Annotated in this window: 59 protein-coding genes, 1 tRNA gene, 6 pseudogenes and 1 riboswitch (1 of these 67 only partly in view); of the genes and pseudogenes, 18 read left to right on the top strand and 48 right to left on the bottom strand. The window is 54.2% G+C overall.

What is annotated here, in order from left to right:
- A protein-coding gene (locus Q9J79_RS07460) for an inositol monophosphatase family protein (protein ID WP_061818832.1) crosses the window boundary here: on the top strand, positions 1-394 show its end. 401 nt of this gene lie to the left of the window's left edge; only the last 394 of its 795 coding nucleotides appear in the window; the start codon falls outside the window, past its left edge; the stop codon is at positions 392-394.
- Positions 395-729: 335 nt separating this feature from the next.
- Here the strand turns inward: Q9J79_RS07460 and Q9J79_RS07455 are convergent, their stop codons facing one another.
- The 18 genes and pseudogenes from Q9J79_RS07455 to Q9J79_RS07370 all read right to left on the bottom strand — a co-directional run bounded on the left by Q9J79_RS07455 (position 730) and on the right by Q9J79_RS07370 (position 12,781).
- Positions 730-1,215: a YchJ family protein gene (locus Q9J79_RS07455; protein ID WP_301912156.1), complete on the bottom strand. Its 486-nt coding sequence runs from the start codon at positions 1,213-1,215 to the stop codon at positions 730-732.
- A gap of 64 nt (positions 1,216-1,279) precedes the next feature.
- Positions 1,280-2,026 carry a 3-oxoacyl-ACP reductase FabG gene (fabG, locus tag Q9J79_RS07450; RefSeq protein WP_301912155.1) on the bottom strand — a complete coding sequence of 249 codons (747 nt, stop codon included), beginning with the start codon at positions 2,024-2,026 and terminating at the stop codon, positions 1,280-1,282.
- Positions 2,027-2,087: 61 nt separating this feature from the next.
- The gene (gene guaA, locus Q9J79_RS07445) at positions 2,088-3,653 is read right to left on the bottom strand and encodes a glutamine-hydrolyzing GMP synthase (RefSeq protein WP_301912154.1); all 1,566 of its coding nucleotides are present in this window, start codon (positions 3,651-3,653) and stop codon (positions 2,088-2,090) included.
- Positions 3,654-3,752: 99 nt separating this feature from the next.
- Complete coding sequence (gene msbA, locus Q9J79_RS07440; RefSeq protein WP_301912152.1) at positions 3,753-5,618, bottom strand: lipid A export permease/ATP-binding protein MsbA; 1,866 nt, start codon at positions 5,616-5,618, stop codon at positions 3,753-3,755.
- Between the two features lie 123 nt (positions 5,619-5,741).
- On the bottom strand, positions 5,742-6,668 hold the full coding sequence (gene fabD, locus Q9J79_RS07435) for an ACP S-malonyltransferase (protein ID WP_301912151.1): 927 nt from the start codon (positions 6,666-6,668) through the stop codon (positions 5,742-5,744).
- A gap of 25 nt (positions 6,669-6,693) precedes the next feature.
- Positions 6,694-7,065, bottom strand: a complete 372-nt coding sequence (locus Q9J79_RS07430; protein WP_301912150.1) for a DUF1294 domain-containing protein — start codon at positions 7,063-7,065, stop codon at positions 6,694-6,696.
- A gap of 46 nt (positions 7,066-7,111) precedes the next feature.
- The gene (locus Q9J79_RS07425) at positions 7,112-8,074 is read right to left on the bottom strand and encodes a beta-ketoacyl-ACP synthase III (protein WP_301912149.1); all 963 of its coding nucleotides are present in this window, start codon (positions 8,072-8,074) and stop codon (positions 7,112-7,114) included.
- Positions 8,075-8,100: 26 nt separating this feature from the next.
- Positions 8,101-8,304, bottom strand: a pseudogene (locus Q9J79_RS07420) (hypothetical protein).
- Positions 8,305-8,323: 19 nt separating this feature from the next.
- Positions 8,324-8,740: a DUF6911 family protein gene (locus Q9J79_RS07415; RefSeq protein WP_301912148.1), complete on the bottom strand. Its 417-nt coding sequence runs from the start codon at positions 8,738-8,740 to the stop codon at positions 8,324-8,326.
- Between the two features lie 26 nt (positions 8,741-8,766).
- Positions 8,767-8,901, bottom strand: a pseudogene (locus Q9J79_RS07410) (MafI family immunity protein); the annotation flags it as partial.
- Position 8,902: 1 nt separating this feature from the next.
- A pseudogene (locus Q9J79_RS07405) lies at positions 8,903-9,322 on the bottom strand (hemagglutinin repeat-containing protein); the annotation flags it as partial.
- Positions 9,319-9,699 carry a hypothetical protein gene (locus tag Q9J79_RS07400; RefSeq protein WP_234403388.1) on the bottom strand — a complete coding sequence of 127 codons (381 nt, stop codon included), beginning with the start codon at positions 9,697-9,699 and terminating at the stop codon, positions 9,319-9,321. The gene Q9J79_RS07400 and the pseudogene Q9J79_RS07405, both read right to left, overlap by 4 nt.
- 23 nt (positions 9,700-9,722) lie before the next feature.
- On the bottom strand, positions 9,723-9,935 hold the full coding sequence (locus Q9J79_RS07395; RefSeq protein WP_019272236.1) for a hypothetical protein: 213 nt from the start codon (positions 9,933-9,935) through the stop codon (positions 9,723-9,725).
- 32 nt (positions 9,936-9,967) lie between these two features.
- Positions 9,968-10,084, bottom strand: a pseudogene (locus Q9J79_RS07390) (MafI family immunity protein); the annotation flags it as partial.
- A 135-nt stretch (positions 10,085-10,219) separates the two neighbouring features.
- Entirely contained in the window at positions 10,220-11,275 is a 1,056-nt protein-coding gene (plsX, locus tag Q9J79_RS07385; protein WP_301672761.1) for a phosphate acyltransferase PlsX, read from the bottom strand.
- Positions 11,276-11,365: 90 nt separating this feature from the next.
- Positions 11,366-11,893, bottom strand: coding sequence for a phosphoribosyltransferase (locus tag Q9J79_RS07380; RefSeq protein WP_301912145.1), 528 nt, complete (start codon positions 11,891-11,893; stop codon positions 11,366-11,368).
- A 174-nt stretch (positions 11,894-12,067) separates the two neighbouring features.
- The gene (gene rpmF, locus Q9J79_RS07375) at positions 12,068-12,247 is read right to left on the bottom strand and encodes a 50S ribosomal protein L32 (RefSeq protein ID WP_004283533.1); all 180 of its coding nucleotides are present in this window, start codon (positions 12,245-12,247) and stop codon (positions 12,068-12,070) included.
- A 33-nt stretch (positions 12,248-12,280) separates the two neighbouring features.
- A complete protein-coding gene (locus Q9J79_RS07370) occupies positions 12,281-12,781 on the bottom strand; it encodes a YceD family protein (RefSeq protein WP_301912144.1) in 501 nt (166 codons plus the stop codon).
- A 147-nt stretch (positions 12,782-12,928) separates the two neighbouring features.
- On the opposite strand from Q9J79_RS07370, the gene Q9J79_RS07365 reads away from it, so the two are divergent.
- The gene (locus tag Q9J79_RS07365; RefSeq protein WP_301912143.1) at positions 12,929-13,519 is read left to right on the top strand and encodes a Maf family protein; all 591 of its coding nucleotides are present in this window, start codon (positions 12,929-12,931) and stop codon (positions 13,517-13,519) included.
- 61 nt (positions 13,520-13,580) lie between these two features.
- Positions 13,581-14,291 (top strand): SAM-dependent methyltransferase, encoded by a 711-nt coding sequence (locus tag Q9J79_RS07360; protein ID WP_301912165.1) that lies wholly within the window; start codon positions 13,581-13,583, stop codon positions 14,289-14,291.
- An 80-nt stretch (positions 14,292-14,371) separates the two neighbouring features.
- Here the strand turns inward: Q9J79_RS07360 and yidC are convergent, their stop codons facing one another.
- The 4 genes from yidC to rpmH all read right to left on the bottom strand — a co-directional run bounded on the left by yidC (position 14,372) and on the right by rpmH (position 16,979).
- Positions 14,372-16,018, bottom strand: coding sequence for a membrane protein insertase YidC (gene yidC / locus Q9J79_RS07355; RefSeq protein WP_301912141.1), 1,647 nt, complete (start codon positions 16,016-16,018; stop codon positions 14,372-14,374).
- A gap of 172 nt (positions 16,019-16,190) precedes the next feature.
- Complete coding sequence (gene yidD / locus Q9J79_RS07350; protein ID WP_003751554.1) at positions 16,191-16,412, bottom strand: membrane protein insertion efficiency factor YidD; 222 nt, start codon at positions 16,410-16,412, stop codon at positions 16,191-16,193.
- 64 nt (positions 16,413-16,476) lie between these two features.
- A complete protein-coding gene (gene rnpA, locus Q9J79_RS07345; protein ID WP_301912140.1) occupies positions 16,477-16,842 on the bottom strand; it encodes a ribonuclease P protein component in 366 nt (121 codons plus the stop codon).
- Positions 16,843-16,844: 2 nt separating this feature from the next.
- On the bottom strand, positions 16,845-16,979 hold the full coding sequence (gene rpmH / locus Q9J79_RS07340; RefSeq protein WP_002214728.1) for a 50S ribosomal protein L34: 135 nt from the start codon (positions 16,977-16,979) through the stop codon (positions 16,845-16,847).
- Positions 16,980-17,266: 287 nt separating this feature from the next.
- Here rpmH and dnaA point away from each other — a divergent pair, with 287 nt between their 5' ends.
- Positions 17,267-18,823: a chromosomal replication initiator protein DnaA gene (dnaA, locus tag Q9J79_RS07335; protein WP_301912139.1), complete on the top strand. Its 1,557-nt coding sequence runs from the start codon at positions 17,267-17,269 to the stop codon at positions 18,821-18,823.
- Positions 18,824-19,058: 235 nt separating this feature from the next.
- Positions 19,059-20,162, top strand: a complete 1,104-nt coding sequence (dnaN, locus tag Q9J79_RS07330) for a DNA polymerase III subunit beta (RefSeq protein ID WP_301912138.1) — start codon at positions 19,059-19,061, stop codon at positions 20,160-20,162.
- Here the strand turns inward: dnaN and Q9J79_RS07325 are convergent.
- The 4 genes from Q9J79_RS07325 to Q9J79_RS07310 all read right to left on the bottom strand — a co-directional run bounded on the left by Q9J79_RS07325 (position 20,131) and on the right by Q9J79_RS07310 (position 23,613).
- Entirely contained in the window at positions 20,131-20,400 is a 270-nt protein-coding gene (locus Q9J79_RS07325) for a hypothetical protein (protein ID WP_301912137.1), read from the bottom strand. The two genes, dnaN and Q9J79_RS07325, sit on opposite strands and share 32 nt — an antisense overlap.
- Before the next feature lie 24 nt (positions 20,401-20,424).
- Positions 20,425-22,482, bottom strand: coding sequence for a polyphosphate kinase 1 (ppk1, locus tag Q9J79_RS07320; protein WP_301912136.1), 2,058 nt, complete (start codon positions 22,480-22,482; stop codon positions 20,425-20,427).
- A 165-nt stretch (positions 22,483-22,647) separates the two neighbouring features.
- A complete protein-coding gene (locus Q9J79_RS07315) occupies positions 22,648-23,091 on the bottom strand; it encodes a murein L,D-transpeptidase (protein ID WP_301912135.1) in 444 nt (147 codons plus the stop codon).
- A gap of 6 nt (positions 23,092-23,097) precedes the next feature.
- Entirely contained in the window at positions 23,098-23,613 is a 516-nt protein-coding gene (locus Q9J79_RS07310; RefSeq protein ID WP_301912134.1) for an outer membrane protein assembly factor BamE, read from the bottom strand.
- A 264-nt stretch (positions 23,614-23,877) separates the two neighbouring features.
- Here Q9J79_RS07310 and leuS point away from each other — a divergent pair, with 264 nt between their 5' ends.
- Complete coding sequence (leuS, locus tag Q9J79_RS07305; RefSeq protein WP_301912133.1) at positions 23,878-26,508, top strand: leucine--tRNA ligase; 2,631 nt, start codon at positions 23,878-23,880, stop codon at positions 26,506-26,508.
- A gap of 265 nt (positions 26,509-26,773) precedes the next feature.
- Positions 26,774-27,481 carry a M48 family metallopeptidase gene (locus Q9J79_RS07300; protein ID WP_301912132.1) on the top strand — a complete coding sequence of 236 codons (708 nt, stop codon included), beginning with the start codon at positions 26,774-26,776 and terminating at the stop codon, positions 27,479-27,481.
- A gap of 71 nt (positions 27,482-27,552) precedes the next feature.
- Here Q9J79_RS07300 and Q9J79_RS07295 read toward each other — a convergent pair whose 3' ends face one another.
- The 6 genes from Q9J79_RS07295 to tpiA form a co-directional block, all read right to left on the bottom strand.
- Positions 27,553-27,753, bottom strand: coding sequence for a hypothetical protein (locus Q9J79_RS07295; RefSeq protein WP_301912131.1), 201 nt, complete (start codon positions 27,751-27,753; stop codon positions 27,553-27,555).
- Positions 27,754-27,862: 109 nt separating this feature from the next.
- Positions 27,863-28,174, bottom strand: coding sequence for a helix-turn-helix domain-containing protein (locus Q9J79_RS07290; RefSeq protein ID WP_301912130.1), 312 nt, complete (start codon positions 28,172-28,174; stop codon positions 27,863-27,865).
- Positions 28,171-28,539, bottom strand: a complete 369-nt coding sequence (locus Q9J79_RS07285) for a type II toxin-antitoxin system RelE/ParE family toxin (protein ID WP_301912129.1) — start codon at positions 28,537-28,539, stop codon at positions 28,171-28,173. The genes Q9J79_RS07290 and Q9J79_RS07285 overlap by 4 nt, the downstream gene beginning before the upstream one ends.
- 887 nt (positions 28,540-29,426) lie before the next feature.
- Positions 29,427-29,512 (bottom strand) — tRNA-Leu (locus Q9J79_RS07275).
- Between the two features lie 13 nt (positions 29,513-29,525).
- The gene (gene secG / locus Q9J79_RS07270) at positions 29,526-29,876 is read right to left on the bottom strand and encodes a preprotein translocase subunit SecG (protein WP_107819103.1); all 351 of its coding nucleotides are present in this window, start codon (positions 29,874-29,876) and stop codon (positions 29,526-29,528) included.
- A gap of 6 nt (positions 29,877-29,882) precedes the next feature.
- Positions 29,883-30,656: a triose-phosphate isomerase gene (gene tpiA / locus Q9J79_RS07265; protein WP_301912128.1), complete on the bottom strand. Its 774-nt coding sequence runs from the start codon at positions 30,654-30,656 to the stop codon at positions 29,883-29,885.
- A gap of 159 nt (positions 30,657-30,815) precedes the next feature.
- Here tpiA and Q9J79_RS07260 point away from each other — a divergent pair, with 159 nt between their 5' ends.
- The 3 genes from Q9J79_RS07260 to Q9J79_RS07250 all read left to right on the top strand — a co-directional run bounded on the left by Q9J79_RS07260 (position 30,816) and on the right by Q9J79_RS07250 (position 32,505).
- Positions 30,816-31,343 (top strand): free L-methionine (R)-S-oxide reductase MsrC, encoded by a 528-nt coding sequence (locus tag Q9J79_RS07260; RefSeq protein WP_301912127.1) that lies wholly within the window; start codon positions 30,816-30,818, stop codon positions 31,341-31,343.
- A gap of 102 nt (positions 31,344-31,445) precedes the next feature.
- Positions 31,446-32,102 carry a protein-L-isoaspartate O-methyltransferase family protein gene (locus Q9J79_RS07255; RefSeq protein WP_301912126.1) on the top strand — a complete coding sequence of 219 codons (657 nt, stop codon included), beginning with the start codon at positions 31,446-31,448 and terminating at the stop codon, positions 32,100-32,102.
- 76 nt (positions 32,103-32,178) lie between these two features.
- Entirely contained in the window at positions 32,179-32,505 is a 327-nt protein-coding gene (locus Q9J79_RS07250) for a rhodanese-like domain-containing protein (protein WP_301912164.1), read from the top strand.
- A 52-nt stretch (positions 32,506-32,557) separates the two neighbouring features.
- Here Q9J79_RS07250 and Q9J79_RS07245 read toward each other — a convergent pair whose 3' ends face one another.
- The 9 genes and pseudogenes from Q9J79_RS07245 to fba form a co-directional block, all read right to left on the bottom strand.
- On the bottom strand, positions 32,558-34,576 hold the full coding sequence (locus Q9J79_RS07245) for a prolyl oligopeptidase family serine peptidase (RefSeq protein WP_301912125.1): 2,019 nt from the start codon (positions 34,574-34,576) through the stop codon (positions 32,558-32,560).
- A 95-nt stretch (positions 34,577-34,671) separates the two neighbouring features.
- A complete protein-coding gene (argA, locus tag Q9J79_RS07240) occupies positions 34,672-35,982 on the bottom strand; it encodes an amino-acid N-acetyltransferase (RefSeq protein ID WP_301912124.1) in 1,311 nt (436 codons plus the stop codon).
- Complete coding sequence (locus Q9J79_RS07235) at positions 35,979-36,413, bottom strand: MJ0042-type zinc finger domain-containing protein (RefSeq protein ID WP_301912123.1); 435 nt, start codon at positions 36,411-36,413, stop codon at positions 35,979-35,981. The genes argA and Q9J79_RS07235 overlap by 4 nt, the downstream gene beginning before the upstream one ends.
- A 73-nt stretch (positions 36,414-36,486) precedes the next feature.
- Entirely contained in the window at positions 36,487-37,128 is a 642-nt protein-coding gene (gene pyrE / locus Q9J79_RS07230) for an orotate phosphoribosyltransferase (protein ID WP_002223035.1), read from the bottom strand.
- A gap of 61 nt (positions 37,129-37,189) precedes the next feature.
- Positions 37,190-37,933, bottom strand: coding sequence for a uracil-DNA glycosylase family protein (locus tag Q9J79_RS07225; protein ID WP_301912122.1), 744 nt, complete (start codon positions 37,931-37,933; stop codon positions 37,190-37,192).
- Positions 37,927-38,367 carry a ribosomal protein S18-alanine N-acetyltransferase gene (gene rimI / locus Q9J79_RS07220; protein ID WP_301912121.1) on the bottom strand — a complete coding sequence of 147 codons (441 nt, stop codon included), beginning with the start codon at positions 38,365-38,367 and terminating at the stop codon, positions 37,927-37,929. The genes Q9J79_RS07225 and rimI overlap by 7 nt, the downstream gene beginning before the upstream one ends.
- On the bottom strand, positions 38,364-39,041 hold the full coding sequence (gene tsaB, locus Q9J79_RS07215) for a tRNA (adenosine(37)-N6)-threonylcarbamoyltransferase complex dimerization subunit type 1 TsaB (RefSeq protein WP_301912120.1): 678 nt from the start codon (positions 39,039-39,041) through the stop codon (positions 38,364-38,366). Before tsaB ends, rimI begins: the two co-directional genes overlap by 4 nt.
- A 138-nt stretch (positions 39,042-39,179) precedes the next feature.
- Positions 39,180-40,017: pseudogene (locus Q9J79_RS07210) on the bottom strand (factor H-binding protein).
- 156 nt (positions 40,018-40,173) lie between these two features.
- Positions 40,174-41,238 carry a class II fructose-bisphosphate aldolase gene (gene fba / locus Q9J79_RS07205; RefSeq protein ID WP_301912118.1) on the bottom strand — a complete coding sequence of 355 codons (1,065 nt, stop codon included), beginning with the start codon at positions 41,236-41,238 and terminating at the stop codon, positions 40,174-40,176.
- 196 nt (positions 41,239-41,434) lie between these two features.
- Between fba and Q9J79_RS07200 the strand changes: the two genes are divergently transcribed.
- Both Q9J79_RS07200 and dxs read left to right on the top strand, forming a co-directional pair.
- Positions 41,435-42,352 carry a tyrosine recombinase XerC gene (locus Q9J79_RS07200; RefSeq protein WP_301912117.1) on the top strand — a complete coding sequence of 306 codons (918 nt, stop codon included), beginning with the start codon at positions 41,435-41,437 and terminating at the stop codon, positions 42,350-42,352.
- Positions 42,353-42,437: 85 nt separating this feature from the next.
- Positions 42,438-44,354 carry a 1-deoxy-D-xylulose-5-phosphate synthase gene (gene dxs / locus Q9J79_RS07195; protein WP_304717642.1) on the top strand — a complete coding sequence of 639 codons (1,917 nt, stop codon included), beginning with the start codon at positions 42,438-42,440 and terminating at the stop codon, positions 44,352-44,354.
- 72 nt (positions 44,355-44,426) lie between these two features.
- Here the strand turns inward: dxs and Q9J79_RS07190 are convergent, their stop codons facing one another.
- Entirely contained in the window at positions 44,427-45,395 is a 969-nt protein-coding gene (locus tag Q9J79_RS07190) for a hypothetical protein (RefSeq protein WP_301912115.1), read from the bottom strand.
- 77 nt (positions 45,396-45,472) lie between these two features.
- Here Q9J79_RS07190 and Q9J79_RS07185 point away from each other — a divergent pair, with 77 nt between their 5' ends.
- Together Q9J79_RS07185 and Q9J79_RS07180 are read left to right on the top strand one after the other, a co-directional pair.
- Complete coding sequence (locus Q9J79_RS07185) at positions 45,473-46,765, top strand: DD-carboxypeptidase/endopeptidase Mpg (protein ID WP_301912113.1); 1,293 nt, start codon at positions 45,473-45,475, stop codon at positions 46,763-46,765.
- A gap of 336 nt (positions 46,766-47,101) precedes the next feature.
- Positions 47,102-47,227: a hypothetical protein gene (locus tag Q9J79_RS07180; RefSeq protein WP_301912112.1), complete on the top strand. Its 126-nt coding sequence runs from the start codon at positions 47,102-47,104 to the stop codon at positions 47,225-47,227.
- 354 nt (positions 47,228-47,581) lie between these two features.
- On the opposite strand, the pseudogene Q9J79_RS07175 reads toward Q9J79_RS07180, so the two are convergent.
- The 6 genes and pseudogenes from Q9J79_RS07175 to Q9J79_RS07150 form a co-directional block, all read right to left on the bottom strand.
- A pseudogene (locus Q9J79_RS07175) lies at positions 47,582-47,644 on the bottom strand (transposase); the annotation flags it as partial.
- A 38-nt stretch (positions 47,645-47,682) separates the two neighbouring features.
- Positions 47,683-48,369 (bottom strand): 7-cyano-7-deazaguanine/7-aminomethyl-7-deazaguanine transporter, encoded by a 687-nt coding sequence (locus tag Q9J79_RS07170; RefSeq protein WP_301912111.1) that lies wholly within the window; start codon positions 48,367-48,369, stop codon positions 47,683-47,685.
- 74 nt (positions 48,370-48,443) lie between these two features.
- Entirely contained in the window at positions 48,444-48,917 is a 474-nt protein-coding gene (gene queF, locus Q9J79_RS07165; RefSeq protein ID WP_301912110.1) for a preQ(1) synthase, read from the bottom strand.
- Between the two features lie 3 nt (positions 48,918-48,920).
- Positions 48,921-48,965: riboswitch (PreQ1 riboswitch) on the bottom strand.
- 74 nt (positions 48,966-49,039) lie between these two features.
- The gene (locus Q9J79_RS07160; protein WP_301912109.1) at positions 49,040-49,255 is read right to left on the bottom strand and encodes a DUF4054 domain-containing protein; all 216 of its coding nucleotides are present in this window, start codon (positions 49,253-49,255) and stop codon (positions 49,040-49,042) included.
- A gap of 1 nt (position 49,256) precedes the next feature.
- Positions 49,257-49,589 (bottom strand): hypothetical protein, encoded by a 333-nt coding sequence (locus tag Q9J79_RS07155; RefSeq protein ID WP_301912108.1) that lies wholly within the window; start codon positions 49,587-49,589, stop codon positions 49,257-49,259.
- Between the two features lie 380 nt (positions 49,590-49,969).
- A complete protein-coding gene (locus Q9J79_RS07150) occupies positions 49,970-50,137 on the bottom strand; it encodes a hypothetical protein (RefSeq protein WP_301912107.1) in 168 nt (55 codons plus the stop codon).
- Positions 50,138-50,456: 319 nt separating this feature from the next.
- On the opposite strand from Q9J79_RS07150, the gene farA reads away from it, so the two are divergent.
- From farA to rpmG, 4 genes are all read left to right on the top strand, one after another.
- Positions 50,457-51,611, top strand: a complete 1,155-nt coding sequence (farA, locus tag Q9J79_RS07145; RefSeq protein WP_301912106.1) for a fatty acid resistance MFS efflux transporter adaptor subunit FarA — start codon at positions 50,457-50,459, stop codon at positions 51,609-51,611.
- A gap of 23 nt (positions 51,612-51,634) precedes the next feature.
- Complete coding sequence (farB, locus tag Q9J79_RS07140) at positions 51,635-53,158, top strand: fatty acid resistance MFS efflux transporter permease subunit FarB (protein WP_301912163.1); 1,524 nt, start codon at positions 51,635-51,637, stop codon at positions 53,156-53,158.
- A 249-nt stretch (positions 53,159-53,407) separates the two neighbouring features.
- Positions 53,408-53,641 carry a 50S ribosomal protein L28 gene (gene rpmB, locus Q9J79_RS07135; protein WP_002216391.1) on the top strand — a complete coding sequence of 78 codons (234 nt, stop codon included), beginning with the start codon at positions 53,408-53,410 and terminating at the stop codon, positions 53,639-53,641.
- 31 nt (positions 53,642-53,672) lie between these two features.
- Positions 53,673-53,828 carry a 50S ribosomal protein L33 gene (gene rpmG / locus Q9J79_RS07130; protein ID WP_002212306.1) on the top strand — a complete coding sequence of 52 codons (156 nt, stop codon included), beginning with the start codon at positions 53,673-53,675 and terminating at the stop codon, positions 53,826-53,828.
- The last annotated feature ends 223 nt before the right edge of the window (positions 53,829-54,051 follow it).

Below are 54,051 nucleotides of genomic sequence, written 5' to 3'. Positions count from 1 at the left end.
GTTTTTAAACGGGACGCGCCTGCCTTTGCGTTTGGTGGACAAAAAGTTGAATGAGGCAATCGCGGGTGTGGAAATCAAATATCTGCGTTCGGGCAAACTTTCCAGCCGCATGAGTACGCTCGCGCCTTTTGGAACGATACGCAGTATGGGCAGCAGTACGTTGGATTGGTGTTATCTGGCGTGCGGGCGTTATGATGTTTATGTTCACGGCGGGCAGAAGCTGTGGGACTATGCTGCGGGTGCGTTGATTTTCGAGGAGGCGGGCGGCAGGCTGACGACTTTGGAAGGCGATGAATTCTGGAGCGGACAGCATGTGTTCAAACGTTCGGTTATTGCTGCACTCGAACCTAATTTGTTTGAACGCTGGGTCAGGTGGATACGGGAAAACCAGTAAGGTCAACGGGTTTTCAGGCTAATGGTTTGAATAAACGGGATTTGCCGCCTTCACGCGCCGTCCGGCATCCCGTGGGTTTGTGTTTTCCGTGAGGGGCAATGCGGGGGCGGTTTTGGATTGTGCGCCGGAACATCGGTTATATTTTCAAAATTAACGTTACTTAACATTTATACGGGTAAAATCCCTTCCGCTGATTACCGCTGCCGTTTCTCCCTTTTCGGCAGTGCAGCAAGTAAGACGTTTTCCCGCAATGTATTGACCATTCATACTTACCCTTGGTATGAATGGTTTTTTTTGCGCGTTGAAAATGCCGTCTGAACGTTCAGACGGCATTTTTATGCGACAGGTTTCAGATATTTGCCGCAGCAGGCTTTGAATTTTTTGCCCGATCCGCAAATGCAGGGCTGTTTCATGGTAGGCAGCGGAACAGTCGGATCGATAAAATACCATTGTCCGCCGATGTTGACGAAGCCGGACAGTTCGTGATGCACTGTTCGGTTTCCGCCGTCTTGGAAGTAGGCTTTAAATTCAACTTGGGCGTGGTCTTTGCCGAGTATCTTGTGCGAGATGACGTTCAAGCCCAGCCATTCTGTTTCTATACTCCATTGCATCAGTTCGGCGGCATTGAGGAATGCTTGTTGTGTCGGAACGGTAGTAGCGATGATGTAGTCGATAAGGTGCAGCACATACGCGCTGTACCGCGAACGCATGAGGGCTTCGGCGGTGAGCGGCAGGATTTGGCAAAGGTGCAATGGACGGCAGCAGCCGGCATAGCTTGTGCCTGAACCGCATGGGCAGGGTAGGTGGTGGTGAGTGTTCATTTTGTTTGGGAATGCAAATGCCGTCTGAAAGGGCTTCAGACGGCATTGCCGGTACGGCTGTCCGTCAGGGCATCAACATGCCGCCGTTGACGTGCAGCGTTTGACCGGTAATGTATTTTGCCTGATCGGAAGCCAAGAACAAGACTGCATCGGCAATATCTTGCGCGTCGCCGAATCTGCCCAAGGCGGTTTGGGCGGTAAAGGTTTGGCGGGTTTCTTCGGGCAGGGCGCGGGTCATGTCGGTGTCGATAAAGCCCGGGGCGACGCAGTTGACGGTAATGCCACGGCTGCCGACTTCGCGCGCCATAGATTTGGCAAAACCGATCAAGCCCGCTTTTGCGGCGGCATAGTTGGTTTGCCCGGCATTGCCCATTACGCCGACGACGGAGGTAATGTTGATGATGCGGCCGGAACGTTGTTTCATCATGCCGCGCAAGACGGCTTTGGAGGCGCGGAAGACGGATTTGAGGTTGACCTGCATGATGTCGTCCCACTCTTCTTCTTTCATGCGCATCAATAGGTTGTCGCGGGTGATGCCGGCGTTGTTGACCAGAATATCCAGTTTGCCGAATGCTTTTTCGATGTCGGCAATCAGGCTTTCGATGGTTTCGGGTTCGGCAGAATCCAATGCACGGCCTTCGCCGCCCCATTGCGCCAACCGCTCGCTAATCGCCGCCGCACCGCTCTCACTGGTCGCCGTACCGATGACTTTGGCACCGGCCGCCGCCAGCGTGTCGGCAATTGCTGCACCGATACCGCGCGATGCGCCTGTTACCAAGGCGATTTTGCCGCTTAAATCTTGTGTGCTCATATTTTTTCCTTTTTTCCGATAATCGAAGGACTGCGCCGTATTGAACAGCACAGTCGGCCGTTTATTCCCACTCGATGGTGGCGGGCGGTTTACCGCTCACATCGTACACCACGCGGTTGATGCCTTTGACTTCGTTGATGATGCGGTTGGACACTTTGCCCAACAAGGAATACGGCAGTTCTGCCCAATGCGCGGTCATAAAGTCGCTGGTGATGACGGCACGCAAGGCAACAACGTAGTCGTAAGTGCGTCCGTCGCCCATCACGCCGACGGATTTGACGGGCAGGAATACGGCAAAGGCTTGGCTGGTCAGGTCGTACCAAGACGTGCCGTTTTCGTCGGTGGTATTGCGCAATTCTTGGATGAAAATATCGTCCGCCTGACGCAATAAGTCGGCGTATTCTTTTTTCACTTCGCCCAAGATGCGCACGCCAAGACCCGGGCCCGGGAACGGATGACGGTATACCATTTCGCGAGGTAGACCCAAAGCGACGCCCAGTTCGCGCACTTCGTCTTTGAACAAGTCGCGTAAAGGTTCAAGTAGCTTGAGCTTCATGTTTTCAGGCAGGCCGCCGACGTTGTGATGCGATTTGATGGCGTGGGCTTTTTTGGTTTTCGCACCTGCGGATTCGATTACGTCAGGGTAAATCGTACCTTGCGCCAACCATTTGGCGTTGGTGAGTTTTTTCTCTTCAGCGTCAAAGACTTCGATAAATTCTGCACCGATGATTTTGCGTTTTTTCTCCGGATCGGTCACGCCGGCAAGTTTCGCCAAAAACTGCTCTTCGGCATCAACGTGAATCACGCGTACGCCTAAGTTGCGGGCAAACATGTCCATCACCATTTTGCCTTCGTTCAGGCGCAACAGACCGTGGTCAACAAACACGCAGGTCAGTTGGTCGCCGATGGCACGATGAATCAGCGCCGCCGCTACGGAAGAGTCCACGCCGCCGGACAGACCTAAAATCACTTCGTCATTGCCGACTTGTTCGCGGATTTTGGCAACGGCTTCTTCGATGTAGTTCGGCATGGTCCAGCTGGGTTGTGCGCCGCAAATATCCAAGACAAAGCGGTTCAACAGCGCGCGGCCTTGCTTGGTGTGGGTCACTTCAGGGTGGAATTGAATGCCGTAGAATTGTTTCTCAGCGTTTTCCATCATGGCAATCGGGCAAGACGGGGTGTCGCCGATGACGGAGAAGCCGGTAGGCAGTTTGGAAACTTTATCGCCATGGCTCATCCAAACGTCGAGCGTGTTTGGCGCATCGTCTTGAATGCCGCGTGTCAGCTCGCTGTCGATGGTTTTCACTTGCGCATAACCGAATTCGCGTTGGTTGCCCGGGCTAACTTCGCCGCCCAAGTGGTGCGCCATAAATTGCATGCCGTAGCAAATGCCCAAAACCGGAATGCCCAAATCAAAAATACCGGTATCGGCTTGATAATCGGATTCGTAAACGGAATTGGGGCCGCCGGAAAGGATGATGCCTTTGGGGTTGAAGGCTTTGATTTCGTCCAAAGGCATATCGAAGGAATGCAGTTCGCAGTAAACGTGGGCTTCGCGCACGCGGCGGGCGATGAGCTGGGTAACTTGCGAACCGAAGTCGAGGATGAGGATTTTGTCTTGGGTCATGATGGGTTTTACGGTGATTGAAGATAATCGGATGGGTCGGCGGATATGATGCCGTCTGAAGGGGTCGGGGCGATTGTACCATTTCAGACGGCATTTTGTTTATGCCGTCCGGACGGCGGCATCTTTGTTTGAGATATTGCGTAACATCGTGTAGTAGCCGTTTTGGGACATCAGTTGTTCGTGTGTGCCTTGTTCGATGATTTTGCCGTCGTCCATTACGATGATGCGGTCGGCCCCTTCGATGGTGGTCAGGCGGTGGGCGACGATGATGCCGGTGCGGTTTTCCATCAGGCGTTCGAGTGCTTGTTGGACGAGGCGTTCGGATTCGTTGTCCAATGCGCTGGTGGCTTCGTCCAATAATAATATCGGCGCGTCTTTCAAAATGGCGCGGGCAATGGCGACGCGTTGCCGCTGTCCGCCGGATAAGTTGCTGCCGTTCGATCCGATGGGCTGGTGTAGTCCGAGCGGTGATGCGTCGATCAGGCTTTGCAGGTTGGCGGCTTGGAGGGCGGATAGGACTTCGGCTTCGCCTGCGTCGGGACGGCTGTATCGGACGTTTTCAAACAGGGTGTCGTCAAACAGGAATACGTCTTGGGAAACGAGGGCGAATTGGGCGCGCAGGCAGTCGAGTTTGATGTCGGCGATGTCGATACCGTCTATGCAGATGTTGCCGGCAGACGGTTCGACAAAGCGGGGCAGCAGGTTGACGACGGTGGATTTGCCGCTGCCGGAACGTCCGACCAGGGCGACGCGTTCGCCTTGTCTGATGTCGAGGTTGAAGTTGTCGAGGGCTTTGATGCCGTCTGAACGGTATTCGACATCGACGTTGCGGAAGCTGATGCGCCCTTCGACACGCTGCGGCGCGAGCGTGCCTTTGTCCTGTTCGGGCGGGGTGTCGAGAAATGCACATACGCCGTCGGCGGCGAGGAACATCGTCTGCATAGGGATGCTGATGTTGGCAAGGCTTTTGATGGGGGCGTACATTTGCAGCATCGCGACGATGAATGCCATAAATTCGCCGATGGTGGTGTAGCCGTTTTGGCTTTGCCACAGGGCGATGAAGATGACGACGGCGAGGGCGATCGAGGCGATTAGTTCGCTGAACGGGGAATGTGCCGCCGTTGCCTGCGTGATTTTTTTGCTGAGGCGGACGATGGTGCGGTTGACCGCGTCGAACCGGTTTGCCGCCTGCGCCTGCCCGTTGAACAGCTTGACGACGCGGTGTCCCTGATGGGTTTCGGCAATCACGTTGTTCATCGTGCCTATGCTTTTTTGCGAGTCGGAAATGACGTGTTTCAGGCGGTCGCGGTAGTAGCGCGAGAGCAGGGAGAGCAGGGGGAACATCAGGACGACGATAATGCTGAGCTGCCAGTTGAGGTAAAGCAGGACGATGGTCAGGCCGGTAACGATCATCGTGTCGCGCGTGAGGACGGTGAAGATGTCGCTGGCGTTGCTGACCGACTGTTCGGTCAGGTTGAGCATATTCATCAGTACGGTGCCGGACGGCGTTTCCTGATGGTAGCGGGAGGAAAGGGTCAGCATTTTGGCAAACATATCTTTGCGGATTTTGCTGATGGTCATCACGGAGACCCAAGTCATCAGATAGGTGCTGGTAAAGCGGCAGATGCCGCGGATGACGACGAGGATGATGAGGAAGAGCGGGACGGTCCAGATTTTGTTTTCCGTCCCCCAAACCATATAGGTAAACTGTTCGCGCCAGTTTTGCAGGGTGGAAATGATGCCGGCGGCGGCAGACAGCTCGGGCGGCGCGGCGGGTGCGGAAAAGCCGTGGTTAATCAGGGGGGCGATGAAGGCGGCAAGGTAGCTTTCGGTGGCGGCAACGCCGAAAATGGCAATCAGTGCGGCAACGATGCGGATTTTGTAGGGGCGGACGTACGCCATCAGGCGCATAAAGCTGCGCGCGTCTTCTTTTTTAAACAGTCCGAAAGTCAGTTTTTCTATCATATCGGTGGGGCGGGAACTGCAACGGCAGCCGCTGTCGGTGGTTTGGTCGGGATGGATTATAGCGTAAATATGGGGCTGCCGCCGTTTGCGGTACGGACGGGGCAGCCTGCGTTTGAAATGTGGTCAGTGCGCTTCGATAAAGGCGGCAACCTGTCCGGCATCGGTCAGTGCGCTGCACGCGGCGGCCTTGTTGATGCGTTTTGCCAAGCCCGCCAACACTTTGCCCGGGCCGCATTCGGCGGATTCGGCAATGCCGTCTGAAACAAGGGCGTTGACGGTTTCCGTCCAGCGCACGGGGCTGTAAAGCTGGCGGACGAGCGCGTCTTTGATTTTGTCGGCATCATCGTAGGCGGCAACGTCGGCGTTGTGGATAACGCGGATTTGCGGCTGCTTGATTTCGACGGTTTTCAGGGCTTCGGCGAGTTTGTCGGCGGCGGGTTTCATCAGGCTGCAATGGGAAGGTACGGACACGGGCAGCGGCAGGGCGCGTTTGGCTCCGGCTTCTTTGGCGGCAGCCATGGCGCGTCCGACGGCGGCGGCATTGCCTGCAATCACGACTTGCCCGGGCGAGTTGAAGTTGACGGCTTCGACCACTTCATCCTGTGCGGATTCGGTGCAAATCTGCCTTACCTGTTCATCTTCCAAGCCGAGAATCGCCGCCATCGCGCCCACGCCTTGCGGTACGGCGGACTGCATCAGTTCGGCACGCAGGCGCACGAGTTTGACCGCATCAGTGAAATCCAATGCGCCGGCGGCGACAAGCGCGGTGTATTCGCCGAGGCTGTGTCCGGCAACGGCGGCAGGCGTTTTGCCGCCCGCTTCCAAATAGGCGCGGTAAACGGCAACGCCGGCGGCGAGCATGATGGGCTGGGTATTGACGGTTTGTCCGATGATTTCGGCATCGCTGCCGTTAATCATCGCCCACAAGTCTTGACCCAATATGGCGGATGCTTCGTCAAATGTGTTTTTGACGATGGCGTGTTCGGCAAAGCCGTTCATCATACCGAGGCTTTGGGAGCCTTGTCCGGGGAAAAAGAATGCGAAAGACATGGTATTCCTTTGTTTGGTTGGATTGTCAGAGATGTTGCCCGAGTTTTACAAAAAGTTCGGGCGGAACGAAATAATCAATCAGGATGCAGGTCGCCAGGACATTGCCCGAAACAGTCAGACGGAACAGCACAACAAAACGCTTTTTCGCCGTTTTATGCCTGAACATCCTGCTGCCCAAGTATGCGCCCGTCCAACCGCCGAACAAGGCAGGCAGCAGCAGGCGGTATTCGGGAATGCGGTACTTTCCCTGTACGGCACGCCTTTTGTCTATGCCGTAAAGTGCAAACGCATAGAGGGACAATATTGCGTAACACGCGCCCAATACGGGGAGGAGCAGTGAAACGGCAGACAGAAATGCCGCACACGCCATCGGTTTGAAGAAAGCCTGCCGCTTCATAATATGGGAAATGCCGTCTGAAAACCTGCTTCAGACGGCATGGCATTCAATATTGCAACAGCACCGCGCCCCACGCGAAACCGCCGCCGATGCCTTCGAGCAGCAGGTTTTGACCGCGTTTGATTTGTCCGCTGCGGATGCCCGCGTCCAAAGCCAGCGGAATCGAGGCGGCGGACGTGTTGCCGTGGTCTTGGACGGTCAGGACGACTTTGTCCATACTCAGCCCCAAATGTTTCGCGGTCGATTCGATAATGCGGCGGTTTGCCTGATGCGGCACGATCCAGTCGATTTGTTCGGCGGTATAACCTGCTTCTTCGATAACGTCATCGGCGATTTTGGACAGCATTTTGACAGCAAACTTGAACACGCCGGGACCGTCCATCGAAATGTACGGCGAACCGGAAACTTTGCCGCAGGCGATTTGCCCGGGGACGTTTAAGAGTTTCAGATAATTGCCGTCGGCTTTGAGTTTGCTGTGGATGATGCCCGGTTTGTCCGCCGCGCTCAAAACCACCGCGCCCGCGCCGTCGCCGAACAATACGCAGGTTGTGCGGTCGTTCCAATCGACGATGCGGCTGAAGGTTTCCGCGCCGACGACCAGTGCGTTTTTCGCCATACCGCTTTTAATGTAGGCGTTTGCCGTCGTCAGCGCGTACATAAAGCCCGCACACACTGCCTGTACGTCAAACGCGGGACAGCCGTTGGTGATGCCCAATTTTTGCTGCACGATGGTCGCAGTAGACGGAAACTGCATATCCGGCGTTGCCGTTGCCACAATAATCAAATCGATTTCGCCGCTGTCTAATCCGGCTGCATCCAGTGCGCGGCGCGCCGCTTCGGCGGCAAGGTCGCTGGTTTTTTCGTTTTCGGCTGCAATATGGCGGAACTTGATGCCCGTGCGCGCGGTAATCCACTCGTCCGAAGTGTCCACTTTTTGGGCAAGGTCGTCATTGCTGACGCGGTTGGCGGGAAGATAGCTGCCCGTGCCGGAAATTTTTGCATACTGCATGGGAACGGCCTTTTTGGAGAGTTGGTTCAGATTCGGCTATTGTAAGCGAAAACCGATGATTGCCCAATACGGACAGGGTGCAAATGACGGAAACAGGGATGGGGGGTGTGGTTTGGGATACAGATGGTTTTCAGATGCAGATTGCCGTGGACAGGCAGGGCGGGGTTGCCGATATGCTGTTTTAAGCGAAGGAAATGCCGTCTGAAAGCCCAAGCTGCTTCAGACGGCATTTTGATTGCCGGGTTGCTGTCAGGCTATTGGCGCGGGTGTTTGTTTTTGTCTGATAAATTCGGAAATGATATTTTGAATTGTAGAAATATTTTTAGAGATATGCTCAATAGGGTAGGAATCTCCCCAAATTTCCATTGTATTTCCACTATAATTTTCCGTTTTAAGGTTTTTGACTTCAATATTCCCGCCTTCTAAAATTGTTTGAATCATTGGCAAATAATATCCTTTTTCAAAATAGACAGTTAATTCGGTATTGCCAAATTCCGGCTCGGGGATGATTCTGAAAACAAGGACGCCGGCTTTTTTCTCAAAATTTGATACGGAAAAAAAGCGATTGATTTCCCTAATGTCAGGATTTTCCAAAACGGGGATTTGGATTCGCTCCCCGTTGTCTGCCATAAAAAATCCGCCAAAAATGACCGTTGATATTTTCATGTTTATCATCCCGTTGATTTTATTCGCTAATCGAACGTGCTTTCTGTCCTAAATTCCTTGTCAATAAAAGAAATTTCCCGGGATTCTTGTTCCGTCAGCCGGATATCGAAATCTTCAACATAAGTACACAGGATTTCAAAAGCCAAAAAACGTTCCGAATGCGGCTTCGTCACTGATTTGGATATTTTGGGTGTTGATGCCGCTGCGGGTGATGCTGTTTTGGCTGTCGTTGTCCTTGCCGTAACCTATGCTGGCAGATAGACCGTCTTTGGCGTTACCCATCCAGCCACCTTTGACATTGCCATCGGTGCCAATACCGAAACTTTCGCTTTCGTAATGGCTGTGGTTTTGGATGTCTCTGAAGCTGAGTGTGCCGGTGGCGAATTGGTTTCTGCCGTTATCTTCCGCGCTTTGGGTGGAGGTGATGAGTCCGCCTTTGAGGTCGGTGTGTCCTTTGATGTTGATTTGATAGCCGTCTTCACCCGCAAATATGCCGCTTTGCTCATTCACAGACGCATAATCCGCATTCACTTTGGACTTGCTATAACTCGCACTGCCTGAAACGCCGTAACCCATTATTACCATTTTGTTGAATATCCTTTATTATTAAGCATACATCTTGCATTATCCCCAATACAATTTATCGATTTGACTGCATTATCATTGTATTTATTATCATAATATTTTTTTATAATATATTGATAATTACCCTTTTCATCAGGTAATTGATATAATTTATATATTTCAGGACAAGCAACGGAAAGGCAACTTCTGAAATCATCAATTCGTTGTTCGTTAGTCGTATTATTTTTAACAAAATATTCAATATCGTTGTTTGCTCTTGTCGTCATATCATCAAAAGGATAATGACAAGACGAAGTTGCAAAAAAGCAAGGATTACAAGAAGTTGTCATTACCATTATAAAAACAATAATGACAACTTTAATATAGCATTTCATAACAACCACCAATATATAGATAATCAATGACCAGTAATTTTCATAATCGCTTGGATAAAATCCTGATCGACTATATCAGCAATAGCAAACGGTGCGGCGACAGGAATGGCGACGGCGGCTGTTACTGATGAACCTATTGCGTCTTTTTTGTTAGTAGTTCTTCGGTCAAGAGTGGTATTACCCTGTTCATAGCCTGCGTCTTTTCCACGATAAAAGCCCCACATTTGACCGCCCATAAAATCGTGTGTTCCAGCAAAACCCTCTACAAATGAATATAATCCAATGCGGATTCAATCAGACGGGCATCAAGCCTGCCTTCAAGGGATTTTCCGAACTTCATCATCCGTTTGTCTAGAGCTTTCATCCGTTTTTCTAATGTCTTCATTTTTCAAATACTCCTTATTTTACAAGGCGATATTTGGGAAGTGCCGGACAGGCGCATCGCCGTCCGCACCCGCAGGTTTGGTGCGGGCGGATGCCGTCTGAAAGGGGCGGGGGCGTTCAGACGGCATCGTGCGTGTTACAGACCGCCGGCATTTTCGTTTTGGGCGGCTTTGGCAGTTTCGAGTGCGGCGAGCTGTTCGGCTACGCCTTGTTCGATTTTGGAAAGGCTGGCAGACTTGGCTTCATGGTAGGCTTCTTCGAGGGCATAGCGGAAACCGGTTTCGTCTGTGCCGCCGTGGCTTTTGATGACGATGCCGCGCAGCCCGAGCAGGATGGCTCCGTTGAATTTGCGCGGGTCGAGTTTGTTTTTCAGCCCTTTGAGGGCGGGCAGGGCGGCGATAGCGGCGAGTTTGTTGAACAGATTGCTTTGGAATTCGCGGCGGATGGCTCCGCTCATGAATTTGACCGCGCCTTCGATGGTTTTGAGCATGACGTTGCCGACAAAGCCGTCGGCGACGACGACATCTGCTTCGCCGTAGAGGATGCCGTTGCTTTCGATGTTGCCGATAAAGTTGAGTTTGCTGTTTTGCAGCAGTTTGTAGGTTTGTTTGACGGTGTCCGTACCTTTGATGTCTTCCGTGCCGACGTTGACCAGCCCGACGCGCGGCTGTCCTTTTTGAGGATGGAGTGCGTGGACGAGTTCGCTGCCGATAACGGCAAATTGGGCGAGCTGTTCGGGCGTGCAGTCGACGTTTGCGCCAAGGTCGAGGGCGAGGGTAACGTGGTCGGTGTCGGAAGGAAGGAATTTGGCGATGGCGGGGCGTTCGATGCCGGGTATGGTCTTGAGGACGAAGCGTGCGGTTGCCATGAGCGCGCCCGTGTTGCCTGCGGATACGGCGGCTTGGGCTTTGCCTTCTTTAACTTGGTTGACGGCGATGCGCATGGAGGAGTCTTTTTTGTTTTTCAGGGCGGATTGCGGCGCTTCGTCCATGCCGACAACTTGGGTGGTATGGCAGATGTCGATGCGTTCCATCGGTGCGCCTGCCTCGGTCAGGGCTTGGCGCAGCTGCGTTTCGTCGCCGGTCATAATCAGGCGGACATCGGGGTGTGCTTGGAGGAATGCGGTTGCGCCGGGTACGGTAACGGCAAGTCCTTGGTCGCCGCCCATGGCATCTACGGCCAATGTAATCATAGGGGTTTCTCCGGTAGGTTTTCGGTCTGCGGCAGGGATCGGATGGGTTTTCAGACGGCATCGGTTCGGAAAATATGCCGTCTGAAAGGGTCAGCCTCGGCTGCTTTCGGCAAGACGGTTGTGTTCGTCGATATCGAGTGCATCCCATGGATAGTTAATCCACCAGTCGTCTACGGTAATGCCGCTGAAATAGGGAATGCCTTCGGGGATTTTGCCTGCTTTGGCTTTGATTTTTTCGTGCAGGACGGCGACGCCGATGGTGCCGAAGTCTTCTTTGAGCAGCTCTGTCAGGCAAAATTCCATGGTAACGCGGCTGTCGTCCACTTCGTCGACAACAAGGACGTTTTTACCCCGTAAGGCTTCGGGGACGGGGTCTAGCCATTGGACTTTTTTGACTTCTTCGGTAACTTGTCCTTCGTTGTCGCTGTCGTAATAAGCGGTGGTTACGGCATAGATAGGAATTTCCAGAAAACAGCGCAGCATACGTGCAGGAATAAAGCCGCCGCCGCCGATAGCGATCATGGCGTCGTATTTGACGCCGGCGTTCCGGATTTTTTCTGACAATGCTTTGATGACGCGGTGGATATCATCGTAGGTGTACCAGATTTTCTGTTTCATCGGAATTTCCTTGGTGGTTGGGGCTTTTGGAATATTTTCACGGAGTATTATACGGAACGCTTTGCCCCTGTGTGTTGACGTATGGCGAAAGTTTGGACGGATGGTGCGTCCAATGCAAAAAAAGCCAGTAATTGCATGGCAATGTTCTGGCTTTTTCAGTCAGTCGAATAGGGATTATTCGCCTTTGGCTTTGACCACTTTGCGGCCGCGGTACATACCGTTGGGGGAGATGTGGTGCGGGCGGTGCACTTCGCCGGTTGCGCTGTCGACAGACAGTGCGGGCGCGGTCAGTGCGTCGTGCGAACGGTGCATACCGCGTTTGGAAGGGGATTTTTTGTTTTGTTGAACGGCCATTTCAAGCTCCTAGATAAATAAACTGTGTCCTAATTAACTGCTTTTCAAACCTGCCAAAACAGCAAAGGGGTTGGGTTTGTCTTGGTTGGCGGATTCCGGAAGGGTATTGCCGCAGTGTCCGTGTCGCGGCGAAAAGGGCAGGGACATCAGGATTTGGTCTTCTACCAATGCGCGCACGTCGAGTTCTTTTTCAATCAGTATGCCTTCGAGTTCTTCGTCGGCAAGCATGGATTCGTCCAAGGACTCTTCGTCGGAAAACAGGATGATACGGCTGCTTTCATCGAGCATGAACGGCATGGGTTTGATACATCTCTGGCAGATCAGGGGCATATCGGCTTTGACGTTCAGGTCGAGGAACAGGCGTTGCAGCCGGTCGCGGCCGCCGGTCAGTGTAAACGATATTTTGGTCTGCCTGTCGGCGGGATAATCGTGCAAACTGACTCGCTCGTCCAATTCTTCCAGCAGAAAACTGCCTTGCAGGTTCTGCCCTTCGGCGGCAAAAATTTCCGGGTCAATCAAATTAGGGTCTGACATAAACGGGGTATGATATAATTTAGATGTTCTAACGTCAATATTTTTAAGAAAAATGTTGCGGTACGCCGAAAGCGGGTATCCGTGTTTCGGCGCATGGCTGGATTTTAACGCCCGTTTGAGTGTGTTTTCAACGGTAAGGAGGATGGGATGGGTTTGGAACTGCCTTTGGTTTTGGGTACGAGTTCGGTTTTCCGCCGCGAACAGATGGAAAGGCTCGGCATTGCCTTTCAGGCGGCATCTCCCGATTTTGACGAAACGCCGATGTTGGGGGAGTCTGCCCCTCAGACGGCATTGCGCCTTGCCGAGGGTAAGGCGCGGTCGTTGGCAGGGCGTTTCCCCGAGGCGTTGATTGTCGGTGCGGACCAGGTGGCGTGGTGCGACGGCAGGCAGTGGGGCAAGCCGATGAACCTTGCCAACGCGCAAAAGATGCTGATGCATTTGAGCGGCAGGGAGATTGAGTTTTACAGCGCGGTCGTTCTGCTAAATACGGTTACGGGCACGATGTGGCAGCATATCGATAAGACTGTGGTCGTGATGAGGAAGTTGGACGAGTTGCATATACTCCGCTATTTGGAGCGCGAGCCTGATGCGGTTTATTGCTCGTGTGCGCTGAAGAGTGAGGATTTGGGTGCATTGTTGATCGAACGGATTGAAAGCAGCGATCCGAATGCTTTAATCGGTTTGCCGGTTTTCCGTCTGGTCGATTTCTTGAAAAATGAGGGAGTGGATGTTTTGTAACTGCCCGTTTATGCCGTCTGAAGGGTTCAGACGGCATTTTTAACCGATGAGTGAGGGAATGATGGCTGCTGTTTTGTATTTGATTCCTACGCCTTTGGGTACGCCTGACACACCGTGCCTGTTGCCGCATGAACAACAGGCGGTTGTCGGGCTGACAGATTTTGTCGTGGAAGCGGAAAAAACGGCGCGTGCGCATTTGAAACATTTGGGCGTGACTACGCCTATCCGCGAGCTGAATCTGCAAACGTTGAATGAACACACGGATTTGAAGACCTTGCCGGAATTGCTGAAACCTTTGCAAGAAGGGCGCAGTATGGGCATTGTCAGCGAGGCAGGCTGTCCGGCTGTGGCTGATCCGGGTGCGAATTTGGTGGCATTGGCGCATAAACACGGTTTTGAAGTACGGCCTTTGGTCGGCCCGTCCAGCTTGTTGCTGGCGTTGATGGCTTCGGGTGCGAATGGGCAGAACTTTGCGTTTAAAGGCTATCTGCCGTCTGAGAAAAATGAGCGCATTCAGAGTTTGAAGGCTTTGGAGCAACGTTCGCGGCAGTGCGGCGAGACGCAGATTTTTATTGAAACGCCTTACCGCAATGATGCGCTGCTTGCCGATGCGGTAGAAAACCTGCATCCTGAAACGCGTTTGTGCACGGCTACGGACTTGACCTTGCCGACACAGGAAATCATCAGCCAGACGGTTGCGCAGTGGCGAAAAAGAAAAGAAATGCCCAATCTGAAAAAACGCCCGACGATTTTTGTGATGTATGCAGGTTGAAGATTTCCGCTCCGATAGGGGGTGAACAATAAAAATGCCGTCTGAACAGGTTTCAGACGGCATTTTTCATGCTGCGGCATCTAGGAAACAACTTCGCCTTGGGCGCGTTGTTTTTCGATGCTGCGGTTGATGTGCCATTGCTGGGTGATGGTCAGGAGGTTGTTGACTACCCAGTACAATACCAGACCGGCAGGGAAGAAGAAGAACATAACGGAGAAAACCAAAGGCATGATTTTCATCATTTTTGCCTGCATCGGGTCGGTTGGCGGCGGGTTGAGGAATGTTTGGGCAAACATCGTTACCGCCATAATCACGGGCAGGATGTAGTAGGGGTCGGAGCGGCTAAGGTCGGTAATCCAGCCCAGCCAAGGTGCCTGACGCAATTCTACGGAGGCGAACAATGCCCAGTACAAGCCGATGAAGACGGGGATTTGCAACAGCATGGGCAGACAGCCGCCCAGCGGGTTGATTTTTTCGTCTTTGTAAAGCTGCATCATCGCTTGTTGTTGCGCCATACGGTCGTCGCCGTATTTCTCTTTGATGGCTTGCAGTTTGGGTGCGGCGGCGCGCATTTTTGCCATAGAGCGGTAAGAGGCGTTGGTCAATGGATACAGTACGGCTTTGACAATGATGGTCAAAACGACGATTGCCCAGCCCCAGTTGCCGATGATGTTGTGCAGTTGGTTCAGGAGCCAGAAGAGCGGCGATGCGAACCAGTGTACTTTGCCGTAGTCTTTTGCCAGTTGCAGGTTGTCGGCGATGTTTGCGATGACGGATGTGGTCTGCGGGCCGGCGTAGAGGTTGATGGAGGCTTCGGATTTCGCGCCGTTTTGGATAGCGGCTAAAGGCACGCTGACGCCGGTGCTGTACAGGTTGTCGTTGCGGCGTTTGATGTCGATACGGCAGTCTCCAGCGGCGCAAACGCTTTGTCCGCCTTTGGGTTGGAGGATCCAGGTGGACATGAAGTGGTGTTCAATCATGCCGAGCCAGCCGGTTTGGGTTTTGCGGGCGTATTCGGCTTCGTTTTTGCCTGATTTGGCATCGTCGTCCAAGTCGGAGAAGCTGACTTTTTGGAATTTGTCTTCAGGAGTGTACACGACGGGGCCGAGGTAGGAACGTGTGAAGTAGCCTTGGCCTTCCGGTTGGCTGTGGTCGCGTACGATGCGGTAGTCCGCGCTCAGGTTGGTGGGCTTGCCGCTGGTGTTGGTGATGTCGAAACGGACGTTAACCAAGTAGCTGCCTTTGGTGAAAGTATAAACTTTGTCGATTTTCAGTCCGTTGGTTTCGGGTGCGCTCAGGCGGACTTCGACTTTGTCGCCGTTGAGGCTGTATTGTTTTTGGGCGGCGGTAAAGCCGATGCCTTTCAGAACGTTGTTGCCTTGCGCGTCCAAAAGCTCGGATTGGGCAATGTAGGTGTATTCTTTGCCGTCGCCAAACAGGACGAACGGTTTGTTTTCGTCGCCGGTTGCTTTGTATTTGAGCAGGGTCAGCCGGCGCAGGTCGCCGCTTTTTTCATCAATGACGGCTTGTACCGTGTCGGTCGTTACGGTAATCGGCGTTGCGGGCGCGAGCGCGGCTTCGGCGGAAGCGGTTGCGGCGGTTTGCCGCTGTTGCTGCGCGGCTTGTCCGGGCGCGGGCGCGGTTTGGGGGGCGGGGAACATTTTTTCCCAGCCGATCATAATCGCCAGCGCGATGGCGAAGAACGCCGTGAGTCTTTTAAAATCCATATAGAGTTTCCTGAATGGTCGGAAATGCCGCAGGTTGCGTGTTCCGATAGACGGGGAATAAGGGTGGGCTTCATACCCGACGGTCGTGCCGCCAGCCCGAAGTTTCAGACGGCATTATATAGAAACCGATGGGAAATAAAAGGAAAGCGTGCAGTTCGGGCGGCGGGGCGGTTCAGGGGACGGGGTCGTGTCCGTGTCCGCCGAGGGGGTGGCATCGGGCTATGCGTTTTGCCGCAAGCAGGCCGCCTTTGAATGCGCCATATTTTTTGACCGCTTCGACCGCGTATTGCGAACAGGTCGGCGTATAGCGGCAGCGCGGCGGAATCAGCGGGCTGATGCAGTATTGGTAGAACCTTATCAGTCCCAGCAGGAGTTTGGACAATAGAAAGTTCATCGGGATGTTCCTTGTATGGGAAACCCGTTGCCGTCTGAACCTTGCCTGCAGAGTACCGTTCTGATCATACCTGTTTCCCGCATCCGGTTGCGGGGTTGCCGAACATGAGTTGTGCCAGTTCCGCCCTTGCCTGTTTTGCGGTAGCCCTGTCGAATTTACGGCGGACGCGCACGACGAAATCCTGCGGCGGCAGCTGGTTTTTGTTCAATCTGAACCAGTCGCGGATGACGCGTTTCATATAGTTCCGTTCGTTGGCGCGTTTGGCGGTTTTTTTGCCGACCACCAGACCGATGCGGGGATGATTCAGTCCGTTGCCGTTTGAACGGGAGACTTGCAGAAGGTCTCGGCTGCGGCGTTTCCTGAATGCAAAAACGGATGAAAAATCATCCGTTTTTAACAAGCGGTACTGCTTTCCGAAGCGGTAGTCCAAAATTATACCGCCAGGCGTTTGCGGCCTTTGGCGCGGCGTGCGGCCAATACTGCGCGGCCGCCGCGTGTTTTGGAGCGCACCAGGAAGCCGTGGGTGCGTTTGCGTTTGGTAACGGAAGGTTGATAAGTGCGTTTCATGATGTTTCCTAAAAATCGGTAGATAGATAAACTGTGAATTACACTCTAATTTGCCGCTTTTGTCAATCAATATAGAAACTTTGCAGGAGGATTGCCCGATTGCCTGCGGATTTCTGCCGCCTTTCTGTGGATAAATTTTTGCACGGGTTGTGGATAAAATATTCGTGAGTCGGTATAATCGGGCAGTCGCGTTTTGAACCGACGCGCGTTCAACAGATTTGTTTTCTTTTTGAAAATATTATATTTTCTTTGTTTTCGATTTCATTTTTACCGATTCGAGCCTATCCATGACATTAGCAGAGTTTTGGCCGCTGTGCCTCCGCCATCTTCACGATATGTTGCCTCACGGGCAGTTTGCGCAATGGATTGCGCCCCTTACCGTCGGTGAGGAGGGGGGCGTATGGGTGGTGTACGGCAAGAACCAGTTTGCCTGCAATATGCTCAAGAGCCAGTTTGCCGGAAAAATAGAAGCGGTGAGGGAAGAGTTGGCTGCCGGCCGTTCCGCCTTCGTATTCAAACCGGGAGAAGGCGTGTGTTATGAGATGGCGGCGGTTGAAGGTGCTGTCGAACCTGCCGAGCCGTCCTTGCACGCGGGGTCGGAGGAGATGCCTGTGCAGGAGGTTCTGTTGGACGAGCTGCCGTCTGAAGAGCCTGTCAAACCCGCTGCGTCGAAAACGGCGGCAGATATTCTGGCGGAACGTATGAAAAACCTCCCGCATGAGCCGCGCCATACTGCCGAACCTGCTTCCCGTCCGGAATCGGAGGTGCTTGCGAAAGCGCGGACGGATGCGCAGCGTGATGCGGAAGAGGCGCGTTACGAACAAACCAACCTGTCTCCGGATTACACGTTTGATACGTTGGTAGAAGGTAAGGGCAACCGCCTTGCAGCTGCCGCCGCGCAGGCGATAGCGGAAAGTCCGGGACAGAGTTATAACCCGTTTTTTCTCTATGGCAGTACGGGTTTGGGTAAAACCCACCTGGTGCAGGCGGTCGGCAACGAGCTGTTGAAAAACCGTCCCGATGCGAAAGTGCGCTATATGCATTCGGACGACTATATCCGCAGCTTTATGAAGGCGGTTCGCAACAATACCTATGACGTATTCAAGCAGCAATACAAGCAATACGACCTGCTGATTATCGACGACATCCAGTTCATCAAAGGCAAAGACCGTACGATGGAGGAATTCTTCTATCTGTACAATCATTTCCACAACGAGAAAAAACAGCTCATCCTCACTTGCGATGTGTTGCCTGCCAAAATCGAAGGCATGGACGACCGGCTCAAATCGCGTTTCTCTTGGGGTTTGACTTTGGAACTCGAGCCGCCCGAATTGGAAATGCGCATCGCCATTTTGCAGAAAAAGGCAGAGGCGGCGGGTATCAGCATCGAAGACGAGGCGGCATTGTTTATTGCCAACCTGATCCGTTCCAATGTGCGCGAGCTTGAAGGCGCATTCAACCGCGTCAGCGCGAGCAGCCGCTTTATGAACCGCCCCGTCATCGATATGGATTTGGCGCGTACGGCGTTGCAGGACATTATTGCCGAGAAGCACAAAGTCATCACCGCCGACATCATCATCGATGCGGTGGCGAAATATTACCGCATCAAAATCAGCGACGTACTCGGCAAAAAACGCACGCGCAACATTGCCCGTCCGCGTCAGGTTGCCATGAGCCTGACCAAAGAACTGACCACTTTGAGCCTGCCGTCTATCGGCGATTCGTTCGGCGGACGCGACCATACGACCGTCATGCACGGCATCAGGGCGGTGGCGAAACTGCGCGAAGAAGATCCGGAATTGGCTCAGGATTATGAAAAGCTGCTGATTCTGATTCAAAACTGATGGAAAACGTTTTCAGACGGCATGATATTGCCCATGCCGTCCGAAGGGTAAAGATATAGCGGATTAACTTTAAACCAGTACGGCGTTGCCTCGCCTTAGCTCAAAGAGAACGATTCTCTAAGGTGCTGAAGCACCAAGTGAATCGGTTCCGTACTTATTTGTACTGTTTGCGGCTTCGTCGCCTTGTCCTGATTTAAATTTAATCCACTATACAAACTGATTTAAAGGAGCGAACATGTTGATTTTACAAGCTGAGCGCGACAGCCTGCTCAAGCCGTTGCAAGCTGTTACCGGCATTGTCGAACGCCGCCACACCCTGCCTATCCTGTCCAATGTGCTGATTGAGGGCAGGGACGGTCAAACCCGGCTTTTGGCAACCGATTTGGAAATCCAAATCGATACCTCCGGTCCGGAATGCAGTGCGGCGGATTTTCGTATTACGACCAATGCCAAGAAATTTCAGGATATTTTACGGGCATTGCCGGCAGGTGCATTGGTTTCGTTGGATTGGGACGACAACCGTCTGACGTTGAAGGCGGGCAAGTCCCGTTTTGCCCTGCAAACCCTGCCTGCCGAAGATTTTCCGCAAATGAATATCGGCAAGGATGTCAGTGCCGTTTTCGAGTTGGAACAGGAAGCCTTCAAGTCCATGCTTTCACAGGTTCAATACAGTATGGCGGTGCAGGACATCCGCTATTATCTCAACGGTTTGCTGATGCAGGTTGAAGGCGGGCAATTGCGCCTTGTGGCGACAGACGGACACCGGCTTGCTTATTCGGCTTGCGCCATTGATGCGGATTTGCCGCGAACCGAGGTTATTTTGCCGCGCAAAACGGTTTTGGAGCTTTTCAAACTGTTGAATAATCCGTCCGATCCGATTCAGGTAGAACTCTTGGACAAGCAGGTTCGCTTCCGTTGCAACGGCACAACCATCGTCAGCAAAGTCATTGACGGCAAATTCCCTGATTTCAACCGTGTGATTCCTTTGGATAACGACAAGATTTTCGTGTTGTCGAGGGCGGAATTGTTGGGCGCGTTGGAACGTGTGTCCATTCTTGCCAACGAAAAATTCCGTGGCGCGCGCCTGTTCCTGCAACCCAGGCTGTTGAGTGTCGTGTGCAGCAACAACGAGCAGGAAGAAGCGCGCGAAGAAATCGAAATCGCCTATCAGGGCGGCGAACTCGAAGTCGGTTTCAATATCGGCTATCTGATGGACGTGTTGCGCAACATCCATTCCGACGATATGCAGCTTGCCTTCGGCGACGCCAACCGCTCGACGCTGTTTACCGTGCCGAACAATCCGAATTTCAAATATATTGTGATGCCGATGCGGATTTGACGGTTTTCCGGAGCACGATGCCCGTATTGGAGATATGCCCCGAACCGTGCAGACGGATTCGGGGTTTTGTTCGGCTGTCGGAAAGGCAATGCCGTCTGGAATGCGGCGGATTGGGGTTGGGAGCGTATAGGGGAAGTGCTTGTGCGGAAATGGCGAAGGTGTGTTTTTGATTCCAGTCCGCCCTGTTTAGATTGCTGCAAAACCATGCCGTCTGAAACGGAAAGGTTTCAGACGGCATGGTTTTTGATTGGGGCGGTACGGGTCAGCCTCCGAGCAAATCCCACAAATCGTTTTGCAGGTCGGCTTCGCTTTCGCCCTCGGCAGGTGCGGCGCGGATATAGCTGCCGTCCGGCTGCATCAGCCATGCGTGGGTGTTGTCGTCCAGTGCCATGGTCAGTCCTTCATGTATAACGCGCTTTTTGAGGGTCAGCGTGGTAACGGGCGTTGCTACTTCAATGCGGCGGAAGAAGTTGCGCCCCATCCAGTCTGCGCTGGAAATGAACGTATCGTCCGCGCCGTTGTTGTGGAAGCAGTAAATCCGTGAGTGTTCGAGCTGTCTGCCGACGATGGAGCGGACGCGGATGTTTTCGGACAATCCTTTTACACCGGGACGCAGGGTGCACATGCCGCGCACAATCAAGTCGACTTGCACGCCTGCCGCGCTGGCTTGGTACAGCGCATCAATCACGCTCGGTTCGATAAGCGAATTCATCTTGGCAGTAATCCGTGCCGGCTTGCCTGCTTTGGCGTGTGCGGTTTCCTGCCTGATGCGGTTGATGACCATTTTGTGCAGGGTAAAGGGGCTCTGATAGAGCTTGTTCAGACGGCCGGGTTTGCCCAAACCTGTGATTTCCATAAACAAAGTGTTTACGTCGGCGGTAATTTGGTCGTCGTCGGTAATGATGCCGAAGTCGGTGTAGATGCGCGATGTGCCTTGGTGGTAGTTGCCGGTACCGAGGTGGGCGTAACGTTTGAGCACGCCGTCCTCGCGGCGGATGACCAGTGCCATTTTGGCATGAACTTTATAGCCGAATACGCCGTAAACGACGTGTGCACCTGCATTTTCAAGCTGTTGCGCCCAGTTGACGTTGTTGGCCTCATCAAAACGCGCCATCAGTTCGACCACGACGGTTACTTGTTTGCCGGCGAGTGCCGCCTTCATCAGGGCGCGGACAAGTTCGGAGCGCGTGCCGGTGCGGTAAATCGTCATTTTGACGGCAAGCACGGCGGGGTCGGCGGCGGCTTCGCGCATCATTTCGACCACGGGATCGAAGGATTGGTAGGGGTGGTGCAGCAGGATGGGCGATTGGCGCACTAAATTGAAGATTGGGCTGTTTTTGCCCAAGGCTTTCAGACGGCCCGGCGTGTGCGGCGGGAATTTCAAATCGGGGCGGTTGACTAGGTCGGGAACGGCGTTGAGGCGTACGAGGTTGACCGGACCTTTGACTTGGTAAAGTTCGGCAGCGGTCAGTCTGAATTGCGACAGCAGGAAGTCGCGGATGTAGGCTGGACAGGTGTCGGCGACTTCGAGCCGCACGCCGTCGCCGTATTCGCGGTCGTGCAGTTCGTTTTGAATGGCGGCGCGGAGGTTTTGTACGTCTTCTTCGTCAACGGTCAAGTCGCTGTCGCGCGTGAGGCGGAACTGGTGGCAGCCTTTGACGTTCATGCCCGGGAAAAGTTTGCCGACGTGGGTGTGGAGGATGGACGACAGGAAGACGAAGCCGTGTCCGCCGCCACACAGTTCGGACGGCAGGGGAACAACGCGCGGCAGGATGCGCGGTGCCTGGACAATCGCCATACCCGAGGGTCTGCCGAATGCGTCTGTGCCGTCGAGTTCTACGGCAAAGTTCAGCGATTTGTTCAGCGGGCGTGGGAACGGGTGGGAGGGGTCAAGGCCGATGGGGGTCAGAATCGGCAACAACTCACGGTCAAAATAGTCTTCAATCCATTTTTTCTGTGTGTCTGTCCAATTTCGGCGGCGGTAAAAAAAGATGCCTTCTTGTGCCAGTTCCGGTTGAAGGACGTTGTTAAACAGGTCGTATTTGTGCTGAATCAGCGAACGTGCTGCCTTAGTAACGTCCGCAATGGTTTCAGACGGCATTTTGCCGTTGTCCAGCCTGCGCCGGGGGTGCAGCTTGTTTTCACGCTTGAGCCAAGCCATGCGGACTTCGAAGAATTCATCGAGGTTGGATGAAACGATGCACAGGAAACGCAGACGTTCCAGCAGGGGGACGTTTTTGTCTTCTGCCTGCGCCAAAACACGGCGGTTGAATTCCAGCAGGCTCAGTTCTCGGCAGAGGATGCGGTTTTGTTCGTGCATAAGGTTCTCCTAGGTGCTGTCTGATTGTTCTGTTGGAAAAGGTAGGTAATGCCCCTGAAATCTTGAAGGTGTTTTTAACGTTTTTCAGACGGCATATGCATGGCTTTTATCAGGATTTGGGGCATGATGTGAAAACGGATACCGCTATATACGGTATCCGTCTGTTTAAATTACTTCCAATACAAAATAATGGCGCAGTTTTTCGTATACCGCGTCGCTTACGTTGATGCAGCCGTTGGTCATAATCCTGTCGGACACAACCGAAGATGCGATACGTTCGCTCCGTCTTTCCGAAGGTATCTGATTCCAAACGCGGTGCAGGGCAAACAGGAAGTCGCCTTCCTGTTTGAAGCCGATAACTTCGCCGCCGTATCCGGGTTTGTCGGTGCTGTTCAGTGTCAAATCAAACTTTCCTTTGGGTGTGGAAACGCCGATAAGGACAGGATGGCACTGATGGTCATCGGCAAAACAGAGTTCCGCTTTGGATGTGTTTACGATGACTTTTTTCTTTTGAATATAGGCACTGACCGCATCCGGTTGCCCCTGTGCATATACGGGGTCAACCATCGATAGGCAGCATAATATCCCTAAAAACAGGCGGAACGGCATATTGGATTATTGGCGGATACGTTTAGGCGTTGCCGGTACGATTTCGCGGATAATGACTTGCGGCTCGGCTTTAGGTGCAGGTGGTGGGCAGACGGCATCTTTCGGGAATACGGGATTCCAGTAGAAGCTGCGGGCAAATTTGTCTTTATCGAAAATCACTTTGTATTGGCAGGTGGTAATGCCTTCTACACCGGAAGTGTTTTCAGGGTCGATACCCACGCCCGGGGTATGGAAGTGGAACAGGTAATCCCATTCACGTACGCCGTACATGCCTTCATCGTAATGCGGGCGACCCAGGATTTTGTAGATGTCGTCTTTGGTCAGGCCGGGGCGCATCTGATCCAGTTCGTCATAAGTCGGGAATGTGCCGCGCTTGTTGTCGAGCGTTACGGAATAGGGTTTCGGGAAAACTGGATTGTCGGTCGTGCCGTCGGCTTTGACGTTGCTTTTGGTTGCGCAGGCAGACAGAACGCTGGCTGCCAATACTGCTAAGCCAAGTTTAACGATTTGTTTTGTTTTCATGTGCAAAGTCCTTTTTGTCTGATACCTGTTTGCCGTCTGATTTGGCAGACTTGTTACAGGGAGTTTAAACGTTTGATTTTGGTTTGTAATATTAGCATAAAAAACGTGCGTATCAGTAAACGCAGTGTATTTGTACGGCATACGGAATGATGCGCGTGCGAATTTACGCATCCTGCCGGCAATTTGCCGATTCGCCGACATCGGCAACCTGTTATAATTCCTCTTTTAAATTCCTAACGTTTTCAAGCGAAAAACAGAATGACCATGCAAGAACAATATCAACCCGCCGCCATCGAGCCTGCGGCGCAGAAAAAATGGGATGACGCCCGTATTTTCAACGTCTCCGAAGACGCTTCCAAACCCAAATACTACTGCCTCTCCATGTTCCCTTACCCCAGCGGCAAGCTGCACATGGGGCATGTGCGCAACTACACCATCGGCGACGTATTGAGCCGCTTCAAACGCTTAAACGGCTTCAACGTCATGCAGCCTATGGGTTGGGACGCGTTCGGCATGCCGGCGGAAAACGCGGCGATGAAAAACAACGTCGCCCCCGCCGCTTGGACCTACGACAACATCGAATACATGAAAACCCAGCTCAAAAGCCTGGGTTTTGCGATTGACTGGGAGCGCGAAGTTGCCACCTGCAAACCCGAATACTATCGCTGGGAACAATGGCTGTTTACCAAGCTGTTTGAAAAAGGCATCGTCTATCGCAAAAACGGCACGGTAAACTGGGACCCGGTCGACCAAACCGTATTAGCCAACGAGCAGGTCATCGACGGACGCGGCTGGCGTTCCGGCGCATTGATCGAAAAACGCGAAATCCCGATGTATTACTTCAAAATCACCGATTACGCCGAAGAGCTGCTCAATGATTTGGACAAGCTGGAACACTGGCCGGAACAAGTCAAAACCATGCAGCGCAACTGGATCGGCAAATCTCGCGGTATGACCGTGCGCTTCGCCGTTTCAGACGACAGCAAACAAGGCTTGGAAGGTGATTACGCGAAATTCCTGCAAGTTTATACCACCCGCCCCGACACGCTGATGGGCGCGACTTATGTTGCCGTTGCCGCCGAGCATCCGCTGGCAGCCGCCGCAGCCGCCGACAAACCCGAATTGCAGGCATTTATCGCCGAATGCAAAGCCGGCTCGGTTGCCGAAGCCGATATGGCGACGATGGAGAAAAAAGGCGTGCCGACCGGCCGCTACGTCGTCAACCCGCTCAACGGCGACAAGCTGGAAGTGTGGATTGCCAACTATGTATTATGGGGCTACGGTGACGGCGCGGTAATGGCGGTTCCGGCGCACGACGAACGCGATTTCGAGTTCGCCACCAAATACAATCTGCCGAAAAAACAAGTCATTGCCGTCGGCGACAACACATTCGACGCAAACCGATGGCAAGAATGGTACGGCGACAAAGAAAACGGCGTATTGGTCAACAGCGGCGACTTGGACGGCTTGGATTTTCAGACGGCATTTGATGCCGTTGCCGCCAAGCTGCAAAACCAAGGCGCGGGCGAACCGAAAACCCAATACCGCCTGCGCGACTGGGGCATTTCGCGCCAACGCTACTGGGGCTGCCCGATTCCCATCGTCCATTGCGAAAAATGCGGCGACGTACCCGTCCCCGCCGACCAACTGCCCGTCGTCCTGCCTGAAAACGTCGTACCCGACGGCATGGGTTCGCCACTGGCAAAAATGCCCGAGTTTTACGAAACTGCCTGCCCGTGCTGCGGCGGTGCGGCGAAACGCGAAACCGACACCATGGACACCTTCATGGAGTCAAGCTGGTATTTCTTCCGCTACATGTCGCCCAAGTTCGCAGAAGGCATGGTATCGGCTGAAGCCGCGAAATACTGGGGTGCGGTCGACCAATACATCGGCGGTATCGAACACGCGATTCTGCACCTCCTGTACGCGCGTTTCTTCACCAAACTGATGCGCGACGAAGGCTTGGTCAATGTTGACGAACCATTTGAACGCCTGCTGACTCAAGGCATGGTTGTTTGCGAAACCTACTACCGCGAAAACGACAAAGGCGGCAAAGACTGGATCAACCCCGCCGATGTCGAGCTGACTTTCGACGACAAAGGCCGCCCCGTTTCCGCCGTCCTTAAAGCCGACGGACTGCCCGTCGTTATCAGCGGCACGGAAAAAATGTCCAAGTCCAAAAACAACGGCGTCGATCCGCAAGAACTGATTAACGCCTACGGCGCGGACACCGCCCGCCTGTTTATGATGTTCGCCGCACCGCCCGAACAGTCCCTCGAATGGAGCGACAGCGGTGTCGAAGGCGCGCACCGCTTCCTGCGCCGCCTGTGGCGTACCGTTTACGAATACCTGAAACAAGGCGGCGCGGTCAAAGCGTTTGCAGGCAGCCAAGACGGTTTGTCTAAAGAACTCAAAGACCTGCGCCACAAACTGCATTCCACTATCGCCAAAGTCAGCGACGACTACGGCCGCCGCCAGCAGTTCAACACCGCCATCGCCGCCGTGATGGAACTGCTCAACCAATACGACAAAACCGACACCGGAAGCGAACAAGGCCGCGCCGTCGCCCAAGAAGTATTGGAAGCCGCCGTACGCCTGCTGTGGCCGATTGTGCCGCACATTTGCGAAACCTTGTGGAGCGAATTAAACGGCGCGAAACTGTGGGAAGCAGGCTGGCCGGCAGTCGATGAAGCCGCCTTGGTCAAATCCGAAATCGAAGTGATGGTTCAAGTCAACGGCAAACTGCGCGGCAAAATCACCGTTGCCGCTGACGCATCCAAAGCCGACCTCGAAGCCGCCGCCCTTGCCAACGAAGGCGCAGTGAAATTCATGGAAGGCAAGCCTGCGAAGAAAATCATCGTCGTACCGGGCAGACTGGTGAACATCGTGGTGTAAATCTTTTTAAAAACATTAAACAATGTTAAGATGCCGTCCGAAATCCGTTTTGGATTCAGACGGCATTTTTTGAATTTAAATTTTTAAGGGATAAGCCTAATATGAAATTTCCTTCCTTCCTTCCTTCCTTCCTTCCTTCCTTCCTTCCTTTAAACGGATAGTCTGTCTGTCGGCAGCAATCTCGATATTGGGAGGTTGTGCGGTCGTTGCTGATGTTTACGGTCATGATTCCGCCACAATGAACGCTACGGCTGCCAAAGATTATATGAAAACGGTTGAGTTGAACAAGTCTGCCGGCAATGTCGATACCACATCCAGAACAGCCCGCAGGGTGCAGGCAGTATTTCGACGTATGCTGCCTTATGCCGATGCGGCAAATAATACCGGCCATAGGTTTGACTGGAAAATGACGGTTTTCAAAAACGATGAGCTGAACGCGTGGGCGCTGCCCGGCGGGAAAATGGCGTTTTATACGGGGATAGTCGACAAACTCAAGCTGACCGATGATGAAATTGCCGCCATTATGGGGCATGAAATGACGCACGCCCTGCATGAACACGGTAAAAATAAGGTCGGGCAGCAAATCTTGACCAATACGGTGGCGCAGATAGGCACGCAGATTATATTAGACAAAAAACCGGACACTAATCCGGAATTGGTCGGATTGGGTATGGATATTTTGGGGACGTACGGCATTACCTTGCCTTATAGCCGCAGCTTGGAAGAAGAAGCCGATGAGGGGGGAATGATGTTGATGGCGCAGGCAGGCTATCATCCGGCGGCCGCTGTCAGGGTTTGGGAAAAAATGAATCAGGAAAACGACCAAAACGGCTTTATTTATGCTATTACCTCTACTCATCCGACAAACAATGCCCGTATAGAAAATCTAAAACGGTTGTTGCCGACCGTTATGCCGGTTTATGAGCAAAGTGTCAGAAATAAGGGGCGCGTTAATAAAAAACGTCGGCGTTAAGGGAAGGGGATCGAGAATTTGAGCCGTTGTTTCAAAATGCCGTCTGAATCCGTTTGAGATTCAGACGGCATTTAAACAGTTCTGCGCCCCGCCCGTTTTGCCTTCAAGCCCGCGCCGCTTAAATCCAACCCCCCTGCAACGGGCGCAAAAAATCCCCGTGCCTCGCGGTCGGGGATGTTTCGGGTTTCGCGCCCGTCTGCGCCGTGCCTTGCTGTCGGGCTATGCCGTCTGCACCGCTGCCGTTTCGGCTTGGTCTGATGCAGTCGGGACATTTATGCGGCTACGCCCTGATATTCGGTTTGGCGGTCTTACCTGTCTTGGCAGGCATATTCAGCAGCGCGTCTATTGTGAACTTGCTGATTTTGCCGTTTGCCAAGTCGGCTACGCAATGGCTTCGATGCCCTTGTTTTTGACGATGGTCAGCAGCTTCAACGCCGCGCCGCTGGGCTTTTTAACGCCCCTCTCCCAAGCCGAAACGTGGTTTTTCCCCACGTTGAGATAGATGGCGAAAGCGGCTTGCGATAGTGCCTCCTTCTCCCTGATTGCCTTGATGTCTTCGCCACTCAAGGGTCTGATTTCAGTCAGGCAGGACTTGTCAAAGCCGCGCATAGTCTTTTTGTCGATTGCGCCGATGTCGTGCAATCCCTGCATGGTTTCGTGTATTGCTGCGAAAATCTCGCTTTTATATTTCATGGCTGTATCTCCGTAAAAGTGCCGTTTGATTTGGCTTGCTCTATGTCGGTTTCTGTCATTGCCAAGATGATGGCGGCGGCTTTCTTTAATTCTGCAAGTTCTTTGTCCGTGATGTTTTCGCGGTCGTTCTTGGCAAAGGCGGTCATGAAAAACGCCCGTTTTCCCTGCCTGAAAAATATCAGGCTGCGATAGCCGCCGCTTCTGCCTTGTCCTTGCCTTGCTATGCGCTGCTTAATCACACCGCCGCCTAAATCTGCGTCTATCAGCCCATTATCCGCCCTCTCTACCGCTTCCAGCAGCTCGGAATCGTTGATTTTGTGCTTCTTGGCAAATTTCGCTATCCACTGGTTTTTGAATATCCGCATTGTGTAGCCGTTGATTAGTGATACTTGGAATTATACCAGAGACAGACAACACGGCAAGCCGTCTTTTTTATGCCCCGCAATTTCTCCGTTTATGCCGCCTGAAACACCGGCGGCTAACCTGATTATTTTTTAATCAATCGCTTTTAATGGCTCAAATTGTGTTTTTAGCGCGTTTCGCTGTCTTCCTATGCCCCGCAATATATAGTGGATTAAATTTAAATCAGGACAAGGCGACGAAGCCGCAGACGGTACAAATAGTACGGCAAGGCGAGGCAACGCTGTACTGGTTTAAATTTAATCCACTATAACCAAGCGGTTTAACCACCTTTCCTCCCAAAAATTGGCGTATTTCCGTGCGTTTCCGCTTTCTGTCCCGATGCACCCGCGCCGCCAAGACGGCAAAAAAACGCAAACATACAAAACCCGCCACCAATCCGTTACTACTTGTTACTGTAATTGTTACCGATTTTTATTTTTTTATTATTTTATTTCATATATTTATTTTTATAATATCTTTCAGTAACGGCGGTAACGGGTAAGGGTGGTGCATTTCTATATAGGGGTTTCCCGAGAACCAAAAAAACCGCCCTGCATCTTGGACGGTTTCCCCCTCATTCCCTACGGTGCGTCAGTATTTCCCCGCAAGCTCTTTTCCGCTTGGCATTCCTGATTTGGCGGTCGTTCAGCTTTATTTTCGCGGTATTTTTCGGATGCCGTAAAAAATCAGGTTAGTTCAATTAGGGCGGATTGGACGGGATTGCACAGTCAGGAAGGGGACGGCAGGATAATAATCAGCCTGAAAAACCTTGTATTGATTGGAATTGGTTGACAGCGTTGGATGGGATTGAACAAAAAACGCCTGAAATTTTCAGGCGTTTTTTGTATGTTGGTGCCGACAGCGAGATTTGAACTCGCACAGCCTACGGCCACTACCCCCTCAAGATAGCGTGTCTACCAATTTCACCATGTCGGCATTTGAAAAACTGTTATTTCTGCTGCTGAGGAACAGGGGCAGAAGGTTCGGTATTGTTTACGGGTTTGGGTGCTTGCTGCGTTTGCCGCACGTTGCTGAAGTCCAAACCGTGTTTTGTCGTGTGGGTGTGAATATACACCATAGCCATGCAGGTTGCAAAGAAAAATGTTGCTGCAACGGCGGTCGAACGGCTGAGGAAGTTGGCGTTGCCCGCCGAGCCGAATACGCCTTGCGCGCTGCCGCTTCCCGATCCGAAGGTCGCTCCTGCATCCGCGCCTTTACCGTGTTGGAGCAATACTAACACGATGACAGCCAAGGCGGAAATGATATTAATAATCCAAATAAGGGTTTTGAAGGCTTCCATATTTTTCTACGCATTTTGTGCGGCACTGATGATGGCGGTAAAGGAGTCGTACGACAATGACGCGCCGCCGACGAGTGCGCCGTCCACATAAGGTACTGCGAAGATGTCGGCCGCGTTGTCCGCCTTCACACTTCCGCCGTAAAGGACGCGGATTTTAACATCGCTTCTGCACAAAGACAAGATTTCTTTGTAGATGAATGCGTGCATATCGGCAATCTGTCCGACGGTGGCGACTTTGCCTGTACCAATCGCCCAAACCGGCTCGTAGGCAACAGCGATGTTTTTGGTATTCAAACCTTGCAGGATGGAAAGCTGGTGGGCGATGACTTCGTGTTCTTTGCCGGCTTCGCGCTCTTCGAGGCTTTCGCCGACGCACAACAATGGAATCAGGCCGACGTTGAGGACGTTTTCCATTTTGCGGCGTTGGATTTCGTTTTTTTCGCCGAAATAAAGGCTGCGTTCGGAGTGGCCGATGAGGACGATGTCTGTGCCGGTGTCGGCAAGCATTTCGGCGGACACTTCGCCGGTGTATGCGCCGTTGTTGGGGAAGCGGCTCACGTCTTGGGCGCAGGTGAGGATGCGGTTGTTTAAGACGATTTGCATGGCGTTGTGCAGTTGCAGCAGGTAAACGGTCGGGGCGGCGAGTCCGATGAGGACGCGTTCGGCGGTGGGGAGGATGCGGAAGCGGTGCATTAGTGCGTTGTTGTTTTGGAGCCGGCCGTTCATTTTCCAGTTGCCGATGACCCATTTTTGATCCCACATTCCGATTTGGTGATACATCTTTTTTGCTCCGTGTCGTGTTTTTTCTGTCTGCCGCGTGTGGCGCGTTGCAATGTGAAGTTTAGTAGATATGCGGCGGGTTCGCAACTTGGGGCGGGCGGCTGAGGGGGCGGTTTGGAATGTTGTTTCGGGCAGGTTGTTTTATAATGGCCGCCTGATATGTATGCAAATATGGGAGATGTGATGCACGCGCTTCATTTTTCGGCTTCGGACAAGGCCGCGCTTTATCGGGAGGTGTTGCCGCAGATTGAGTCTGTGGTGGCGGACGAGGCGGATTGGGTGGCGAATTTGGCGAACACGGCGGCGGTTTTGAAGGAGGCGTTCGGCTGGTTTTGGGTGGGCTTTTATTTGGTCGATACGCGTTCGGACGAATTGGTTTTAGCACCGTTTCAGGGGCCTTTGGCGTGTACGCGGATTCCGTTCGGGCGCGGGGTGTGCGGCCAGGCTTGGGCGAAGGGAGAGACGGTGGTCGTCGGGGATGTCAACGCGCATCCCGACCATATTGCCTGTTCGTCTTTGTCGCGTTCGGAGATTGTCGTGCCGCTGTTTTCAGACGGCCGCTGTATCGGCGTGTTGGACGCGGACAGCGAACATTTGGCGCAGTTTGATGAGACAGATGCTTTGTATTTGGGAAAACTGGCGAAGATTTTGGAGAAGCGGTTTGAGGCTTCGCGTCAGGCGGTTTGAGACTGGCAAAACGGGCGGGCGGCGCGTGCCGAAGTTGGCGCGGCGGTAGTGTGGTTTTATAATGCCTGCCATTGATAAAACAATTATTTGACGGAGCACTAAATGGATTTTGAAAAAGCGCGGTTCAATATGGTCGAACAGCAGATCCGTCCTTGGGATGTGTTGGATTTTGACGTGTTGGACGCTTTGGCGGAGATTCCGCGCGAGCTTTTTGTCGATGAGGATTTGCAGGGTTTGGCGTATGCGGATATGGAGCTGCCGCTTGCCAACGGGCATAAGATGCTGGAGCCGAAAGTCGTGGCGCGGTTGGCACAAGGCTTGAAGCTGACGAAAAACGATACGGTTTTGGAAATCGGTACGGGCTCGGGCTATGCGGCCGCGCTTTTGGCAAAATTGGCGGGCAAAGTGGTGTCGGACGACCTCGATGCCGAGCAGCAAAACCGTGCAAAAGCGGTGTTGGACGGCTTGGCTTTGGACAATATCGATTATGTGCAAAACAACGGACTGACCGAGCCTTCCGCAGGTGCGCCGTTTGATGCGGTTTACGTCGGCGGCGCGGTAAACCTTGTGCCTGAAGTGTTGAAAGAACAGTTGAAGGACGGCGGTCGTATGGCGGTTATCGTAGGACGCAAACCGGTTCAACGCGCACTTTTGATTACGCGTCAAGGCGATACGTTTGAAGAGAAGGCGCTGTTCGATACTTTGGTGGCGCATTTGGACGATAAGGATACTCATCCTTTCGACAGTTTTAATTTTTGATGTTCGGATTGTGATGCCGTCTGAAAGCAGATTGCGTTTCAGGCGGCATTTTGCTCGATTGGTGAAAGGAAACCCGATGGATATTGTACAACTCTCGCCGTTGGCACTGAAAATTTGGATGGATGAGGGACGGGCGTTCCGACTGTTGGACGTGCGTACGGATGAAGAAGCGGCGATTTGTTCGCTGCCGGATGCGGTACATATCCCGATGAATCTGATTCCGCTACGGCAGAACGAGCTGCCGGACGATGGCGTGCCGCTTGTGGTGTATTGCCATCACGGCATCCGCAGCCTGCATACGGCGATGTATTTGGCGGACGCTGGGTTTGAAAACCTGTACAACCTTCAGGGCGGCATCGACGCGTGGGCGGTTGAGGTTGACGCGGAAATGGCGCGTTATTGAAGGCGGCTTCAGACGGCATTCCTTATCGGATACGGTACGGAATGCCGTTTGTTTATGCTGCCAAAAATTCTTTAAGGAACAATAAGACGCACGCCATTTCGTCGGCGGATTCGCGTTGCGTGCTGTTGCCGGTGTGGCCGCCGCCGTCAGGCGAGTAGAGCCAAGATTGCGGCGAGATTTCGCGCAATTTGGCGTAGAACTTGAGCGCGTGGGCGGGATGGACGCGGTCGTCGCTGAGGCTGGTGGTAATGAGCGCTGGCGGATAATCGATGCCGTCTGAAAGATTGTGATACGGCGACAATTCTCCCAGCCAGCGTTTGCAGACTTCGTATTTCTGCGGGTTGCCGTATTCGTCCGTCCAGCTTGCGCCGGCGGAGAGCAGCGGATAGCGGATCATGTCGGTCAGCGGCACTTCGCACACCAGCGCACCTATGCTTTGCGGCTGGCGCACGAAGGCGGCGGCGGTAATCAGGCCGCCGTTGCTGCCGCCCTGCAAACCGATGTGTTTGGGCGAACTCATGCCGCGTTCGGACAAATCGCGCACGACGGCAAGCAAATCATCGACGCTTTTGTGTTTGCTGATTCCCTGCGCCGCCTGATGCCAGCGCGGGCCGAACTCGCCGCCGCCGCGTATGTTCGCCAACACAAAGGCGTTGCCTTCTTCCAGCCAGTATTTGCCGATGCTGCCCAGATAATGCGGCAGCTCGGGCACGCCGAAACCGCCGTAAGCATAGACTAAGGTCGGCGTGTCGGGGGCGGCGTTTTTGCCGACGTGGAAATAAGGGATGCGTTCGCCGTCGGTCGAAGTCGTCCAAAACTGCCGCACGTTGATGCCGTATGAATCGAACTGCTGCGGTTGGCGGCGCATGACGGTCAGTTCCATCACGTTCAAATCCAGCGCAAATAACGTCAGCGGCGTGGTGAAATCGCCGGCGGCAAGGTAAACCACGTCGCCGCCCCAAGGCTGGTCGGTCATTTCCAACGCGCCCGAAGGCAGGCGCGGCAGTTCGACTTCCTGCCATTTGCCGTCGGCAAAACGCCACGCTTTCAGACGGCCTTGTACGTTTTCCAGCAGGCTCGCCACCACAAAACGCTTGGTCGTTTCCACGCTTTCCAATGCCTGCGTTTCATCGGGCGCAAACAAAAGCTGCGCCGCCCCGAGTTCGCCCCGATTCAGCTTCACCGCCACCAGCGCACCGCTCGGATAGCTTTGGTTCGCGCGGTGCCAGTCCTTGCGCAGCGTCAGCAAAAGATGCCCCGCCAGATAGCCGGCCACGTCGCAATCGTTGGGCAGGTTTAACGGTTTCGCCTCGCCTTCGGCTGAGACCTGCAAATAGGTTTTGGTGTAAAAACCGTCCGACGCTTCAATCAAATCAATCGGCGAACCCTGCGGATCGAGGTAACGCCACGCGTTCACCATCATGCCGTCTTCGGCAATTTGATACACCGGCAGGCTTTCCTCGAAACTTTTGCCGCGTTCAACCAGCCATACTTCGCGCGGATAGCCCGATTCGGTCAACTGCCGTTCGTCCCAAGCCGGACACACCCATACGCTGTTTTCATCGCGCCACGACACATGGTTTTTGCCTGCCGGAAAGTGAAAACCGCCTTCTACCAATTCCCCTGCTTCCAAATCCACTTCCAGCGTATACGCCGTATCGCCACCCGATTTGCTCAAGGTCAACAGCGCGCGGTTGGGCTTTTCCACCAAGTGCGACACACCACCCAGATACACATCGTCGCCGAGCAGCTCATCGAAATCCGCCACCGAAAACAAGATTTTCCACTCGGGATAGCCCGAACGGTAGGTCGCCGCCGTGCACACGCGGTACACGCCCTTCGGATATTCCGCGTCCTGATGGAAATGGTACATCCGCGCGCGGTGTTCCTGACAAAACGGAATCTGCCGTGTGTCCTGCATTTGATTCAAAATGCCGTCTGAAAGCGCGCGTGCCTTGCTGTTGTTTAAAAAACGCGCGCACGTTTCGGCATTCGCTTCAGCAGCGAAGTTTTGCGTTTCGGCGGAATCGAGGTTTTCAAAATGGCGGTAGGGGTCGGGGTAGGATTTCATCGGGGTCCTTGAGGGTTGGGCAGGTCTTTATCATCGGGGAAATGCCGTCTGAAACGGGGTTCGGACGGCATTTCTGCGGCGGCTTTCCGTTGCGGTCAGCGGTGCAGGAGAAGCACCAGAATATGCGAGTTCCGTCCGTTGCTGCGGTAGTCTTTGCGCCGCGCTTCGGGCAACTCGTCTTCCGATGCCGTCTGAAAGCCGCGTTCGGCAAACCATTCGCCGGTATTTGTGGAGAGGGCGAACAGCCTGCTTATGCCCATACTGCGCGCCTTATCGATGATGTGGGCAAGCAGGCGTTCGCCGTAGCCGCCGTCCTGTGCCTGCGGCGAGACGGCAAGGCAGGCGATTTCGCCGCAATCGGCTTCGGCAAAGGTTTTCAGGGCGGCGCAACCGTACAGGTTGCCGTCGTGTTCGAGGATGGAAAATTCGGAAATGTGGTTTTCGAGGTATTCGCGGCTGCGGTGCAGCAGGATGCCCTGTTCTTCCAGCGGGCGGATGAGGGCGGCGATGTGCGGGATGTCGCCGCTGTGCGCCTGCCGGATGGAGACGAAGGCTTCTTTGGCAATGGACGTGCCGATGCCGTTGCGGGTGAAGAGTTCTTGCAGCAGGCTGCCGTCGGCGGTCCCGTTGAGGATTTGGACGCGATGCACGCCGCCTTCGAGCGCGGCAACGGCGGACGAAATCAGCCGTCGCGTTTCGCCGCCGGCGTGTTCCGCCAGCGATTGCGCTTCCTGTGCCGAGAGGGTTTCGGCGAGTGTGCCGTCGGGGCGGGAAATGCCGTCTGAAAGGGTCAGGTAAACGAGTTTTTCGGCCTGAAGCGAGACGGCGACGGAGGCGGCGGTTTGAAGCATATCGAGATAGAAGGTCTTGCCGCCGTAGGAATGTCCGAGCGGCGGCAGCCAGACGATATTGCCCGCGTCGAGTTGGAAACGGAGGGCGGCGGTGTCGGTTTTGCGGATAACGCCCGCGTATTCCATATCTATGCCGTCGATGACCCCGACGGGACGGGCGGTCAGGAAGTTGCCCGATATGAGCGGGACGGAAGGCGCGCGCGCGAACCCGGAAACGCTGCCGCACAATGCGGCTTCAAAACGGCTGCGGACGGTGCCGGCAAACTGCTGCGCCTGTCCGAGCGAGGTTTCGTCGGTAACGCGCAAATCCCGGCAATAATGCGGCGTGCGGTTTTGCGCGGCGGCGAGGCGGTCGAGGAAGTGGCGCGCGCCGTGGATGAGGACGAGCCTGATGCCCAGTTGCGACAACAGCCCGATGTCGGCGGCGAGCTTGTTTAAGGTATCGCCTTCGAGCAGGCGGTCGTCTATGCCGGCGACCAGTGTCGTGCCGCGCATTTGGCGGATGTAGGGGGCGGCTTCGCGGAAGTGGGCGACAAAGAGGTCGGGCGCGCTCATAGGATGACGAGGTAGGAAAGCTGCATAATGAGGACGATAAGGGCAAACAGGGTTGCAATAGTCCAGTTGAACCCTTCCTGACGTACAGGGGCGGCGGCAGGCACGGCAACCTGCGGTGCGGCAGCAGGGGCGGCAGCAGGCGCAGGCGGCGTATCGTGCGGGTTTGTACCGCCGTTGAGGATATCGGCGATTTCGTCGCGGGAAATCTGTTTCTTGCCAATGGCGTGCGTGCCGATACGGTGAACGAGTTTGACATCCGAAACAGCTTCGGGCAAATCGTTGAATATAGGTTCTTTCGTGCTTGCCAAATGGTCTTTGGCTTTAAACATCCCTTCGCATTTTTGGCAGACGACGAAGCCTTGGGCGACATTGAGCTGGGTTTCTTTGACCCAGAGACGGGTTTTGCAGTGAGGGCAGAAACAGGCGGGCATGGTATTTCCTCGTGTGTGTCAGGTTTGATGCCGTCTGAGGCGTAAGGTGGTTCAGACGGCATATGCTTTGTTTTTATTCTACGCCGTACTGCCGACGGTAGGCTCGGACGGGTTCGAGGAACTGTCCGAATTCGGGGTTGTTTTGCAACAGGATAAACAAATCGTTCAGGCTGGCGATGGGGGCGACGGGCAGACCGTATTGTTTTTCCACTTCCTGAACCGCGCTCAATTCGCCGGTGCCTTTTTCCATGCGGTCGAGCGCGATGGCGACACCGGCGGGGGTTGCACCCTCCGCTTCAATCAGTTTGATTGATTCGCGTACGGATGTGCCGGCGGAAATCACATCGTCGATAATCAGCACACGCCCTTTAAGCGGCGCACCGACCAACACGCCGCCTTCGCCGTGGTCTTTGGCTTCTTTGCGGTTGTAGGCAAACGGGACGTTTACGCCTTTTTCCGCCAGCATCATCGCGGTTGCCGCCGCCAAAATAATGCCTTTGTAGGCGGGGCCGAACAGCATATCGAATTGGATGCCGCTTTCAATGATGGATTGTGCATAGAATTTTGCCAGTTGCAGCGTGGACAAGCCGTCGTTAAAGAGGCCGGCATTGAAGAAGTAAGGCGACTGCCGTCCTGCCTTGGTGGTAAATTCGCCGAATTTTAAGACGTTTTGGGCGAGGGAGAATTTAAGGAAATCTTGGCGGAAATCAGTCATTTTGTGCTTTCTGTCAGATATTGGGACGCAGTTGCGATTCTACCGCCCCGTGCGGCGCGCTTCAACTGCCGCCGCCTTGCGCCAAGACACGTTTGAGCTGCTTGAGCGTCTGCCAGGCGCGGGCTTTGAGTTCGGGTTGGCGCAACAGCCGGGCGGGATGGTCGATGATGAAGAAGGGGCGGCCGGCGCACAAAGTTTCAATCATCGCCTGCCGTTCCGGTTTGACAAACGCCTGTCCGAGGAACAGGACGGCAGGCGCGCGGCAGCCGTCGAGTTCCCTGGCGATTTGACCCAGCGCATCCGTGACGGTCTGTTCAGACGGCATCGGGTTGCCGACGGCGGCGGTTTTCACCCAACAGGTTTTGTGGACGTATTCGGAACCGAGTCCGACAGCTTTGAGTATGTTGTCGAGCAGGATGCCGGGTTTGCCGTGGAACAGCTCGCCGTAAACCATATCTTCGGTCGGCGGACACAGGCTGACGACGGCAAGCTTGGTGATGCCCGAAGCGGCAGGAACGGGGGCAATGCCGTCTGAAAGGTCAGGCAGCAGGTCGGCTTCGGGTGCGGGAACGGGTTTACGATCGTGTTCGGGTGCGGCGGTTTTCAGTGCCGCCATCGTTTCGAGCCGCGCCTGACCGTTATGGGGCTGGGAAGGGCGAATCGGCGCGGCACGGACGGTTTGGGGACGTGCCTGTGTCGGGGTTGCGGGTGTGTTTTTGGGCGGCAGGACGGCGGCGGTCTGTTTCAGCCACATCGGGCCCAAGCCCAAAGCCTCGTGCAGGTGGAGGTAGCGCGCGCTTAACATATTTTCTCCATCAAGACGGCATCTTCGGTTTTACCGTCGGCTGTACGGTAATAGTTTTTCCGCCTGCCCGCATCGGTAAAGCCGTGCGCCGTGTATAGCGCCTGCGCGGCGGTGTTGCCCGCGCGGACTTCAAGCAGCAGGCGTTGCGTGCCTTCGGGCAGGTGTGCGAACCAGTATTCGAGCAGGGCGGACGCGACACCCCGGCGGCGGTATTCCAAAGCGGTGGCAATCAGGTGCAGTTCGGATTCGTCGGGCAGGTTCTGCCAAACGATAAAGGCGGCAATCCCGCCGTCTTTTTCCGCAAGGAAAACCTGTTCGGACGGCGAAACCAGTGCGGATTCGAATTGGCGTTGCGTCCATGCGGACGGGTTGCAGACGGCATCGAGCGCGGCGAGTGCCGCGCAATCGGCATAAACGGCACGGCGGATGTTCACGGGCGCGCCCTCCGTTCGGCCTGTTCTTTGGCGGTCAGGGCGATTTTGTCGCGGACGTAGAGCAGTTCGGCGTGTGCCGCAGCGACGGCGGGAAAACCGCCTTCCGCCGCCAGATTGAGGAAGTCGGCGGCGGTCGGCATATCGGGTTTGCCTGAGAAGGGCGGACGGTTTTCCAGCGCGAACGCGCTGCCTATGCCGTCTGAAAAGACGTGTCCCTCGGGGAGGGCGATGTCTGCCGCCCTACCGACTTGATAATCGCTCAAACGGCGGCGGTTCAGCGTGTCGAACCACGCATAAAACACTTCGCCCATACGAGCGTCCGCAGCGGCGAGTATGCAGCTTTGCGGCGGCGGCAGCGAGGCGGCGGCATCGAGCGTGGGGATGCCGATTAAAGGCGTATCGAACGGCGTTGCCAAACCTTGCGCCACGCCGATACCGATACGCAGTCCGGTAAACGCGCCGGGGCCTTTCGCATAAACAATCGCCCCCAAATCGGCGGCGGTAATGCCCGCATTTCGGAACAGGGTGCGGATTTCCGTCAGGATCAGTTCGGATTGGCGGCTGCCGGCCTCCTGATGGAACAGACGGGTTTCACCGTCGGCACGCAGAGCGAGCGACAAATAGGAAGTTCCGGTATCGACGGCGAGGACGGGGCGGTTGAAATCGGCTTGCATGGTGTGGTTCTCGTTGGTTCAGACGGCATTATATAGTGAAACCGGCTTGCCTGCCGTGCCGTCGTGTCCTAGGGCGGTATGGCGCAAAAATGCCGTCCGAACGGTAAATTATCGTGTTCGGACGGCATTTTTCAAATGCTACTGTTTGCCGGCGATGCCGATTTCGTGAACCTTTTCCCCTATCTTCACGGTTGCCGAGCCGGCGATTTCTTGGGCGCGGTAGGTGGTAAGTGCCTTTTTCTTCGCTGCCGTAGCGCGTGTCGCCCAAAATGACGGCGTGTGATTTTTCATCTGCTTTGAGTTCGGCGGAGGCCAGATCGACATTGAGTTCGGGCGTTTTCAGGTGTCCGATTCTGCCGTAACCCTGTTTGTTGGTAAAATCGATGGTGTAGTGCAGCCTGCCGTTCGGGTCGTCGGAGCTGAATGCTTTGCCGTGATACTCGGCTTTGCCGCCGGGCAGTTGGTTGAAGGCGGTATGTTCTCCGCCCAAACCGCTGACAAGGAAGGAGCGTTGGTTTATCAGGCTGTCGATTTTGTCGGGGTTGTTGATTTTTTCAATCTGTAGGGCAACGACGGCGGAGTGGTCCTGTTTGTATATTTGAAATTCGCCGCTTGCCAGCGTGATGGTTTGTCCGTCCACTTCGATTTTTTGCACGAAGTCGAAGCGGCTGATTTTGTCGTTCTTCAGTTTGCCCGTGTTGAGGCTGTTGTCTTTACCGCCGGCTTTGAAAGTTTTTTCCGCACCTTGTGCCGACAAGGTCAGTGTTCCGTTTTGGGGAATGGAGTCTTCCAATGTCAGGGATTTCAAACCTTTGTCTTTATGGTCGAGCGGCGCGGTTAATGCATCGGCAAGCCCCGTGCCGATGTCGGCGGCGACACCGCCGCCTCCGCCTCCGCTTCCGCCGCCTCCGCTGCTGCAGGCGGTCAGAATCAGGGTGGCGGTCAGGGAAAGGCAGCAGAAGGCAGTTCGGTTCACAGGTTTGCTCCCAGTCATACACAGAATAGATAATATATAAACGTTTTGGTTGCGGTATCTTTTTTGCATACTGCATCAATGAGGCAGGTCAAAGAAGCAAAAATCAAATACCGTCCGAACAACGGTTCAGACGGTATTTTGTTTACAGGCAACCTGTTATTTGACGATTTGCTCCAATTCGCCCTTGGCATAACGGTTTGCCATTTTTTCCAAGGAAACCGGTTTGATTTTGCCTGCCTGACCTTCGCAGCCGAACGCAAGATAACGGTCGAGGCAGATTTGTTTCATCGCTTCAATGGTTTTGCTCAGGTATTTGCGCGGGTCGAATTCGGACGGGTTTTCGGCAAGGTAGCGGCGTACCGCGCCGGTGGAAGCAAGGCGCAGGTCGGTATCGATGTTGACTTTGCGAACGCCGTGTTTAATGCCTTCGACGATTTCTTCAACCGGCACGCCGTAGGTTTCGCCGATATTGCCGCCGTATTCGTTGATGACTTTCAGCCATTCTTGCGGAACGGAGCTGGAGCCGTGCATCACGATGTGTGTATTGGGCAGGGCTTGGTGGATTTCTTTGATGCGGTCGATACGTAATACGTCGCCTGTGGGCGGACGGGTGAATTTGTATGCGCCGTGGCTGGTACCGACGGCAATCGCCAATGCGTCAACGCCGGTATCTTTAACGAAACGCACGGCATCTTCAACGCTAGTGAGCATTTGGTCGTGGGAAAGTTTGCCTGCCGCACCCACGCCGTCTTCTTCGCCTGCTTCGCCGGTTTCGAGGTTGCCCAACACGCCGATTTCGCCTTCAACAGATACGCCGCAGGCGTGGGAGAAGTTAACCACGGTACGGGTGGCGTTGACGTTGTATTCGTAAGAAGAAGGGGTTTTGCCGTCTTCGAGCAGCGAGCCGTCCATCATCACGGAGGAGAAGCCCAGTTGGATGGAACGTTGGCACACGTCGGGCGATGCGCCGTGGTCTTGGTGCATCACGACGGGGATGTGCGGAAATTCTTCGACAGCCGCCAGAATCAGGTGGCGTAAAAACGGCGCGCCCGCGTATTTGCGCGCGCCTGCGCTCGCCTGTACGATGACGGGCGCGTTGACTTGGTCTGCGGCTTCCATAATGGCGCGCATTTGTTCGAGGTTGTTGACGTTGAAGGCGGGCAGGCCGTAGCTGTTTTCGGCGGCGTGGTCGAGCAGTTGGCGCATGGATACGAGTGCCATTTTTGTCTCCTTGGGCAGTGGGGGTAAATAAGTTGGATTATAATGTTTTTTGCGGCAAAAAACTACAAACCGCTACATTGATTTTATGTTAACGATAACGGCGGGCAGACGGGTCGGATTTTGGGCGGTTCGGGGTTTTGGTGTGTCGTTTATGATAATGTTTTCACTGGTTTTCTGATATTTGTGTGGGACGGTTATGGTTTTGGACGGGTTTGCGGCGCATTTTGACGTTTATTTGGAAAACATCGTGCGCGAGGGCAAGTCGGAGCACACGGTTGCGGCATACCGGCGCGATGTGGAAGAACTGTTTGTGCTGTTGGCACAAATGCCGTCTGAAGATGCAGGCGGCGTGCCGCAGGATTTGTCGCGGCGCGATTTTACGGCGGCGTTGCGGCGGCTGTCGCAGCGCGGTTTGGCTGGTCGGACGCTGGCGCGCAAGCTGTCGGCGTGGCGGCAGTATTGTGTCTGGCTGGTCAAACGAGGTCTGCTGCATACCGACCCGACCGCCGATATCAAACCGCCGAAGCAGCCGGAACGTATCCCGAAAGCACTGCCTCAGGAATGTTTGAACCAGATGCTCGACCTGCCTGTAGATGACAGCGACGCATTGGCATTGCGCGACCACGCACTGTTCGAACTGATGTACGGCAGCGGTTTGCGCCTGAGCGAGATACACGGCCTGGATACAGGCGATGTGTGGTTGGACGAAGGCTGGGTGCGCGTAACCGGCAAAGGGCGCAAGCAGCGGCAGGCACCGCTGACCGGCAAAAGCGTAGAAGCTTTAAAAAACTATTTGCCGCTGCGTCAGACGGCATCGGACGGCAAAGCCCTGTTTACCGGCAGGAACGGCACGCGCCTGAGCCAACGCCAAATCCAAAAACGCCTCGAATCATGGGCGGCGCAAAACGGCGACGGCAGGCACATTTCCCCGCACATGATGAGGCACAGCTACGCCAGCCATCTGTTGCAGTCCTCGCGCGACATCAGGGCGGTACAGGAGCTGCTCGGGCACAGCAGCCTTTCAACCACGCAGATTTACACCAAACTCGATTTCGACCACATCGCCCGCCTCTATGACGAAGCCCACCCGCGCGCCAAGCGGCAGGACGAATGACATACGGCAAAATCAGCCGTCAGCCGCACACTCTTGATATATAATTGACCGTTGCACCCGGACGACACATAAAAAAAGACACACCATGAACCCAAGCCCCCTACTCGACCTGATTGACAGCCCGCAAGATTTGCGCCGCCTGGATAAAAAACAGCTGCCGCGCCTTGCCGACGAGCTGCGCGCCTTTCTGTTGGAATCCGTCGGGCAGACCGGCGGACATTTCGCCAGCAATTTGGGCGCGGTCGAACTGACGGTTGCGCTGCACTACGTTTACAACACGCCCGAAGACAAGCTGGTGTGGGATGTCGGACACCAAAGCTATCCGCACAAAATCCTGACCGGCCGCAAAAACCAGATGCACACGATGCGCCAATATGGCGGTTTGGCGGGTTTTCCGAAACGTTGCGAGTCGGAATACGACGCGTTCGGCGTGGGGCATTCCTCCACCTCCATCGGCGCGGCATTGGGTATGGCGGCGGCGGACAAACTCTTGGGCAGCGACCGCCGCAGCGTCGCCATCATCGGCGACGGCGCGATGACGGCGGGGCAGGCGTTTGAAGCCCTGAATTGCGCGGGCGATATGGATGTGGATTTGCTGGTCGTCCTCAACGACAACGAAATGTCGATTTCCCCCAACGTCGGCGCGTTGCCCAAATACCTCGCCAGCAACGTCGTGCGCGATATGCACGGACTGCTCAGCACCATCAAAGCCCAGTCGAGCAAGGTTTTGGACAAGCTGCCCGGCGCGATGGAGTTTGCCCAAAAAGTCGAACACAAAATCAAAACCTTGGCAGGCGAAGCAGAACACGCCAAACAGTCGCTGTCGCTGTTTGAAAACTTCGGCTTCCGCTACACCGGCCCCGTGGACGGACACAACGTCGAAAATCTGGTGGACGTATTGAAAGACCTGCGCGGACGTAAAGGCCCTCAGCTTCTGCACGTCATCACCAAAAAAGGCAACGGCTACAAACTCGCCGAAAACGACCCCGTCAAATACCACGCCGTCGCCAACCTGCCCAAAAACGTTTCAGACGACCTCAAAACCGCAACGTCGTCTGAAAAAGAAAACAAACCCGCCGCCAAACCGACCTATACGCAAGTGTTCGGCAAATGGCTGTGCGACCAGGCGGCGGCTGATTCCCGATTGGCGGCGATTACCCCCGCCATGCGCGAGGGCAGCGGACTGGTCGAATTCGAACAACAATTCCCCGACCGCTATTTCGATGTCGGCATCGCCGAGCAGCACGCCGTTACCTTTGCCGGCGGTTTGGCTTGCGAAGGCATGAAGCCCGTCGTGGCGATTTATTCCACCTTTTTACAACGCGCCTACGACCAACTGGTGCACGACATCGCCCTGCAAAACCTGCCCGTTTTGTTTGCCGTCGACCGCGCGGGCATCGTCGGTGCGGACGGCCCGACCCACGCCGGTTTGTATGATTTGAGCTTTTTGCGCTGCGTGCCGAACATGATTGTCGCCGCGCCGAGCGATGAAAACGAATGCCGCCTGCTGCTTTCGACCTGCTATCAGGCGGATGCGCCCGCCGCCGTCCGCTATCCGCGCGGCACGGGTACGGGCGCGCCCGTTTCAGACGGCATGGAAACCGTGGAAATCGGCAAGGGCATCATCCGCCGCCAAGGCGAGAAAACCGCATTCATCGCCTTCGGCAGCATGGTCGCCCCCGCATTGGCGGTTGCTGAAAAATTGAACGCCACCGTCGCCGATATGCGCTTCGTCAAACCGATAGACGAGGAACTCATCGTCCGCCTTGCCCGAAGCCACGACCGCATCGTTACCCTTGAAGAAAACGCCGAACAGGGCGGCGCTGGCGGCGCGGTCTTGGAGGTGTTGGCGAAACACGGCATCTGCAAATCGGTTTTGCTGCTGGGCGTTGCCGATACCGTAACCGGACACGGCGACCCGAAAAAACTTTTGGACGATTTGGGCTTGAGTGCCGACGCGGTGGAACGGCGTGTGAACGGTTGGTCGGCACGTCAGGTCTGAACGGATACGGAAATGCCGTCTGAAACCCGATTCGGGCTTCAGACGGCATTGTCGCGGTTGCGGCGGGCGTGTTTACCAGATTCCGCCAAAGGTTTTCGCGCCGCGCCAAAATTTCCACCTGTCTGTGGGTTTGAAGGTCAGCGTACCGCCGTGTTGTCCGTCCGTGGTGATGTCCAGCCGTTTGATTTTGCCTGTGCGGACGGCTTCGTAAAGCGGCGCGAACCAAGACGTTTCCCACTGCTGCAATATTGCCGCATACCGTTCCCTGTCCCCTGTCAGGGCGGTCAGGCGCAAATCGTCCATAAACAGGATGTGGTGCGCGTCGGGCAGGTGTGCCGCCGTTTCTTCGTAGGTGCGGAAGCTGTCGGGCAATGCGCGGCGGTCGGGGTGAAAACGGCTCCAAACCGTATCGGCGAAAAGCGTGCCGCCTTGTGCGCTGCCGTTTGTGCAGTCCCAAAGCCATAAGCCGTTCAATTCGGGCAGCCCGCGTTTTTTGCGGTTATGGTTGACGGGGTGCGCCGCCAGCCACATTTGGATTTCGGTTTGGACGCGCAGCCATTCCAACGCGTCTTCCCCGTCCGGCTGATCGTCCGCGCCCAATAATCCGCCCAAGTCCAAAACGGGCTTCGCGCCCCAGCGGTACGCGCAGGGAAGGGAAACCAGCCATAATTCGGGCAGGACGGGAACGAAACGCCACGGAATGTCGCCGTAAAACGCCGACAGATCGCGGCAGAGCCGTTCCGCTTCATCCGTACCGACATCCAAATATTCCGCCGTCAGCACATTTGCCTGATGCAGCCCCATTTTTTGCCACACGGGCGTGGCGAGCGCGACGGCTTCAGACGGCATATTCAGGCTTTGCGCCGCGCGTTCCGCCAGTCTGCCGCACCACAAATAACGCGCGTAAAATGCCGAAGCCGTGCAGCTTTGGCGGTGCAGCGAGCCGTATTGCAGGATTTTGTTGAAGGCGTGCAGGCAGAGAGGTATTCGGGTTTCGTCTTCATCCAAATTGAGCGAGGGGAGGGCGAGGGTGAGTTTCATCGTTTGACGTTTCAGAAATGCAGGTCAGGCGCAACATTATAGAGGATTCGGCGCAAACGCCGTCAAAAAGGAACAATATGGCTGTCTTCCCACTTTCGGCAAAACATCGGAAATACGCGCTGCGCGCGCTTGCCGTTTCGATTATTTTGGTGTCGGCGGCATACATTGCTTCGACAGAGAGGATGGAGCGCGTCAGACCGCAGCGCGTGGAACAAAAACTGCCGCCGCTGTCTTGGGGCGGCAGCGGCGTTCAGACGGCATATTGGGTGCAGGAGGCGGTGCAGCCGGGCGACTCGCTGGCGGACGTGCTGGTGCGTTCGGGTATGGCGCGGGACGAGATTGCCCGAATCACGGAAAAATATGGCGGCGAAGCCGATTTGCAGCATTTGCGTGCCGACCAGTCGGTTCATGTTTTGGTCGGCAGCGACGGCAGTGCGCGCGAAGTGCAGTTTTTTACCGACGAAGACGGCGAACGCAATTTGGTCGCTTTGGAAAAAAAAGGCGGCATATGGCGGCGGACGGCTTCTGAGGCGGATATGAAGGTTTTGCCGACACTGCGTTCGGTCGTAGTCAAAACCTCGGCACGCGGCGCGTTGGCGCAGGCGGAAGTACCCGTCGAAATCCGCGAATCCTTAAGCGGGATTTTCGCCGGCCGCTTCAGCCTTGACGGTTTGAAGGAAGGCGATGCCGTGCGCCTGCTTTACGACAGCCTGTATTTCCACGGGCAGCAGATGGCGACGGGCGATATTCTGGCGGCGGAAGTCGTCAAGGGCGGCACAAGGCATCAGGCGTTCTATTACCGTTCGGACAAGGAAGGCGGAGGGGGCGGCAATTATTACGATGAAGACGGCAGGGTGTTGCAGGAAAAAGGCGGCTTCAACATCGAGCCGCTGGCCTATACGCGCATTTCTTCGCCGTTCGGCTACCGTATGCACCCCATCCTGCACACTTGGCGGCTGCACACGGGCATCGATTATGCCGCACCGCAGGGAACGCCGGTCAGGGCTTCCGCCGACGGCGTGATTACCTTTAAAGGCCGGAAGGGCGGATACGGCAACGCGGTGATGATACGCCACGCCAACGGTGTGGAAACGCTGTATGCGCATTTGAGCGCGTTTTCGCAGGCGGAAGGCAATGTGCGCAGCGGAGAAGTAATCGGCTTCGTGGGTTCGACAGGGCGTTCGACCGGCCCCCACCTGCATTATGAGGCACGTATCAACGGACAACCCGTCAACCCCGCCTCGGTCGCATTGCCGACACCCGAATTAACGCAGGCAGACAAAGCGGAGTTTGCCAGACAGAAACAGGAAGCTGACGCGCTGCTTGCGCGCTTGCGCGGCATACCGGTTACCGTGTCGCAATCGGATTGAAGTTTGAACCGCGACGACAAAAACAATGCCGTCTGAAAATCTGCAAACAGGTTTTCAGACGGCATTTATAGTGGATTAACAAAAACCGGTACGGCGTTGCCTCGCCTTGCCGTACTACGCGCCTCCAATGCAGAAGAATAGAAAATGCCGTCTGAAAAAATCAGACGGCATTTTATCGGAAGCGCATCAGAAAAAACGGATAGCGATATATGCGGTAAAAGCAAGGGCAACTACATAGATAAACCCCTTTATAAATTCAAAAGTCTCATCTATATCGCTATATTTTTCTTTCAGTTTGTCAGATTTTCGATAACGTTTCATTTTCAAGACCACTTTATGACCGACAAGACCATAAATATTATTCTCAAAGCCGCCGACAAAGCAAGCGGACAGTTCCAGCGCGTCAGCAAAGCCGCAAGCGTCTTGGTTTGTACTGTCTGCGGCTTCGTCGCCTTGTCCTGATTTTTGTTAATCCACTATACAGTCAATTAAAATAAAACTAAGCCAAGGAAGCACTGCCGTCATTCCCGTACCGGCGGGAATCCGGACACCGCGGCACGGAAGCCCATCCGCCGTCATTCCCGCGAAAGCGGGAATCTAGAAACACAACGCGGCAGGAGTTTATCGGAAATGACTGAAGCCCAACGCACCGGATTCCCGCTTTCGCGGGAATGACGAAGTGGGCAGGAATCCGGATTTATCCGTTCCGGCAGTGTTTGCAAATATAGTGGATTAACAAAAACCAGTACGGCGTTGCCTCGCCTTAGCTCAAAGAGAACGATTCTCTAAGGTGCTGAAGCACCAAGTGAATCGGTTCCGTACTATCTGTACTGTCTGCGGCTTCGTCGCCTTGTCCTGATTTAAATTTAATCCACTATAAAAGAAAACCCAACCGTCCCGATTCCCGGCAGGGCTGTTTACGGATTTTGCAGCGAGGGCGCGGGGCGGTCTTGCGCCTGTTTGGTTTGCAGGGTTGTCAGTTTTTTCGTCAGCAGATTCAGAATCACGCCGTAGGCGGGCAGGAAAAACAGACCGCAGACGGTGAGTTTGAACAGGTAATCGACCAAGGCGATGCCCTGCCAGTTTGCCGCCATAAATCCATCGCTGCTGGCGTAAAAGGCAACGGCGAAAAATACCAACGTATCCAAGGCGTTGCCGATGACGGTTGATGCGGTCGGGGCAACCCACCACGCTTTCAGACGGCGTAATTTGTCGAATACGAAAATATCGAGGATTTGTCCGAGCGCGTAGGCGGCAAAACTTGCCAGTGCGATGCGTCCGACAAAGGTGTTGAATTCGGACAGTGCGTCCAAGCCTGTCCAACTGCCGTTGTGGAACAAAACGGAAAAGACGTAGGAAAGCAAAAGGGCGGGGAACATCACCCAAAAGATAATCCGCCGTGCCAAGTGCGAACCGAAAATGCGGACGGTCAAGTCAGTGGCGAGGAAGATGAAGGGAAAGGAAAACGCGCCCCAAGTGGTGTGGATGCCGGAAATTTGGAAGGGGAACTGCACCAGATAGTTGCTGGCGGCGATGATGAGGATATGGAAAAGCACCAGCCGGAAGAGTGCCTTCTGTTGCTGTGCGGCGGTAAATGCGTACATAAAAACCTTTCGGAAAGGCGTTCAGACGGCATACCGTATCGAAGGAATGCCGTCTGAAATATGGGAAGGATGGTTTATTGTGCGTCGTGCTCAAACAGGCGTTTACACGCCAATGTTTCGAACTCGGTGCCTGCTTTGCCGTAATTGGCGAAAGGATGAATGGCGATGCCGCCGCGCGGTGTGAACTCGCCGAATACTTCGATGTATTTCGGATCCATCAGGGCAATGAGGTCTTTCATGATGATGTTGACGCAGTCTTCATGAAAATCGCCGTGGTTGCGGAAGCTGAAGAGGTAGAGTTTCAGGGATTTGCTTTCCACCATTTTGATGTGCGGAATATAGCGGATGTAGATGGTGGCGAAGTCGGGCTGCCCGGTCATGGGGCAGAGGCTGGTGAATTCGGGGCAGACGAATTTGACGAAATAGTCGTTGTCGGGATGTTTGTTGTCGAATGCTTCCAAAATTTCGGGCGCGTATTCGGCCGGATATTGGGTTTTTTGATTGCCCAAAAGCGAGATGCCTTGCAGCTCTTCGTTGTTGCGGGACATAGGGTTTCCTTAGTTTTTTAGTGTGGGAGGTTTTCGAACCACGGGCGGTGATTGTAATATAAGCGGCGGTATCTGTGTAGTTTTCTTCAGACGGCATGGTTCGGGCGGCGGTGTTTTCCGTGTCATACCTGCGCGGCACGTTCGGCCAGCGCGGCGAAGTGGCGCACCAGCAGGAACAGCAGCATTTCGCGCTCTTCCGGCTTTTTCACAATGCTGTGCTCGGTGTTGTCCAGCAGGCTTTCGGCCTGCGCGAACCACATTTCGAGCTGCGCGTCTGTTGCCTGTACTTCGGGATAGGCCGTCTGAAAGCGCGCTTTATCGAAGACGACGGCAGGCATATCAGTCTTCCTTGGCGGTGATTACGCCATTGGCCTTGTCATCCGGCTTGATGGCTTCCAATTTGGTTTCGTTGCCGGTTTTTTCCCGTGCTTCGGCTTTGGTGTCCTTGGCATCTTCGTGGGCGAAAACGAAGCCGTTTTTGACCATATCGCGGTCTTGGTGCGCTGCCATCCAAGCGTTGAAGAAATCGGCATCCACGTTATAGGTAATGCCGTGTCCGCCGATGATGTTGGAGGCGTTTGCGCCGTTCAACTCTACCGACTTGCCGCCGGCTTCGATAATCAGGCCGTTGGGCAGTTTGCAGCCGACGGTTACAGTTTTTTGTTTTGCCATTTGGGTTCTCCAATAAAAAAGCAGCCTGAAATCTTTCAGGCTGCTTATATGCAGGTTACTATTTCTTTTCGGGCGGATCGGGCGGAATGAAAAGAAAAGCCGCACCGAGAATAAGGGGAAGCAGAAATCGGGCATAGGGATACAACGGATGATCGACATGCCAATAGCCGTATCCCCTACGACTAGGAATAATGTCGTATTCGTAAGTATCGGGGAAGAAGTTGATCCATACTGTCACAATTACCCAGATAGTGAGCTTTCTATGGTTGGCTACCCACCGCACCGGCTTGCTGTTGCGGATGCTTTCCGGTACCACTTTTCCCCATATCCAATGCAAAAACAGCAGAGTCCACCTACCCCGCATACCTGCCCCCCTGCGGTTACAAACCCAGCAGTTCGATTTCGACTTTTGAACGCCAACGGGCTTGTGCCGTAACAATACACATTCTTAATTTTCGGTCTGCCGCGCTGTATTTAATCCAGCTTTCAATAAAAGCCTCCAATACTTTGAGCGCGTTGTTAAGGCCGACTGCTTTATTATACTCCAAGCGTTTATAGTGGATTAAATTTAAACCAGTACGGCGTTGCCTCGCCTTAGCTCAAAGAGAACGATTCTCTAAGGTGCTGAAGCACCAAGTGAATCGGTTCCGTACTATTTGTACTGTCTGCGGCTTCGTCGCCTTGTCCTGATTTTTGTTAATCCACTATATAAACGAAATATATTTTCAGTTTTGCCGCCTGAAGCGTTATTTTTTGAATATTGCATCTAAAATACTGACTTGATTGCGTTATTGCGCGGATATAGAATCTGCCTCCTATTGAAAGAACATTGTTTATATGAAATCAGGAAATTCGGAACCCAATCTTATGGATACGCACACGGACGAAACAAAACTTCAAAACACGCAAGCCAAACGCAAACGCCGCCTGACGGCATTGACGCTGCTGTTCGCGCTTGCCGCCGCAGCCGCCGGGTCGGCGTTTTTTTTATGGTGGCAGCACGAAGAGGAAACGGAAGATGCTTATGTTGCCGGACGCGTGGTTCAGATTACGCCGCAAACGGGCGGTACGGTGCGGAAGGTGTTGCATGATGATACGGATGTTGTGAAGAAAGGTGATGTGTTGGCCGTATTGGATGATGGTAATTATGTGTTGGCGTATGAACGGGCAAAAAACGAGCTGATTCAGGCGGTGCGGCAAAACCGCCAGCAAAATGCCGCCACTTCTCAGGCGGGGGCGCAGGTTGCTTTGCGCCGAGCGGATTTGGCACGTGCGCAGGATGATTTACGCCGCCGGTCTGCTTTAGCGGAATCAGGAGCCGTGTCCGCCGAAGAGCTGGCACATGCCCGTGCGGCAGTGTCTCAGGCTCAGGCGGCAGTTAAGGCGGCTTTGGCGGAAGAATCTTCGGCGCGTGCGGCTTTGGGTGGTCAGGTCGCTTTGCGCGAACAGCCGGCGGTTCAGACGGCAGTCAGCAGGTTGAAAGATGCGTGGTTGAACCTTCAGCGGACGCAAATCCGCGCGCCGGTGGACGGTCAGGTGGCAAAGCGTTCGGTACAGGTTGGACAGCAGGTGGCGGCCGGTGCGCCGCTGATGGCGGTGGTGCCGTTGTCGGATGTGTGGGTTGATGCCAATTTTAAAGAGACGCAGTTGCGGCATATGAAAATCGGACAGCCTGCCGAGCTGGTGTCCGATTTGTACGGTAAACAAACCGTTTATCGCGGCAGGGTGGCAGGGTTTTCGGCAGGTACGGGCAGCGCGTTTTCGCTGATTCCGGCGCAAAATGCCACGGGTAACTGGATTAAAGTGGTGCAGCGTGTCCCTGTCCGTATCGAATTGAACCGTGAAGATGTAGACAGGCATCCGTTGCGCATCGGTTTGTCGATGACGGTAAAAGTGGATACTTCCGCAGCAGGCGCGCCTGTTTCAAAAACGCCGGATGCCGTGTTGCCGGAAACTGAAGGCACGGATTGGTCGGAAGCTGACAGACTGGTGGACGAAATTCTTGAGCAATACGCGCATTGATGCCGTCTGAAACGGAGAACGCAATGGATTATCCACCGCTTAAAGGTGCGGCATTGGCATGGATTACGCTATCTTTGGGGCTTGCCGTATTTATGGAGGTTTTAGATACGACTATCGCCAATGTCGCCGTTCCCGTTATCGCCGGCAATCTCGGTGCGGCAACCACTCAGGGGACGTGGGTTATTACTTCTTTTGCTGTGGCAAACGCCGTTTCCGTGCCGTTAACGGGATTTTTGGCAAAACGTATCGGCGAGGTCAAATTGTTTACCGCCGCCGCCGTCGGTTTCGTCATCACATCGTGGCTGTGCGGCATCGCGCCCAACCTTCAGGCTTTGGTAATTTTCCGTATCTTGCAGGGCTTTATCGCCGGGCCGTTGATTCCCTTGTCGCAAAGCCTGTTAATGGCATCCTATCCGCCCGCAAAACGGACGCTGGCACTGGCATTGTGGGCAATGACCGTCGTTGTCGCCCCTGTTCTCGGGCCGATACTCGGCGGCTGGATTTCCGGAAACTGGCATTGGGGTTGGATTTTCTTCATCAATATCCCCATCGGTATCATATCGGCATGGATTACATGGAAACATTTGAAATGTCGGGAAACGGAAACCGTTAAAATGCCGACCGACTATGTCGGGCTTACATTGATGGTAGTCGGTATCGGCGCGTTACAGATGATGCTGGACAGGGGGAAGGAACTCGACTGGTTCGCCTCTGGAGAAATCATTACCTTGGGCGTAGTCGCACTGGTGTGCTTGTCGTATTTTATTGTTTGGGAATTGGGAGAAAAATATCCGATTGTCGATTTATCGCTGTTTAAAGATCGGAATTTTACCGTCGGCGTAATAGCCACATCATTGGGTTTTATGGTGTATATGGGGACGCTGACCCTGCTGCCGTTAGTGTTGCAGACCAACCTGGGCTATACCTCCACGTGGGCAGGGCTTGCCGCCGCGCCCGTCGGCATCCTGCCTGTTTTCCTGTCACCCATTATCGGCAGATTCGGCAACAAGGCCGATATGCGCCTGCTCGTAACTGCCAGCTTCCTGACCTTTGCCTTTACTTTCTATTGGCGTACGGATTTTTATGCCGATATGGATATTGGCAACGTCATCTGGCCTCAGTTTTGGCAAGGTGTCGGTGTCGCCATGTTTTTTCTGCCGCTGACGACCATCACCTTGTCACACATGAAGGGAGGGCAGATTGCCGCTGCCAGCAGCTTGTCGAATTTCTTGCGCGTGCTTATGGGCGGTGTCGGCGTATCATTCGTCAGTACCCTGTGGGAACGGCGTGAAGCGTTGCACCATACACGCTTTGCCGAACACATCACGCCATATTCCGCGACATTGCATGAAACGGCGGCGCATTTGTCCCAACAAGGCATTTCCGACAGTCAAACCCTAGGCATCATCAACAACACCATCACGCAACAGGGCTTCATCATCGGCTCGAACGAAATATTCCTCGCCGGCAGTATCTTGTTTATCGCCCTGATCCCCATTGTCTGGCTGGCAAAACCGCCGTTCCACAGCGGCGGCGGAAGACATTGAGGGATTTGAAAACTTGAAATGCCGTCTGAAAATACTGGAAATATGTTCGGACGGCATTTTGAATGCAGCAGTTCCCGAAATCCGCTATAATCGCGCGCCATCTGTTTTGCACCTGCAAACGTTCCGCAGATGCGACACTCGGGCGGCTTACCCGCGCAAAACAGCAGTTTTTCTTTAAAACACTTGAACTAACACTGTTTTTCGTGGTATAAATCGCGTTTTACTATTTTAGAAGTTTGGAGACTGATTATGGCACGAGTTTGCAAAGTGACCGGCAAACGCCCGATGTCCGGCAACAACGTATCGCACGCCAACAACAAAACCAAACGCCGTTTTTTGCCCAACTTGCAATCACGTCGTTTTTGGGTAGAAAGTGAAAACCGCTGGGTTCGCCTGCGCGTTTCCAACGCTGCATTGCGTACCATCGACAAAGTAGGCATTGATGTCGTATTGGCTGATTTGCGTGCTCGCGGTGAAGCTTAATTTAAACGCTATTTAATTAAGGATTACTGCAATGCGCGATAAAATCAAACTGGAATCCAGTGCAGGTACTGGTCACTTCTACACCACTACCAAAAACAAACGCACTATGCCCGGCAAACTGGAAATCAAAAAATTCGATCCGGTTGCCCGCAAACACGTAGTGTACAAAGAAACCAAACTGAAATAATTTCAGTTTGAAAAAAGCCTCCGACTGTTCGGAGGCTTTTCTATTTTTATCGTGTTTCCTTTCTGCTTGAAACATCTGCCGTCTGCAAATCTGCTGCAAACCGTCTGTCAAGGATATGGAAACCGCAAAACGGTTCATATAGTGGATTAACTTTAAACCAGTACGGCGTTGCCTCGCCTTAGCTCAAAGAGAACGATTCTCTAAGGTGCTGAAGCACCAAGTG

Origin of the sequence: Neisseria viridiae, assembly GCF_962747995.1 — a bacterium.
Classification (GTDB): domain Bacteria; phylum Pseudomonadota; class Gammaproteobacteria; order Burkholderiales; family Neisseriaceae; genus Neisseria; species Neisseria viridiae.
Note: the sequence above shows the minus strand (reverse complement) of the source record. Positions and strands in the feature narration are given on the sequence as shown.

Excerpts from the sequence above, each read along its gene's own strand:
- Q9J79_RS07455 (WP_301912156.1), bottom strand. The coding sequence starts at position 1,215 with ATGAACACTCACCACCACCTACCCTGCCCATGCGGTTCAGGCACAAGC.
- fabG (WP_301912155.1), bottom strand. The coding sequence starts at position 2,026 with ATGAGCACACAAGATTTAAGCGGCAAAATCGCCTTGGTAACAGGCGCA.
- guaA (WP_301912154.1), bottom strand. The coding sequence starts at position 3,653 with ATGACCCAAGACAAAATCCTCATCCTCGACTTCGGTTCGCAAGTTACC.
- msbA (WP_301912152.1), bottom strand. The coding sequence starts at position 5,618 with ATGATAGAAAAACTGACTTTCGGACTGTTTAAAAAAGAAGACGCGCGC.
- fabD (WP_301912151.1), bottom strand. The coding sequence starts at position 6,668 with ATGTCTTTCGCATTCTTTTTCCCCGGACAAGGCTCCCAAAGCCTCGGT.
- Q9J79_RS07430 (WP_301912150.1), bottom strand. The coding sequence starts at position 7,065 with ATGAAGCGGCAGGCTTTCTTCAAACCGATGGCGTGTGCGGCATTTCTG.
- Q9J79_RS07425 (WP_301912149.1), bottom strand. The coding sequence starts at position 8,074 with ATGCAGTATGCAAAAATTTCCGGCACGGGCAGCTATCTTCCCGCCAAC.
- Q9J79_RS07415 (WP_301912148.1), bottom strand. The coding sequence starts at position 8,740 with ATGAAAATATCAACGGTCATTTTTGGCGGATTTTTTATGGCAGACAAC.
- Q9J79_RS07400 (WP_234403388.1), bottom strand. The coding sequence starts at position 9,699 with ATGAAATGCTATATTAAAGTTGTCATTATTGTTTTTATAATGGTAATG.
- Q9J79_RS07395 (WP_019272236.1), bottom strand. The coding sequence starts at position 9,935 with ATGGGCGGTCAAATGTGGGGCTTTTATCGTGGAAAAGACGCAGGCTAT.
- plsX (WP_301672761.1), bottom strand. The coding sequence starts at position 11,275 with ATGATTACATTGGCCGTAGATGCCATGGGCGGCGACCAAGGACTTGCC.
- Q9J79_RS07380 (WP_301912145.1), bottom strand. The coding sequence starts at position 11,893 with ATGAAACAGAAAATCTGGTACACCTACGATGATATCCACCGCGTCATC.
- rpmF (WP_004283533.1), bottom strand. The coding sequence starts at position 12,247 with ATGGCCGTTCAACAAAACAAAAAATCCCCTTCCAAACGCGGTATGCAC.
- Q9J79_RS07370 (WP_301912144.1), bottom strand. The coding sequence starts at position 12,781 with ATGTCAGACCCTAATTTGATTGACCCGGAAATTTTTGCCGCCGAAGGG.
- Q9J79_RS07365 (WP_301912143.1), top strand. The coding sequence starts at position 12,929 with ATGGGTTTGGAACTGCCTTTGGTTTTGGGTACGAGTTCGGTTTTCCGC.
- Q9J79_RS07360 (WP_301912165.1), top strand. The coding sequence starts at position 13,581 with ATGGCTGCTGTTTTGTATTTGATTCCTACGCCTTTGGGTACGCCTGAC.
- yidC (WP_301912141.1), bottom strand. The coding sequence starts at position 16,018 with ATGGATTTTAAAAGACTCACGGCGTTCTTCGCCATCGCGCTGGCGATT.
- yidD (WP_003751554.1), bottom strand. The coding sequence starts at position 16,412 with ATGAACTTTCTATTGTCCAAACTCCTGCTGGGACTGATAAGGTTCTAC.
- rpmH (WP_002214728.1), bottom strand. The coding sequence starts at position 16,979 with ATGAAACGCACTTATCAACCTTCCGTTACCAAACGCAAACGCACCCAC.
- dnaA (WP_301912139.1), top strand. The coding sequence starts at position 17,267 with ATGACATTAGCAGAGTTTTGGCCGCTGTGCCTCCGCCATCTTCACGAT.
- dnaN (WP_301912138.1), top strand. The coding sequence starts at position 19,059 with ATGTTGATTTTACAAGCTGAGCGCGACAGCCTGCTCAAGCCGTTGCAA.
- Q9J79_RS07325 (WP_301912137.1), bottom strand. The coding sequence starts at position 20,400 with ATGCCGTCTGAAACCTTTCCGTTTCAGACGGCATGGTTTTGCAGCAAT.
- ppk1 (WP_301912136.1), bottom strand. The coding sequence starts at position 22,482 with ATGCACGAACAAAACCGCATCCTCTGCCGAGAACTGAGCCTGCTGGAA.
- Q9J79_RS07315 (WP_301912135.1), bottom strand. The coding sequence starts at position 23,091 with ATGCCGTTCCGCCTGTTTTTAGGGATATTATGCTGCCTATCGATGGTT.
- Q9J79_RS07310 (WP_301912134.1), bottom strand. The coding sequence starts at position 23,613 with ATGAAAACAAAACAAATCGTTAAACTTGGCTTAGCAGTATTGGCAGCC.
- leuS (WP_301912133.1), top strand. The coding sequence starts at position 23,878 with ATGCAAGAACAATATCAACCCGCCGCCATCGAGCCTGCGGCGCAGAAA.
- Q9J79_RS07300 (WP_301912132.1), top strand. The coding sequence starts at position 26,774 with ATGAAAACGGTTGAGTTGAACAAGTCTGCCGGCAATGTCGATACCACA.
- Q9J79_RS07295 (WP_301912131.1), bottom strand. The coding sequence starts at position 27,753 with ATGTCCCGACTGCATCAGACCAAGCCGAAACGGCAGCGGTGCAGACGG.
- Q9J79_RS07290 (WP_301912130.1), bottom strand. The coding sequence starts at position 28,174 with ATGAAATATAAAAGCGAGATTTTCGCAGCAATACACGAAACCATGCAG.
- Q9J79_RS07285 (WP_301912129.1), bottom strand. The coding sequence starts at position 28,539 with ATGCGGATATTCAAAAACCAGTGGATAGCGAAATTTGCCAAGAAGCAC.
- secG (WP_107819103.1), bottom strand. The coding sequence starts at position 29,876 with ATGGAAGCCTTCAAAACCCTTATTTGGATTATTAATATCATTTCCGCC.
- tpiA (WP_301912128.1), bottom strand. The coding sequence starts at position 30,656 with ATGTATCACCAAATCGGAATGTGGGATCAAAAATGGGTCATCGGCAAC.
- Q9J79_RS07260 (WP_301912127.1), top strand. The coding sequence starts at position 30,816 with ATGTATGCAAATATGGGAGATGTGATGCACGCGCTTCATTTTTCGGCT.
- Q9J79_RS07255 (WP_301912126.1), top strand. The coding sequence starts at position 31,446 with ATGGATTTTGAAAAAGCGCGGTTCAATATGGTCGAACAGCAGATCCGT.
- Q9J79_RS07250 (WP_301912164.1), top strand. The coding sequence starts at position 32,179 with ATGGATATTGTACAACTCTCGCCGTTGGCACTGAAAATTTGGATGGAT.
- Q9J79_RS07245 (WP_301912125.1), bottom strand. The coding sequence starts at position 34,576 with ATGAAATCCTACCCCGACCCCTACCGCCATTTTGAAAACCTCGATTCC.
- argA (WP_301912124.1), bottom strand. The coding sequence starts at position 35,982 with ATGAGCGCGCCCGACCTCTTTGTCGCCCACTTCCGCGAAGCCGCCCCC.
- Q9J79_RS07235 (WP_301912123.1), bottom strand. The coding sequence starts at position 36,413 with ATGCCCGCCTGTTTCTGCCCTCACTGCAAAACCCGTCTCTGGGTCAAA.
- pyrE (WP_002223035.1), bottom strand. The coding sequence starts at position 37,128 with ATGACTGATTTCCGCCAAGATTTCCTTAAATTCTCCCTCGCCCAAAAC.
- Q9J79_RS07225 (WP_301912122.1), bottom strand. The coding sequence starts at position 37,933 with ATGTTAAGCGCGCGCTACCTCCACCTGCACGAGGCTTTGGGCTTGGGC.
- tsaB (WP_301912120.1), bottom strand. The coding sequence starts at position 39,041 with ATGCAAGCCGATTTCAACCGCCCCGTCCTCGCCGTCGATACCGGAACT.
- fba (WP_301912118.1), bottom strand. The coding sequence starts at position 41,238 with ATGGCACTCGTATCCATGCGCCAACTGCTCGACCACGCCGCCGAAAAC.
- Q9J79_RS07200 (WP_301912117.1), top strand. The coding sequence starts at position 41,435 with ATGGTTTTGGACGGGTTTGCGGCGCATTTTGACGTTTATTTGGAAAAC.
- dxs (WP_304717642.1), top strand. The coding sequence starts at position 42,438 with ATGAACCCAAGCCCCCTACTCGACCTGATTGACAGCCCGCAAGATTTG.
- Q9J79_RS07190 (WP_301912115.1), bottom strand. The coding sequence starts at position 45,395 with ATGAAACTCACCCTCGCCCTCCCCTCGCTCAATTTGGATGAAGACGAA.
- Q9J79_RS07185 (WP_301912113.1), top strand. The coding sequence starts at position 45,473 with ATGGCTGTCTTCCCACTTTCGGCAAAACATCGGAAATACGCGCTGCGC.
- Q9J79_RS07180 (WP_301912112.1), top strand. The coding sequence starts at position 47,102 with ATGACCGACAAGACCATAAATATTATTCTCAAAGCCGCCGACAAAGCA.
- Q9J79_RS07170 (WP_301912111.1), bottom strand. The coding sequence starts at position 48,369 with ATGTACGCATTTACCGCCGCACAGCAACAGAAGGCACTCTTCCGGCTG.
- queF (WP_301912110.1), bottom strand. The coding sequence starts at position 48,917 with ATGTCCCGCAACAACGAAGAGCTGCAAGGCATCTCGCTTTTGGGCAAT.
- Q9J79_RS07160 (WP_301912109.1), bottom strand. The coding sequence starts at position 49,255 with ATGCCTGCCGTCGTCTTCGATAAAGCGCGCTTTCAGACGGCCTATCCC.
- Q9J79_RS07155 (WP_301912108.1), bottom strand. The coding sequence starts at position 49,589 with ATGGCAAAACAAAAAACTGTAACCGTCGGCTGCAAACTGCCCAACGGC.
- farA (WP_301912106.1), top strand. The coding sequence starts at position 50,457 with ATGGATACGCACACGGACGAAACAAAACTTCAAAACACGCAAGCCAAA.
- farB (WP_301912163.1), top strand. The coding sequence starts at position 51,635 with ATGGATTATCCACCGCTTAAAGGTGCGGCATTGGCATGGATTACGCTA.
- rpmB (WP_002216391.1), top strand. The coding sequence starts at position 53,408 with ATGGCACGAGTTTGCAAAGTGACCGGCAAACGCCCGATGTCCGGCAAC.
- rpmG (WP_002212306.1), top strand. The coding sequence starts at position 53,673 with ATGCGCGATAAAATCAAACTGGAATCCAGTGCAGGTACTGGTCACTTC.